Source organism: Mastigocoleus testarum BC008, assembly GCF_001456025.1.
GTDB classification, from domain to species: Bacteria; Cyanobacteriota; Cyanobacteriia; order Cyanobacteriales; family Nostocaceae; genus Mastigocoleus; species Mastigocoleus testarum.
Window position 1 is genome coordinate 1 of record NZ_LMTZ01000127.1, and the last position, 57,671, is coordinate 57,671.

The following is a 57,671-nucleotide window of genomic DNA, read 5'->3' on the forward strand; positions in this document are numbered from 1 at the left end:
AAGCTACCTCCCACACTTCCCACACCTCCCACACTCCCCACACTCCCCATCAGTTCAAGGTTTGAGTCTTAACTTCGTGCCATTCTACTGTGACACTACGAGTACAAATCCTCAAGAATAAATTTAATCAAAGTCTGGGATTACCTTTTAAAGAATTATTACCATACCCGGCAATCGAGCAAGTACTCGAAGAATTAAAAATAAAATACAAGAAGCGATTATTTGACCCATTCATAACATTATGGGCATTTTTATCTCAGGTTTTAGATACTGATAAAAGTTGCCATAATACCGTAAGTAAAATAATTGCTTATTTAACAGCAGAAGGAGTAGAAATTCCTTCCACTGATACAAGTGCTTACTGTCAAGCACGGTCAAGATTACCAGAAAAACTATTAGAAAAACTTTTTAATAAGTCTGGACAAAATTTAGAAGAGAAAGTAACAACAGAACATTTGTGGTGTGGTCGTTCGTGGCGCATGCCGCGCGTCTTCCAATGTAAAAGTGATAGATGGTTCAACTGTGTCGATGCCTGATACAATTGAAAATCAGAAAGTATATCCCCAACCAAAAAGTCAAAAAGTTGGATGTGGATTTCCAATAGCCAAAATTGGTGTGATATTTAGTTTAGCAACGGGAGCTGCTGTTGCTTTAGTTATCGATGTTTTGAACACTCATGACATTCAATTGGCTAGAAAACTATATCAGTTTCTTAAGCCCTTAGATATCCTTTTAGGGGATAGAGCTTTTTGCGCTTATGCTGACTTAGCCACTATTAAAAAACTTGATTGTGACGCAGTATTTCGCAAACACCAAGCTCGAAAAACATCCATGTACAAAGGTAAAATTGTTGGAGATTGCGACAAATTGGTGACTTGGCATAAACCTAAAAGATGCCCCAAAGGATTGAGTAAAGATGAATTTAATGCTTTACCCGCTACTATAACTGTGCGCGAAATATACTATTATATTGTAATTCCTGGTTTTAGAACTCAAAGAGCTAGTTTAATCACTACACTATGCGATAAAAATACTTATTCTACTCTGGAAATCATCAAACTTTATGGCAAACGTTGGCATGCAGAAATAGATTTAAAACATATCAAAACTACTCTAGGAATGGATGTTTTACGTTGTAAAACTCCTTCTATGGTACGCAAAGAAATTTACGTTTATTTGCTGGCTTACAATTTACTTCGTAGCTTGATGTGGTCGGCAGGTACTACTTGCGGTGCTCCTCCGTTGCGCTTGTCATTGCAAGGTACTCGTCATCATTTAAATAACTTTATTCCTCAATTATTAGGCGCTTATTCTAAAAAACGTCTTCAAATTTATTCCACTTTACTTAAAGTTATTGCTCATAAGGCTGTTCCAGAACGTCCAGGCCGTAGTCAACCACGAGTTCGTAAACGTCGTCCTAAAGCTTATCCTTTGATGACAAAACCACGGCATGAATTAAATAAGCAATTACAGACTGTTTAAACCACAAGGGTTCCAGCTTTTCTTAGTGCCATTCGATTAATAAGCTTTGATCTGACCAAGTTTCTTCTTCGCTAGAAATTTTCTTTGCAGGAACTTCAGTCGCGACTGCAATCATACCACCAAAATGGTCTTTGGCATTGAAATTACTAGGGTCGTTTAACTTATCAATTAGTGATTTAATACTTGCGATCAAACCTTCTCCATAAGGGACTGCAGCTTTGAGATTGTCATCTCGATAAATAAAAGCCTCAATTTTATGGAACCCCTTAAAACCCTCATCTTCGTCACCATTATCAAATGCATAGGGACGAGCATCAATATCAGTATCTTCTTGCTCGAAATTACCAGCTAAAACTTCTATTTGTTCGTAAGGTGGACGAGACTCCACATAGGCTTTCTTGGCTGCTTCAAGGTTATTGCTTTTAAGAGCTTCTAAAAGTTGTTCTGCTAATGGTAATTGCTCTTGAGCTTGTTTTTGGAAATACTTGACACCTGCCTGAACTTGCTCGGTATAGTTCATATTATTGGCTGCAACCATATCAACTTTAGGGCTCACATCTTCTTGACTAATATTTGTAGACTGAGCACAGTTAGTTAAGAAGACAAGAACCACAGCCATCAATCCCAGCCCCAAAGAACGTAAGATAGACTTCATTTGTATTAATAGTTACTTGCTTGCACGATAGAGGTATATTAAAGCTTATTAATAATTATTGTCAATTTATTTGTGATGCTCGTTTTAAAAGAGAATCAATTTTTCAGGAAAAAATGTAACTTTTACATCTTGACTTTGGTTATATTTCTAGTTTCTAATATATAGGTTTATTGCAAATTTTATCAGTTTAATGAGAATAAGTTGTTTCTTAAGATAATTTTCTTTGGCTGAGATATTCAGAACGAATATTTTAATATCGTTTTAAAGTCAGCAAAAAAATTAAGAAAAAAATAGACATCATTCTTCTAAAGTAGACAGCAGAAATTATACTGACAAAAAACACTTCACAAAATACTATCAGTGTAATTTCGTGTGATTTACATTGTAATAATTATTGTTTATGATTACTTTAGTTGATACTTTTGTTACATGAGCTTATATAAGATAAATACATATATTGCTTTATTTGAATAAATAGGTATATGAATAACCGTTATTTTACTGGGAACTAAAGAAAAAATTTAACATCTATTCTTCTCGGAAGTCGCGGTAATAAAAAAGGTACGTGCTTCTACTAAAACTGTCTTACTGACATTACTGACTACAGAAATTGCACTATCAAAATTTACCCTTATAAATTAATGAATTACATAAACACTTTAAACTTAGTCAAAAAAGTATCAATTACTGTTTTGAGTATGCTTGCGATCACAACAGTATTCGAGAAACAAGCCGAAGCAGTTGTAGTAACATTTGATGATATAGAAACAACCTATGGATTTGGTGCAGTAGAAAGCGGTTACGGTGGTTTAGACTGGGTTAATTTTGGATACGTAAACCAGATATTTCATCCTGGTTCTGGTTATGAGAATGGTTTAGCTTCAGGGGACTATACTGCATTTAATTGGTATGCAAAACCAGCAGAAGTTACAGGTGATCTATTCGACTTTCAAAGTACTTTCCTGACTGCTGCTTGGAATAATGGATTGAATATCTTGGTGGAAGGATTTTCAGGGGGAATATTGAAATATTCACAAAATGTGGTTGTTAACCCCAGCCAATCCAAGAAATTTATTTTTGACTACATAGGGGTCGATAGAGTGAAATTTACTTCATCAGGAGGAGTAGACGCAAACCCTAACGATAATATTGTAGGTAGAAACTTTGTAATGGATAATTTTACCTACCACAAAAGTAATTCGAGCATTACACCAGCTACTCCACCTCCTGTTTTACAACCTGGAGGAAATGTAGCAGAAGTTCCAGAACCGATTTCAGTTTTAGGTTCCTTGGTTGCTTTGGGTTTTGGTGGTATTTTCTATCGACAACATTCTCGAAAGTCACTTTAATTGCGAGTTAACAATCTCAGAGAATAAAAAGCATCAATTCTTTATTCCTGTTAAAACGAAGGAAGAAGGAAGAAGTTTGGAATTGCATTAGCGCAGCGTGCCTGCAAGGCATTGGGGATTTAAACCCCAACGCATTCACGCTTCCTCGTGCGGGCGTATCTTACACCGTATGACGGTGGGGAGTATGCCCTTCAGGCACGCTACGCGCTTCATCCCATATTGTTAGAAGATTAGCACCTAAATTCTAGCTTCCGACAAGAACACCCTCACGGGGTGACAAGCAGCCCAAAAGCTTTACTGAATAAGGCTTGAGAGTTTTGAAGTAGAAAATACAATTAACAAAAATATTGATAATGATAATTATTGTATCGTAGGCTTGGCGATGCCTGAGACGCGGTAAGCCGAACGGCGCTTCACTGAACCGCATATGCGGTGTTTGCACGCAGCAAGCTGTTCACGTAGTGCGCCCAAACACGGAGTGCGTCCAAACGTGCTTATCGCTTATTGTAAAAAACCACAAAGAGGCATGATATAAAATTTTCTAAGTACATGCTTCCTAACATAATATAATTATAAAAACAGAAAATATAAATAAAATATTAAAATCAATCAAATTTTACAAAAAATATGCAATTTTAGATACAAAGTAATTTTTCCAAGAATGTAGTTTGAACGACAAAATTTAAAATGTCAAAACAATATTTGTGCTCTGAGGCCAATATTTTAAATTATGTTTAAGCGTAACTATCTATAAGCCAACAAAAGAAAACGCTTGGTTCAAACGTGGTTTTGCTCTTAACCCTTCCACTCAGCTTATTGAAATAATAGGTTTTTCTCACTACTGGGAGCTAAAGCTTTCATGAATTTCATGCAGGTATTATCTGAATTTTTGGCAAATAAATTTCCTTTTTGGGGTGTTTGTCATTTGAGTTTTGACCCCAATAACAGAACTCTTTATATTCGCTGTAGAAGTTCGAGGATCAGAACATCGGTTCTCAAAGATGCATCTAAGCTAATAGATTTGGATATCGGTATTTATAAGTTTGTTGTAACTCATCCAGATCATTCTGATATCATTATCCAACCATCATCTTAATTTCAAAGTGATTGTAAAGTTCTGTCACATCAAAATCTTTACTTTTTTTTTGGGTGGAAATCTGATCGCTTTAAGTTTCTTTTTCCTGTTTTATTTTTCTGGTGAATTTCTCCAATTAATTTACCCAGAAGTTATTAAGGCAAAAAGAAAACAAATTAATAGCAAACACAGTAACAAGATTAAAAACTGATTGCGTTTTAACCAAAAAATCAATTGATTACTAAATTTATTTGCTTCTTGTTGCTGTTTTTGTTCTAATTCTTGGACTCGGATATCTTCGTATATGGTACATTCCTTTGCGTAAGGGCGTTTGGGAAAATTACAGGTATCATCACTGTGATAAACACAGGTGTCGCACAAATACTCTTCATTAGTAGAACGATGTAAAGGAATTCCTGGATGTCCGTAAGCTTTTAGCTGGGTACGACAAAATGGACAGGTAATAGCTTGAGGTTCAATGTGCTGCTTGCAGCGAGGACAGGTTGTGGTATCCACGGTAGATACAAGTATTTGGGTGACTATTTGATTTTAGCTTTTGATCGTAATAGCTTACAGGTAATACCAAATTAATCAGGTGAACGCTTCACGGCTGCTCGCAGATGTTTCTCACGCAAATTCTGTTTATTTTGCCTTTCATCTTAAGATTGAAACCAAGCGGTTAATGCGATCGCTAATGCATCAGCAGCATCGTCAGGACGGGGAACATAGTCTAAATCTAATTCCTGTGCTACCGCTTCTTGAACTTGGTATTTTTCCGCGTTACCGCGACCAGTTAGGGCTAACTTAATTTGAGAAGGGGCAAATTCGACGGTATTAACAGATTTTTGGGCTAAAGCTAACATTACAACTCCTCTAGCTTGTGCAACCAAAATAGTGTTTGACATTCGGTAGAAAAAAAATTTTTCTATTGCAACCAAGTCCGGTTTCCATTCTTCTATCAAAGTATGTAAATCATCGTGCAACGTGCATAACCTTTTTCCCAACTCAGTTTTTGCTGGTGTACGAATTACACCAAAGTCAAGTAGTTGTACAGAATTATGATGAATTTGGGTTTGATTTGTCTGACAATTGATTATCCCAAATCCTAAAATTGCTAAACCCGGATCTATTCCTAAAATACGTTTTTCCATTAGTTTTAATAACTTTGCTCTGGTGCTTTCCCTTTGCTGGCTAACAGGGAACGGCGACTAGTATAGCGTAGGGAACGGTCCGTTTTTTTGTAGGAAAATTTCAAGATGAGAATCCGGAATCAAAACACAATTGAGTTATTATTTAGTCCTGTTTATTTTAGGTGAAATTTACTGAGGCAGTTTAAGTTTTTATAAAGGTACTTTATTCTCACAAATATAGGGACATCTAACCATCTAAAATTTATTCAGGGTATCATTCTGGAGATGGATATGTTCATAAACATGCGGACAACTGTAATAAAATGCGTAAAATCTAACAGACAAAGAAAATGTAATAAATCCATACCTAGGGAATAAGCCAACTGTTGTACATTTTCAATAGGTCAAAATTTATATTTATGTTGCATTTGTTGCTATGTCAATAGGTTTTTTTAAACACGCCTTAAATGTTGTGCAACAACAGTCTCGCCGCCGCACTCCTCATCGAGTAAGCCAATGGTTTAAGTGGTTATCACCCGGACTATCTGTTAAGCGTTGGTTGTTAATAAGCGTAAGTGGCGTAATTCTTGCTTGTTTAGGATTAGCAATTTGGGTCAGACTTACCCCAATTTACAGGATAATTCAATTATTTAAGATTTTTTTAGAGTTTATTACCGACATTGTACCTTATTATGTCAGCGGTCCAATTGTTTTATTGTGCGGTTTAGTTTTACTTTTATGGGGGCAAACCCGTACTGTTGGTTCCGTAACTGAGGCATTCAGACCGCAAGGTGAAGAGCAATTAGTTGATGCCTTGATGGCACATCGCCGTTTATATCGAGGACCAAAGATTGTAGTTGTTGGTGGTGGAACTGGACTTTCTACTTTGTTAAGGGGTCTTAAAGCTTACAGCGCAAATATTACGGCAATTGTAACTGTTGCCGATGATGGTGGTTCTTCAGGAAGATTGCGTCGAGAAATTGGTGTTTTACCGCCAGGAGATATTCGTAATTGCTTGTCTGGTTTGGCAGATGAAGAAAAACTATTGACAGAATTATTCCAATACCGTTTTAGTGCTGGGGATGGTTTGAGCGGCCATAGTTTTGGTAATTTATTTTTAACTGCCATGAGTGAAATTACTGGGGACTTAGAAAGGGCTGTTGCAGCAAGTTCCAAAGTCTTAGCGATTAGAGGTCAAGTTCTCCCTGCAACTTTAAGTGACGTTCAACTTTGGGCGGAACTAACCGATGGTCGTCGTATTGAAGGTGAGTCTAATATTACTGAGGCAGGGGGAAAAATTGCCAAAATTGGTTGTACTCCAGCTGCTCCACCAGCTTTGCCTACAGCAATCAAAGCTATAAAAGAAGCAGATTGTATAGTCATGGGACCTGGTAGTCTTTATACTAGTGTAATTCCTAATCTTTTGGTACCAGAAATTTCTGATGCGATCGCAGCTTCAACCTCTCCACGTATTTATGTCTGTAATATTATGACTCAACCCGGAGAAACTGATGGATATAGCGTAGCCGATCACATAGAAGCGATCGATAAGGCTTGTGGTCGGCGTTTATTTAATTCAGTATTAGTCCACAAGAAGTCTCCCTCTTCTCGTGCTTTATTTCGCTATGCAAAGGAAAAATCCCATCCTGTATTTATAGATCGCGAAGCTATAAGTAAATTAGGACGAAGGATCGTACCTGCAAATGTGATCCAAGAAGATGAAGTTGGTTATGTACGCCATAATCCCTATCAGTTAGCAAAAGTATTATTGCGTTGGTATAGTCGAACTCCACATAAAATGAGCAGATTCAAGAAAATTTACTCTAAAAAATAATTCAATATAATTGGTGGGTTTTAAGCGAATTGTGTGAGTCCGTCAAACTAATGTATTTATTCAGTAAGCCTTATTTAGTTAGTAATGCTCTACATTCATCGCCAAAGTTGTTAGAAAATTTTTCTATTATTGTTGGTTCCCTATTTGATATTCTTAATCGTCTTTTTTTGCTGCGTCCTATTCCTCACTTATTACATCACTGACGTTTGATTTTCATTTTGCTGAATTGCAGCTTCAAATTTGTTTTCTGGCGTCCATTTTATTGCACCATCGCTGCGAGTGAAGAATACCTGTGTTTGTGTTTCTTTTTGAATTTTTGACAACAAAGATTTTGTTTGTTGAGTATCTGGGGTAGAAATAATAGCAACTTTAGGCTTAATAACGCTAATCAGTTTTTGCCAAGCATCACCTGAATACCATAATACTTGAGGATGAGGTAAATAATTGTTTTCGACTGTTTTAAATAAATCGCTGCGTTTGAGATTACCTACCAACAGCCAACTTTGATTTTGAATTTGAATTTCTAATATTGGAATTCGCTCGTTAATTAAGTTTACTACTGCTGTCCCTGTATTAATAGGCGTTCCTAATAATAAAGGTTGAGATATAGTTTTTTGTGCTTGTAATTGCTCCTGGATTATCTTCTGGGAAAAATTTTGTTCGGGAACGGCAGAATATTGATAGAAGTTTTTGAATGAAAAATTTTGGAGTAGTGTTAACCACCCACTTTCGTTATCATTCTCAAAATTATTGGCGATCGCAGCAAAAATTTGGTTTACACCTTGTTGTTTTAAAAAAGGAATTATTGCAAATCTAGCTGTTTTTTCGCTACCGCTATTGATTAATGTTACTTCTCCTTGGTTTTGAATAACTATAACTGGTTCTGTTCCTGCAGCCATTACTGTAACTTGAAATAAATTACTAGAATTATGCCAAGTAGGAAGCAGCACTACAATTAATGCAATTAAGCCACCAAACCACCATCTACGCTTAAACCAAGTTAAAAAACAAACTAAAAGAATGATGCCGTAAACAGTTAATAGCTGCCAAATAGCAATTTTTCCCAAAGCAATGGAATTTCCTGGTAGCTGATTAAAAAATTCAACTAATTTAATCAACCAATCTGTAGGTAAGTACAAAAATCCTGCTAAACTACTGCCGATATTTTGAGCGGCTAAACCCACTAAAGCACTGATAATTCCACCAATACAGATTGCAGAAATCAATGGTGTGCTGATGATATTAAGTAAAATACTATAGGCTGGGACAACTCCAAAAACATATAACTGCAAGGGTAAAGTCCAAATCGTTGCAGCAACAGGAACTGATATGAGGGAAGCAATGGTGGGTGGTAACCAATTTAAACCCTTGGTAATGAGAGGAACTGTTGTAATTAAACCTAGGGTGGCTAAAAAACTAAGCTGGAAACCCAAATCCCAAATCCATAAGGGGTTTACTAGTAATAATAATGTTGCGGCTAATAATAAGGATCCCAACTGCTTTACTTTACGTTTTAAACCGATCCCTAACAAAGCTGCAAATCCCATAATCGCTGCTCTGAGAATGGAAGCTTGAAAACCTGTAAGGCTAACAAATACAATCAGAGCAATGCAGCCAGCACTGAATTGTATTCCTCGGCTCAAGCGCTTAGTGATATTTAAAACTAATCCTAAAATTAAGGAAGTATGAAATCCTGAAGCTGCAATTACGTGAGCTAATCCTGCTTTAACAAATAAATCGCGAATGTCATAGGGTAAATCGACAGCTTTGTTTCCCAAAACCATTGCACTTAGCATCGGACCTTGGGGAACACCCAATCCAGCAAGATGCAATCGCACAATTTTTTGACGAATTTTCCACCATCCCCATCCTTGCGTTTCCTCTAGAATATTCACTTGACGTCCGCTCAAACCAGCAAAAGCTCCTTGTCTTTGGAGATACTTTTGGAAGTCAAAACCGCCAGGATTACTTGCTGGTCGTGGTTGATATAAAATTCCTGTAACAGCAATTCGTTCGCCGGGATGCAAACCAGTAGCTTGAAGAATAGGTACGGTAACATATAATTTACCGTTTACACCTTTAAGGGTGTCGTCTGCATTATTTTCTTTTCTTACCTCATCTATTTGTTTGGGTTTTAACCAAAACTGTCCCCGTCCAGAACGAGTTAAGCGAGGTTTACTTGTTACTTCACCTCGGACAATAAATACTTGTTCTTGAAAATTATTATCTGTTTTTGGGATAAACCTGCTAATATCATTTGGAAGCGGTTGTGGCAGTCGAAATTGAAGATAAAAACTTGCCAACACACCAATGAAGCCGCCAATCAACCAGATAATCGATTTTGGTTTCATCGATTGTGTTTTGATTGATTGTGCTCTAACCGATTGTGAAGTATTATTTGCCAGAAATGATTTTTTTTGTTTTGTTGGCGGTCGCGTAATTGCTTCAGTCTGTTTACGCCTTGATATTGGACGTCTTTTAGCTAAAACTGCACCAACGACACCCAGTAGGAGAATCCAAACACCTCCCCCAGGAATTGCTGTGGATAGCAATCCGAAAATGTAACCCAGACAAATAATGATACCAGTAGCCCGAAGCATCAGAATAATTGCAGAATATCTGGCAATGATAGAAACGTGATTATAGCTTTTTTCTGCTCGGGCAACTACAAATCAGTGAAAACAGATCTTGATTTGGTAACATCAACGTAAATAATCACAATAAAAAAGCCAGCGAGAAGGAACTTATTTTTTTGCTTCACAAAATATAAAAAAACTGGAAATATAAAAAAAACTGGCGCTCAAAAATCAAAAGTATGATTTTACGGGTTTTGAGCGCAAGTTTTTTCAGAGATGTATCGCGATCGAATTGTAGGACAAGAGCAAAATTTCAAACAGTTTTAAGTTGTTGGAAAATTAACTCGTACAATTACATCATTAAAGTCATTGTCCCCACCACCAGATAAATCTTCAAAACCAAAGCTATTATCACCAAGTAAACGAATATGGTCAGCCCGATCCGTATTTGCTCCCAAGAAGGAGAAGTAGACTTCTGCATTGTTATTAATTGCTTCATCCACAGTTCCATCTACAACAATGAAGGAGGCTAAAATACTTCCACCCTCCAAAATTCCATCAAAGGTAGCAGTTTGCTGATTATCTGCTTGAAGCAAATCTAAACCTGTGATGCGATTTGTTAAAGCAGCTTCTGTATATCCACTATCACCAGGATTCAAATCTGCCACACCATCACTATTTATATCAATACCACCGTTAGTATCGGTAATTTGATAGAAACCAACAAGATTATCGAAATTCGCTTCCCTGTGTACTTCAACATTGACTGATACTTGACCGGTGATATCGGTCAAATCGATAATTTCATTTTGTGTTTGTCCTTGTAAATTAGTGCTGGAAGTAGGAGCATCTTGAGTAAGTTGTACGCTCAACTCCATATCTGTGAAGTCACTATTACCTATTTCATCTGACCAGTTTAATTTAAAGCCTTCTGTCGCAAAGTCAGATACTTGTAGGTTGGAGGAATCGGAAAAGAATATAGGTAAATTTGTTGTTCCGCTTGCTTGTAATTCAGTTAGTGTTGTATCAGTTGTACCATTAGATACTAGATAGAAGCCCAAACGTGCATCGGAATCAACTTCAAGTACCCTTTCAATATCTTCCAAGTCAAATCCAGTAGGGCGATTTGCAATTGCTGAGAAGATGACTTGTGCTTTTTCTAAAGCTGCTTGGAGATAACCCTCTGAACCAGGAGTTAACCCATCAATATTACCGTTTTCATCATCTACAACAAATACACCCACCTCATTGACATTTTCGGTGTCGTTGTTAGTTAAAGTAAATTTGATGTTGGTAGGGTCTCCTCCATTCAAAGTAAATATTCCGTTATTACTTTCAGTATCAAACTGAGCAGGAGGAACATCATTAAGGTTGACAGTGACGTTTGCTGTATCACTTAAACTACCTGTATCTGTTGCTGTAACCTCTAAATTGAAGCTAGGGGTGGTTTCAAAGTCGAGGTCATCTTTGTCATTAACAATAATTGCTCCCGTAGAGGGATCAATTGCAAAAGCTAGGTTACTATCATTATCTGGGTCAAGGTTTCCGGAAGTTATTGCAAAAGTTAGAGCTTCATCTTCGGGGTCGGTTGCGGTAATAATCCCTACTTGTGTTCCTTCGTCACTATTTTCATCTATGGTGAAGGTAGCATCATCAACAGTAAGTTCTTCCTCCTCATCAGTAACGCTAATAGTCAAGTCTTGAGTTACAGTTTCACTTCCATCAGAAACACCAACAGAAACTTGGTAATTGTTATCAGTATTAGCATCGGATGCAGTTTCAAAATCGGGAGGATTATTAAAGCTTAATTCCCCACTGTTGGAATCGATAGTAAATAATCCTTGGTCAGCACCACCCAATAAGTTAAATGTTAGGTCATTACCTTCTGCATCTTCTGCGGTAATTGTTCCTACTGTTGTGGTGTTTTCTGCAACTGAGAATGTTGGATTACTGGTGATAGTTGGTGGTGTGTTAACATCATCATCAAGTATTGTAAATATCAAATCCTCACTTGGAACTAATGCAGACCCTGAAACACTTGTTAGCTTAATTCCAAATGTCTCATCATCTTCAATTTCTTGATCTGGATTGATAGAAATATCAATTGTTTTTATATCTTCACTAGCAGCAAAAGTTACTTCACGTGAAGAAAAACCATCGACGAAATCAGATGCTTGAGCAGGATTATCACCAGCAGCAATAATTTCAATATTAATTGTGTCAGTTCCATTTAAACCGCCAAAGCGATCAAGTGTGAGTGTGAGAGTCGATGGAGCATCGGAATCTCCTTCTACAACTGTAGGATCGTCAGCAGTAATAGCCATGCTGATTACACTATCATCATCAATGATATTGACCCCAGCAGTTTCTGTTGTTGCTCCATCAGCAAATGTTCCACCAGAAACCACACTCAGATCGAGAAATACAGATTCATCTCCTTCAACATCAGTATCTCCTAATATTTCCAGCGTAATATCACCAGAGCTTTGTCCCGCAGCAATTGTCAATTGACCTGTAGTTTCTATAAAGTCAGTTCCTGCATCTGCATCATCTGAACGAGTAGTAAAATCAATTACTACATCTTCAGTTGTGGTACTAGAAAGATTAACAGTAAAGGTCGCAGTAGTTGAACCAGTATTACCTTCTGCGATCGAGATACCTTGGTTTGCTAAAGATAGTATTGGTGTAACCGCCAGTGTATCAACAGCTAGTCGAACATCACTGAATTCAATAAATTCTACATTTAGTAAAGTATTATCAGTACCGATATTGACTACATTCCCATTTTTGGAAACACCACCAGCCCCCTCTTGAGTCTTATTGATTTCCACAGTATCGATACCTGCACCACCGTCTACCAGGTTGACACCACCTGAGAGAATAAAACGGTCATTTCCACCATTACCAAATATGGTGTTTTCACCGTTACTAACTCGTATAGTATTATCAAGGTCGTTAGCGTTGATTTCTCGAATTACTGGCTGACTTACTATAGTATTTTCAAGACTAATTTGATTATTTTCTTGGCTGATCGACTGGCTCACCGTAGACTCAATGAAGTCAGTTTGATTCACACTGAAGGTAATAATTTGTTTTGTTCCATTATCCGTTTGCTGTGTGACCTGTTCCTGACCCGTGGTAATTTTATAGTCTAGAGAAGTTGTTGGAGTACCATCATTAAACACCACATCGAAGGTGATATCATTTTCTGCTTCCCGTGTGACTTCGAGTCCATCAATAGTACCTTCAAATTTGAGACCAAGTGTATCCTCAACCAATTGATCTGGAGTAATTGTATCGACTACAGTACCACCTAATTTCACATCAATGCGTTCAATGATATTTTTATCTACAGTTGCTGCATTAAATTCTGTGATTAAGTCAGCAGGATCTGAAAGCACAACAGCATCATCTGAATCGACAATGTTTAATTGACTTAAACTCGGATTACCAATACCAAAAGCACGAACTTCTGCTAATTGTTGTAACTGTGTAGCACTTGACGAGAAGTCAGGACCGTTATTAAATCCATCAGAGAGAAAATAAGCAATATTAGTTGCATTATTATTGCGTGACGTAAAGAAATTTTGTGCTTCAACTAAAGCTGAATTAAAGTTTGTACTACCACCAGCAATTAACCCATTGATAGTAGAAATTGTGGTAGGTGCATCTAGTGGAGCGAATAAAGATGCAGAACTATCAAAATCTACGACAGCAAATTCACTATTATTGGCAATACCATCATCAATTAAAGATTGAGTTAATTCTTGGTAGGCAGCTTTAGCTTGTACAATTCTGTTTCCAGACATACTACCGGAACTGTCAATAATATAGGCAAAATTGTATAAGATTCCCTGTTCAGAACCAATAGTAAGAGTATAGTTTACATCACCGTCAAACATCCAAGCTGGAGATTCAACAGTAATTGTCCCAATTTTGTTACCGCCATTATCAAGAATATCTTCTTCGGGAGTAATAAGCGCACCATCTTTTAACTTTGTGTTGTCGTTGGGGTCTACTTGGAGTGGTACAAAGAAAAGATTTCCATCATCGTCGGTACCATTATCATCCGCATCAACAAATTCAAAGACACCGAATTCAATATCCTTGGTGGTATCTGTAGCATCACTCTGGCTTCCACGTGCATGTGTGAATTCAAATGCAGGATTGGAGGGGTCAGTAATTGTAAAATCATAGTTGGTGAATATTTCCGAGAAGAGGGCTTGATCGACACCATCGCCACCTTCTAAGCGGTCATTTGCACCACCACCAAATAATTGGTCATTACCATCGTTTCCTAGGATGCGTTCTCTACGGTAAGAACCGAAAATATCATCGTTAGCAGTACTACCAATGATTGCATTTTCTGAAAGGTCATTAGCATTGGTTGTTCCAGAATCAGTTTCAATCTGGTCGATTATTTCATCATAAATATCCGTCGTAATCAGCACACCACTGTTGTATGTGCTTCCTCCGTAAGCATGAATCCCTAAAACGCGAGGATTACTCTCACCGTCAAGAGTGTGCCAAACACCACTTCCGCTCTGACCACCAGCAGTGTCAACATCTTGAGAGTAGAAAAAACGTCCGCTAAATGTACCTACAATATTACCTGGTGATTCTGCTGCACCTGGAGAACGTACTAAATCACGTCCCCGTCGCCCAGTGTTACCTGGTATATTACCTGAGACATTGTCTCCTGGATATCCTGCTGTATCAATAGTTAAACCTCCAGCAGTTTCAGGATCGACAAACGCAATTAGACCAATTACATCAGTGTCAGGAAGTAAAGTATTACTAGTTGTAAAAACAGCAATATCATCTCCTGGACTCTCTGTTATGTTGTAATTATCTACGAAATTTACATTTGTAACATTTGCTGCTGGGTCACCTGTAGCTCCGATAAAACGAGAGTTCAAAGCATTCTGGTTTGCACTAACAGTGGCCCTTAAAGCAGTAGCATTTGTATTATTACGGGCATTGTAAGCATTGTGACCTGCGGTAAGCACATGATTTGGTGCTATGGCTATTCCAGTACCGATACCACCACCACTACCAAATCGAGCATCCACAGCCGTAACAGTAGAAAAAGGAAATGTACCAAACGAAGTAATAACCTGTCTACTATCAGGACCAATTACGCTCATTTCAATATTCTCCAAAAAATAATAAAATGAAAATTAGCGGACTAGTCTTTTGATGTAATATGCTGCTCTATACAGAGCTTTACGCCAGAAGAGGTCTTTTGAACAGTTGTCAAAAGGCTGTTTTGAAGTAGAGCGCGATCTATATCTCTACGCTCCTTCACTAGACGAGGTGTAGCGATATCGTCAAGGTTAAATAGTTCTAAAAGGGCTTGTTGCTCACCATCACTTGAGGGGGGACGCATTCGTGCTAAAGTATTTTTGTCTAAAGAGAGTTTACCAACTCCATCAATAACTGTTCTTGAACCATCTTTAATTCCTTTAATTAAGGTTTTCGGTGGTGTAGCGTAAGTTAATCCTCCTACTGCACCAACCACAGCAAACTGGTCAGAAATTGCTACAGTACTTCCCATATGAGCATTGGGAACAGCAAGTCTTTGGGGTTTATTTTCTGATGTTTCCAAGTCAAACAACCAAGCAGCTCCTGTATCATCAAAGGTCGAACCAACGAGGAGTAGATTATTTTTAAGATCGATATCAACACCAAAATTCTGTTCTGCACTATTTGTAGGTGAAAAAATCTGCTTTACATTACCTTCTGTTAACAAATTGACTTTACCAATCCATCCACCAGGTTCTTCTTCTTCCTTGATACTGAAAGCAATTCTTCCTCCATCTGCGGAAACCGAGAAACCAGAAATTTCACCACCACTAAGTGCATCAATCCGTTTCACTTCTGCTTTCTTATCAAGCAAAACTTTATATACTCCACCAGAGAAAGATACTCCAAGTTGATTAGTATATTGAAAAATTTCTTGATTATTTGGCTTATGCTTCTCAGTGTATGCACCAACAACTAAAGTCGATTTGTCTAAAGAAATATCATAACCAAACCCAGAGCCGACAACTTCAGCAGCAGAACCTTTTGGAGGCAAAATTTCTCTTGTTCTTAACCACTTTTGATTACGATTATGGCTATATACAAGAACGCGATTTGCTTCTGGATCGCCAACTGCTAAATAGCGATCGCTAATTGCTAAAGCGTAACCAAATGACTTACTATCACCAGGTTCTGATAATAAGCATGTTTGCACGGAGGTTGAGGTACTTTTCACTGCAAATAACACCCCAAATATAATTAGTAAAATGAAGTAATTACTTTTCATACGACTTAATAAATACGAATGTATTAATGATACTCAGTGCATCAGTACAAACCCTAGTCATATAAAAAATCATAGTGGGATGTATCGAACGAGAAAACAGTCATTACTGATTTGATGACGCAGGTTAAAACCTATTTTTTCTAGTTTCTTATTTGTGAAATAAAATATATAAACTTGACAACAAGTATACTATTACGCGTACCTCCGATAAGGTTGTTCTTTTTAATACTTTTGATTTATTTGTATGCAATGATATTTTCAAGGTAGCATAAGACACTTTTCGTTAACCGGTATTAGTGTGTATGCAAATTATGTTTTGCCAAAAATTTATTAATAATTGATTCAGTAAATCACAGTTTGAAGCTATTAGAAATGATGAACTAAATCGTTTCCCAGGAATTTTAAATACAAAAATAAAGGTGATAGCTTAGAAAGCCCTATCACCCTTTAGGTATATCACAATCTTATTAACTAAAAGAAAATAGCCAAAGTTATCAAATTATTTTGGTAAAGAATGGAAAAAAGTGCCGTATTGTAGTCCAGGGAAAAGGTAATTTAACACAATGAAAACCATGAACAGGATAACTACTGCCAAAGTCGCAACAACAGGAGCAGTAGAAAGATATTTCAAAAAATAACGTGACTCCATTATTGATTCTCCTTAGATCGAGCAAGTGAAGCTAATTAAAGAATTAATTGCTAAGTACAAAATTAACTAACGAATAGAAATCGGAATTTCCTCATCCTTAGCGACTAAGTCACCACTAAGGAATTCTTTGACTGTTAATAAAGGCCACATCAGAGCCGCCACCATGCAACTAAAAAACAGTGGCACATCAATAAACAGTTCCTTTTCTTCCCCTGCGCCTTCTTTTCTAATTGCTCGTAGATAAGAACGACCACTCCAACCAATCCAACCTGCAATGTATAGAAACATCACAATCGGAGTCAATACATCAAATGCAAGGCTGAGTCGGTCAAGTACTAAATGGGGTAAACCATCATCCCCACAGAGTAGACGTGAATAAGCTTTAAATGGCTGAGTGGTGTAATAACTATCAGGTGCATTTTGCATTCTTTCTACAAACGCAGCTGATTCATTGCAAGGTACAAGTGTAGTATTCTCAGCCATTGCAACGGGAGCAAAGTTCATCCAAAGAAAAGCTGCTGCAAGTAGCGCCAAAAATAATTTTTTCATCTTGATTGTTCCTAAATCATCTGGAGATGTACCAGAGGCAAAGCCGACGCCGCAGGCTCTGGTATGTCCCTACATGTCTGTGTGTTTCTTCTAATTAAATAGTTTGCTTTTTACGAGTAGTCAAATCGCCCACTTTCTGGAAGACGCCGAACTCTACTTGTTCGTCTAGTTCTGGGTCAATTCCAGCAAAGACATCTCGGTAAATTGTGCGCGAACCATGCCAAATATGTCCGAAGAACCATAACAAGCCCCAAATAGTATGGGCAAAAGCAAACCACCCACGGGTACTGGTACGGAATATACCGTCAGATTTGAGGGTTTTGCTATCAAACTCAAAAATTTCGCCTAGTTGAGCACGCCGAGCCAGTGGTTTTACATCAATTGGATCTGTAAATGTTTGACCGTCCAGTGCACCACCATAGAAACTAACAGTTGTACCAGTTTGCTCAAAGCTTAGCTTTGATAATGCGCGCTGGAAGGGTATATCGGCACGTACAACATCATCTTTGTCAGTCAAAACTACCGGAAAAGTTTCAAAGAAATTAGGCATTCGTCGTACTTTCAATTCCCGACCTTCTCCATCCCGAAAAACTGGATGACCTGACCAAGTTAGAGCAATACCATCCCCTTTATTCATGGCTCCTACTCTGAATAAACCACCCTTAGCTGGACTATTGCCAACATAGTCATAGAAAGCCAATTTATCTGGAATACTAGACCAAGCTTGGGAAAGGTCTTTACCTTGAGCTAATTTAGTTTGCACTCTTCGATTAATTTCTTTTTGGAAATAACCGCTGTCCCATTGATAACGAGTTGGTCCAAATAGTTCAATTGGAGTAGTAGCCGAACCATACCACATGGTGCCAGAAACAACGAAAGCCGCAAAGAAGAATGTTGCTAGAGCGCTTGCAAGAACGGTTTCAATATTACCCATTCTTAAAGCTCTGTAAAGTACTTCTGGTGGTCGGAAAGCTATGTGGAAAATACCACCGATAATACCAACAATCCCCGCAGCAATGTGATGAGCCACAACACCACCAGGATTAAAAGGATTAAAGCCCTCTGGTCCCCATACCGGCGCAACTCCTTCGATGTGACCATTTAATCCATAGGGGTCAGAAACCCACATACCAGGACCAAATATCCCTGTAAGGTGAAAAGCTCCGAAACCAAAACAAAGAAGACCAGCTAATAACAAATGAATACCAAATATTTTTGGCAAGTCAAGAACTGGCTCATTAGTCTCGCGGTCTATAAATAAATCTAAATCCCAATAAACCCAGTGCCAACAAGCGGCGAGGAATAATAAGCCAGCTAAGATAATATGAGTGGCGGCGACACTTTCAAAAGTCCAAAGACTAAAACCTGTAACAGGCTCGCCCGTAATACTCCAACCGCCCCAAGATTCGGTAACACCTAATCGAGCCATAAAAGGCAATACAAACATACCCTGACGCCACATCGGGTTAAGAACAGGGTCACTGGGGTCAAAAAGGGCTAGTTCGTATAAAGCCATTGACCCCGCCCAACCAGCTGTAAGAGCTGTGTGCATCAGGTGGACAGCAATTAGTCGTCCTGGGTCATTTAAAACTACTGTGTGAACGCGGTACCAAGGTAGTCCCATTAATGATACTCCTTATTTATGAAAGAAGAATTAGGAGTCTTATCGCCCGTAGCTTTGTTATTTTGAGGGTTACTGTTTGGGTTAAGTTCATCCTCAAAATTCACAATTCAAAATTTATAGCTCCTAAATCTTCTTCATTACTTAATTTTCAGAAAAAAAGTTGCAGATATGTGCCTGAGATGGAACCGGGAAAAAATTTTTTCAAAAACATCACAGTCACAGAAAAGAATGCGATCGCAATATTACCAATGACAAGAGCAATAATGTGTTCGAGTAAAAAATTCTGCATCGGTACAACCAAAATCAAAACTTTTACTAAAATTGGAAAATATGAAAGACTAAAGCCCAATGATGAGTAAACATTTACGAGTTAACAGTTAGCTTGCAACTGATAACTGATAACTGGTAACTGGTAACTGACAACTGATTAATCCAGTGGTTTCATAGATAAAACTGGTTCATCTTCACGTTCAATACCTCTTTCAAAACCAGCAGCAGCAGCTCTTGCACGACCAGCATGCCACAGGTGACCTACCAAAAACAGTAATGCAAAGATAAAGTGGAAAGAAGCTAGCCAGGTACGAGGTCCAACAAAATTAAAGGAGTTAAGTTCCGTGGCTAAACCACCTACTGAATTCAAAGAGCCGATAGGAGCATGAGTCATGTACTCAGCAGCCCGACGAATTTGCCAAGGTTGAATATCATGCTCTAACTTGTCTATATCTAGACCATTGGGACCACGTAATGGCTCTAACCACGGTGCTCTGACATCCCAAAAGCGCATAGTTTCAGCCCCAAAGATGATTTCTCCTGAAGGCGATCGCTGTAAATATTTTCCTAAACCGGTAGGACCTTGAGCCCCAGCAACACTAGCCCCTAACTTTTGGTCGCGTACAATAAAATTTAACACTTGGGCAGTAGCAGCTTCACCAACGGTAGGACCATAAAACTCACTGGGATAAGCGGTATTGTTAAACCAGATAAACATCGCTGCAATAAAAGCTTGTCCGGCGACATTGCCTAAACTTTGGGAAAGGTAAGCTTCACCAGACCAGATAAAGACTCTATGGGTCCACTTAAATGGCTTAGTTACGATGTGCCAAATACCACCTAGGATCAGAATTCCGCCCATCCAAATATGACCGCCTACTAAATCCTCCAGGTTGTTAACGCTGACAATGTTACCTTGACCACCAGTAATATTTCTGAACACATAACCAAAAATGATTCTTGGATCAAGGGTGGGATTGGTCACAAAGCGCACTTCACCGCCTCCTGGAGCCCAAGTGTCATATAAACCACCCCAAAACATTGCTTTACATACAAGTAATAAAGCGCCTACACCAAGAGCAATCAAGTGATATCCAAGAATACTGGTGACTTTGTCTTTATCACTCCAATCAAAATTGAAAAAACCTGCTAGCTTTTCGGGACCTTTGATTGAGTGATAAATGCCACCAAAACCCAAGACAGCAGACCCAATAAGATGGATTACAGCAATGGCAAAAAATGGGAAAGTGCTTATTACTTCACCTCCATGTCCCACACCAAAACCAAGAGTTGCAATGTGGGGCATTAAAATTAAGCCCTGTTCGTACATGGGCTTATCTGGAATATAGTGAGCAACCTCGAACAACAGCATTGCTCCAGCCCAAAAAGCAATTATTCCGGCGTGAGCAACATGAGCTCCTAAGAAGCGCCCAGATAAGTTGATGAAACGGGCATTACCAGCCCACCAGGCATATCCAGTAGATGCTTGATCGCGACCTTCGCTCTCAGGCGGACTGATAGTCGTGGTATTCGTAGCTGAACTTTCAAAAGGTGTTTCCATTGTTATTAAGCGATTAGGGATTAGTGATTAGGGATTAGGGATTAGGGATTAGGGATTAGGGATTGCACTGCGTGCCGCCGCAAGCGGCATATAGCGATTGGGATGGGTCATGGGGTGGGGAGGCATAGGAGATAAAAATAGTTACCAATACCTACTCCCCAATCCCCATTCATCGTAAGGTGCGGGCGTACCCCAATCGCCATCCCCTAAAGTGCATTTCCGCGAGGTAATACTTCTTCGGGGAATTGGAAGTTTTGGTGGGGTTGGTCTTGTGGAGCCATCCAAGCCCTGACGCCCTCATTCAGGAGAATGTTTTTGGTGTAGAATGTCTCAAACTCTGGATCTTCAGCGGCTCTTAACTCTTGGCTGATAAAATCATATGCTCGTAAATTAAAGGCTAAACCCGCCATTCCAATTGCACTCATCCACAAACCGGTCACTGGTACAAACAGCATGAAAAAGTGCAACCATCGCTTATTGGAAAATGCAATTCCAAAAATCTGCGACCAAAAACGGTTAGCAGTAACAAAGGAATAAGTTTCTTCTGCTTGAGTTGCACTAAAAGCACCGAAAGTATTGAAATTTCTACCATCTTTGAAGAGGGTATTTTCCACTGTTGCACCGTGAATAGCACATAATAAAGCACCACCTAATACACCTGCTACGCCCATCATATGGAACGGGTTGAGCGTATAGTTATGGAAACCTTGGAAGAATAGCAAGAAACGGAAAATTGCGGCTACCCCAAAACTGGGAGCAAAAAACCAGCTAGATTGACCTAATGGATAAACCAAAAATACAGAAACAAAAACGGCAATAGGTGCAGAAAATGCGATCGCATTATACGGTCGAAGACGCACAAGTCTGGCAATCTCAAATTGTCGCAGCATAAAGCCGATTAAACCAAAAGCACCATGGAAGGCGACAAAATTCCATAATCCACCAAGTTGACACCAGCGGGTAAAATCTCCCTGTGCTTCTGGTCCCCATAATAATAGTAAGGAGTGATCTAGACTATCGGGGGGGGTAGAAACAGCTGCGGTAAGGAAATTACAACCCTCTATGTAAGAACTGACAATACCATGGGTGTACCAAGAAGTTACGAAGGTTGTACCGGTAAACCAAGCCCCAATAGACAAGTAAGCACAGGGGAACAATAAAAGACCAGACCAACCGATGAAAACAAAGCGATCGCGTTTGAGCCAGTCATCGAGGATGCCAAACCATCCTAAACCAGTCTGACTGCGTCTAAGAGCTACAGTCATATTATTTTTCCTTTTTTTGTAATAGTGAGTAGTGAGTGGTGAGTAATAAGTAACAAGTAATGAGTAATGAGTGGTGAAAGGTGTTCGCGGATCCGCTCTCAGCTACGCTAAGAGCTTGAAAAGCACCGAAAGTGAACAGCATCGGCGCAGCTTAGGGCGTGGCGTTAGCCATAGGTTGAGTGAATATAAAACCTAATCGCCAATCCCCAGTCGCCATTCGCCGTTAGGCGCGGGCTCACCCCAGTCCCCAATCCCCACATCACCAATCCGGATTACCATCGTTTACAAAGTAAGGGGTACCGGGTAGAGCAAGGGCTTGAATTATGTGGTCAAAATAAGGGATAACGAAAGCTGCATCGTCATCACCTAAAAGTTCTCGTGCTTCTTCTTTAATACAGCACAATGCTTCTACCCAATTAGCCAAGGGTATACCTAAAGATTTGTACATTTCTTTCATGCCGACAATGCCAATTTCTGTTAATGGCTGTTCGTTACCAGCCAAAACACAATAAGCAACTAAACGAATATACCAACCTTGATCGCGCTGACATGAAGATGTCTTTCTCATATTGCCACTATTACTGGGGGTATTAGGACACACCTTCCAGAATCTATTACTACCTCTTTCTACCAAGCGCCTTTGGTTTTTCGCCAAAGTTGTAGCAATTCGAATTCGCTGCGTCCCGGAGTGACAAAATTTTTGAATCATGTGAATTTCGCCGGGACTAGGATAACGCAGTTCTTCGTCAGCATTAAGAATGACTTGTTTAACTATACTCATAATTATCCTCATTTTGAGAGCCAGTATTTTGAGAATCGGTTATTGGCTCTTGGAACTGCGTCATGCTTTGTGCTACTAACTCTGATTTTGAGTTGTTGGATACATGTTCGGAGTTTTGCTGTTGCATGTCAGCAAATTCTGACCAGAAAAGTTGTTTTGGGACATTGCGATGCTTGGGAATAAATGCATCCAGTTCAGATGGTGATGAAACGGAGGATTTAGCCTGTAAATTTACAGTTACAGCCTCAACCGATCGAGAACGGCGCATTGCAAAACCTCTGGGTGTAACATAACGCTCATGAGGAACTGTATTTTCCCCAAAAACTTCTATATATTCGGGGTTGTTGATAATTTCATCTATCAGAACGTAAAATCCTTTGGTAGCACAAATATCATAGTAGCGATTCATTTCTTCTCGTCCATAGGTAGGACGACCTAACAAACGTCGATGAATATATTCAATTGCTTTAGTAATGTAGAGTTTTTCCCAATACATCTGACGAAACCAATTAGACTTAGCTAACTGACGGATAAACTCCCGCATTGTAATTTCGCCACCCTTGAGCTTGGTCTCTGCAGTTGCTAAACGTTGACCTTCTAATAACTCACGCCCAAATACCTGTCGATAAGCTCCTCTAATTACCGCTTCGGGTGAATGTCTGGCTAAACTTACACTAAGTTCTTGTTGCTTTTTATTATTAACTGTATCATCTGATTTTTGGCTATCTTGTAGAGAATGAACAAAAAACTTCTCTACATGTTCTAGCTTCATTACTCTTCCCAAAGAACCTGGTACTTTGCAATAGTTGGTCTGATTTGCATTCTGAACCGGCGAAGCGCAATTAATCAAAATCCGACGAGTATCTTTGTTAAAGAATGCAGGTTCGGGATGAGGGTTCCGGGTTTCTTGAGGAAAGATTGCACCAAATTGAATTTCTAATGGGTCATTACCACAACCATAAGGGTGATGATCGGGTAATGGTTTTTGATATTTAGCAAACAGTGTGACAAACTGGGGAACTTTACGAACGGGTGCACTATACTTGAATAAATCTATTTGCGGACCCCAATTACGACATTCCTGAGCTTCTTGACCCAAACCACGCAAATATGGTACTGTCTCCTCACCAAAATAATCGCTGTATTCTTGGCAATCTACCAAAGTATCTACCAGTTTAGGTAAACCACCTTTGGTTATAACTGCAAAATATTCTTGAAACTCTGTTAAAGAACTTAAGCCACGACCTAAAAAGTGACGTATCGCCAGTTCTATAATACGACTGATTGTATAAGGCTCATAAAAAAGTGTCCGGTAGAGGCGAGATTTACCCAGCCTCCGAACAAACTCTTTCATGGAGATTTGTCCACCCTTAAGTTGAGATTCTAGTTCAGTACCAGGAAAAGCATATGTTGCAGTAATGTCACGCTCAAAAACTTGACGATAAGCGGCTGTTATAACTACTTGCTTTTCCGTTTCCGGTAGAACCGACTTCATAACAAATTTTGGTCGGTGTTGGGATGCGATCGCATAACTTTCAGGTAAGACCAAACCTTGCTGCTCATTGGAAACTCCAATCCTAAGTTTGACTGGAGGTTTTTCCTCAAGATACTCGGAAATCAAAACATCAAAATAATACTTAATAACGTTTGTCGCCTCAGTATTATCCTGTAAATAACTAACCGAGATCCGCCGCATTTCCTTGAGAGCAACAACGGTAGCTTCCGTTATATCTTCTGGCATTACTCCACGTAAGCCTCGGACATTAACTGTGAGAATGCTAGGGTCCCCAGCAACAATGGCGTAGGTAATGTAACGCAAAAACCATGACAAGTCTCGCATAGACCTTTTCATTCTTTTTGGTCCATAGCGAGAAATATTGATAAAGCGAAAACCACCAGGAAGTGGATCTCTGTCAGTAAAAAGTGTTCGTGCTTGTTCCCACCAAGCTCTAACAGGAGCAAAAATATTTGGAGCTTTAATTAGTTTGAGACGTTCTTTAACTGGAACAACACGATTCCTGATTGCCGCAGTGAGATAATCTTCACCAACATAGTAACCCGAACCTGGCATCGCTACCTGTTCTTGAGGCTTTTCTAGATAATCCATTGGCGAACCGCCAACAAAAATACGGTTTGCCCCAGCAGACACTATTTCATCTGAATTATTAGTTAAGATTGCAGCAATTTCCAATCGTAGCTCACCAGAACTAAAAAAAGACTTTAGTTCTTGAAACTCAGTACGTGTTAAGCAACGGTCTCTTTGTTCCGCTTGAGAAATAACTGCAATAGGTAAAGTCTGATATTGTTGTGGATGGATAACTGGGCTACCACCACTTACTTTTACACTCATTTAATTTTTCCTTTGTCACTTATCCCTTACCAATGTTCTCCCAATCCCTAGTCACTAATCCCTAGTCGCCAACTCCTACTCAAGCCATCAATCCTTGGATCAAGTAGTCAAAATAAGGTGCAACTTCGGTGACATCTTTCAGAGATAAAAGTTCTAAAGAAGCTTCTTTGAGAGAACGAATAGCTTCAACTAAATTTGGGAGTGGAATTTCCAGGGATTCGTACATTTCCTTCACCCCAATAGTGCCGATTTTTGCCAAAGGTTCCACGTCTCCCACCACTATAGAATAAGTAATCAGACGAACATACCAACTTTGGTCTCGCAAACATGAAGCCCTATAAGTTTTATTACCACTATTACTGGGTGTATCAGGACACCGTTCCCAAAATCTCAAACTGGCTTTTTCCACAATTTTTTGTTCATTTTCAGCGAGAATTGTGGCTAGACGAATCCGAGAAAGTCCACTTTCGTAAAAATCTAGGATTGCACTTAATTCTCCCGCATTTAGATAACGAGCTTCTCGGTCAGCTTGAGCAATTGATCTTGTAATGATGCTCATGACAATCCTACTTGTAGTGTGCTTACAGTTGATATTTAGGTGTATTAACTATCAACTATTAACTGCTATAACAGTAGTCATCATTGTTAGGACATTTTTTCTTATCCGTTCCCTGTTTTGGTCACGATTCACGCGTTCCCTGTTCCCCATTCCCTTTTTACCAAAAATAATGTCCTAACTTATATGTCCATTGCTATAAAAAGATTTGTGGCTTAACTAAAAATACTTTTCAACTTAGACCAGCAGCAATGTAATCAAAGTAAACACCCATTTCTTTACCAGCTTCAGCACCTAGCATACTACCGACAACTTCTTTCATCGCTTGCACTGCTCGGATAGTTCCACCAACGGGAACTCCCAGAGAATTATAAGTTTCCCTTAAGCCATTAAGGATACGTTCATCTAAAATTGAAACATCACCAGCTAACATGGCATAAGTCGCATAGCGCAGAAAATAGTCTAAGTCACGTACGCAAGCAGCGTAACGACGACAAGTGTACATATTTCCACCAGGAGCTGTAATATCTGTGTAAAGCAAGGACTTAGCAACAGTCTGAGTTACGATATTTTTAGCATTAGCGCTGACAACAGTAGCAGATCGCGCCCGCATGTCACCAGTATGGAAATAGTGTTCTAATTTCTCCAAGGAAGTATTATCTAGATATTTGCCTTGAACGTCAGAAGAATTAATCAAAGCAGTAATTGCATCTTGCATAATCTAAATTTTCCAAACGAAGTTTTTACAGTGTATTGCAAATCAATCAGGTACAGGATCAATTCTTCATTACCATATATAAAAAAGTTTTAAATCCTGACTCCTGACTCCTGACTCCTGACTCCTGAATTCTGCTATGTATTCTGAGTTAAAGATTAGGAATCAAAAATTAAGAAAGAGCCTGAATTATATAGTCAAAATAAGGTCCTACTTCAACTGCATCTTCTTCACTCATCATTGATACAGCTTCTTCTTTGACGCAACGCATAGCCTCAACTAAATTTCTCAATGGTATCTCTAAATTGTTGTACATTTCTTTAATGCCAACAGTACCAATTTCTTCAAGGGGTTTTTCACTACCAGCCAAGATTGAATAAGCTACTAAGCGTACATACCATCCCTGGTCGCGCTGACAAGAAGCTGTTTTACGTTCGTTACCGCTATTACTTGGAGTATTAGGACAGCGTTCCCAAAATCTCATACTGCCGTTTTGGACAATTTGTTGCTCATTGTCTGCCAATATTTTGGCAATCCGAATTCTCTGATCTCCCGTTTTTAAGAAGTCTTGAAATATTCTTAATTCTTTAGGAGCAGGATATCGGGCTTCACTATCAGCATTAAGAATCAATTCGGTGACAACGCTCATTACTTACTCCTTATTATTTATTGATTATTAGTTGTTGGTTATTAGTCATTAGTTGTTTCTACTGACTAATAACTTGATATGAAGGTGAATAGCGGGACATAGACAACAAAAAAGTGAGAAACAGCCTCAAAGCGAGTCATGACAAAGGATTAACTTCAAAGTGCTAAAAATTGCTCTTAATCGCTCAGAACTTAGCGCAGCTAGAGTTTGCGGCGTCGGTGTAAGCGTCCAGTGTGGCTTTAGCAATAACCTAGATATATTCAGAAAACAATCAATTGACGTAAAACCATTGATTTATGAAGCTTTGAGACTGTTTTTTGAATGAAAAATGTCCAGGTCCCGATAGGTAAGGGATAAAAGCAAGGTGAGAGGGAGAAGTAGGGAAAAATTTGCAATTAAATTCTCCCTTCTTCTTCTCTTTTACTTACCTTTAAGAAGCGGCTAATGCTGGAGCTTTGAAGGAAACATTTACAGGAACAGCTTCACCACAAGCAAGATCGAGTGGAAAATTGTGAGCATTCCGTTCGTGCATCACTTCAAAGCCCAGATTTGCTCGATTTAATAGATCGGCCCAACTAGGAAGTACCCGACCCTCTGAATCAAGAATCGAATTATTAAAGTTGAATCCGTTCAGGTTGAATGCCATGGTACTGATACCTATAGCAGTCGCCCAAATGCAAATTACAGGCCAAGCCGCAAGAAAGAAATGTAATGAGCGACTATTGTTGAAGCTAGCATATTGGAATATCAGACGACCAAAATAGCCATGTGCTGCAACAATGTTGTATGTTTCTTGCTCTTGTCCAAATTTGTAACCATAGTTTTGGGATTCTGATTCAGTAGTCTCCCGTACAATACTAGAGGTGACAAGAGAACCGTGCATTGCACAGAATAAGGACCCTCCAAGTACTCCAGCGACTCCTAACATATGAAAAGGATTCATAAGGATGTTATGTTCGGCTTGGAAGACAAACATGAAGTTAAAGGTGCCGCTTATACCCATAGGTAAACCATCAGAGAAGCTACCTTGTCCGATGGGATAAATCAGGAATACTGATGTAGTTGCGGCAAGTGGAGCACTATAAGCAACAGCAATCCACGGACGCATACCCAAACGGTAAGAAAGCTCCCACTCCCGACCCATATAGCAAGCAAGGGCTGGGATGTAATGAAAAGCTATCATCTGATATGGGCCGCCATTATATAGCCATTCATCCATGGAAGCAGCTTCCCAAATTGGGTAGAAGTGTAAGCCAATTGCATTGGAGGTAGGTACGACCGCACCAGTAATAATATTGTTGCCATAAAGTAGCGAACCTGATAGTGGTTCGCGAATGCCGTCAATATCTACGGGTGGAGCTGCAATAAAGGCGATAATAAAAACGCAAGTGGAGACTCCCAGTAGAGGAATCATTAAAACCCCAAACCAACCTATATAAAGTCGATTTTCAGTACTAGTGACCCAATTACAGAACTTTTCCCATAGGGAAAGGGGTCTAGGCTGCTGTTGTGAAAATGTAGTCATAAGTTCCGCAACGGTATTTGAGTATCTATCAGAAAAATGTAAAGAAATGAAATTGCTACTTACCGTTTTAAGTAGCCTTTAATTGGTTTATGAGACAGGAAATTAGATGTTTATTAGTTACAACGACTAGCAGAACAGCCCTCACTCCGCTAGCGTTATGTGGTGCTAAGCGGCTCACAAATATATCCTTAGAAATTCCCCATTGCAACAACTTGATAATGTTAAGATGCGACGGGGAAGTTTTTTCTGCAGTCTGAAGTACCAATTTGGCTTTCCCAAAAATCTAGCTTCAGGTTTATGAAGAAAGGATATTGAATAAAAATGAAGAACTAATGAAGAATGTTGTTTTTGTTACAAAAATTAACTATTTTTCTAATAATATTTTTTTGTAGTAGGAGTCAGGACAGACCGCGTCCTTAGGGACGATTAGGTGTTAGGAGGAAAAGAGGTTTGTAGAGATCACCCACCGGGTCGTCTTCCAAGAATGTTGACTAGTAGATTTAAGTTTTCATTTAATTTAGATTGATAACTCATCCAATATAAATTTAAGTAAACAAGTTTAATTTTTATTGAAGCTAGATAACTTTTGAGTGACAAACCCGTTAATAATGATTTCTAATAAAACAATTTAAAAAATATGCTTTCAATAGTAGATTGTCGTATGTAAACCATAGATAATATCCATGTCTATGCATCATAATATCGCAGACTTGTTTGCTAGTAGTACTTTTTGCGTTCGCCTAACGCTATCGCGATTGATTTTTCAGTGTTTTTTCGTATCTCTGCCGATCTAAATCTAGTCTTAGGTGCACCAGGGTGATTTTAAATGAGAATCCTAGTTGTTGAAGATGACGAGTGCACTGCCAAAGCCTTAGAAGAAGTTCTTGGCAGTCAGCATTACATTGTTGATGTTGCTGATAATGGTTTGCTTGGTTGGGAATTGGTGGAAGCTTCTACCTATGATTTAATTTTGCTGGATGTTGTCTTACCCCGATTGGGTGGTATTGAGCTTTGTCAGAAATTACGTTCTCATAACTATCAAACACCTATTCTCTTATTAACAGCTCAAAACTCCAGTTCCGATAAAGTTTTGGGATTGGATGCAGGAGCAGATGATTATGTTGTTAAACCTTTTGAAGTCAAAGAATTATTAGCTCGAGTTCGTGTTTTACTACGTCGGAATAACAAACCAATACAAGCTGTTTTGGAATGGGAAAACCTACGTTTGATTCCTGGAAGCTGCGAAGTTACTTATGACGGTAATCTACTCAGTCTTACTCCCAAGGAGTATCTTTTATTAGAGCTTTTTCTTCGTAATCGTAATATTGTCTTTAGCAGAAGTGATATTTTAGACCGCCTTTGGTCTATAGAAGAAGCACCTAAAGAAGATACAGTTACAGCACATATCAAAGGTTTGCGACAAAAACTGACAAAAGCAGGAGCACCAAGCGATTTCATTGAGACGGTATATGGATTAGGTTATCGCCTCAAAGGATCTGTAAATTCTCCTTTGAAAGCATCTCTACTCAAATCTGAAACAAAGAAAAGTAAGAAAAAGGAACAAACTAAAGAAGTATTGACTCAAGCATGGGGAAAACTCAAACCACAAAATACTGATCGCATAGAAGTCCTAGAAAAAATCATTACTGCATTGGAAGATAACTCCCTAGAAAAAGAATTAAGGGTAAAAGGTTACTCTGAAGCACATAAGTTAGCCGGAGGATTAGGTATTTTTGGTTTTAACGAAGGTTCGCGTCTTGCTAGGGAGATAGAACAAATATTGAAATCGGAAGTAATCTTAAATCGTAATGACTTACTTCATTTAGGAGATTTAGTAAAGCTTTTACGTCAAGAACTAGACAAACCTGCATTCGAACGGGGTGATTTCTCAACACAATATAATGACTATCCGGCGATTGTGGCGATCGATGATGATTTACAATTTGCAAAAACAATACTCAAATTAGCTTCTGCATCAGGAATACGTATAAAACTAGTAAGAAACTTAATCGCAGCAAAAAAAGCATTAACCAAGTTTCAACTTGATGTAATTTTGCTCAACCTCCCTTTTAATAAAGCAAATGAAGACTGTTGGAATTGTCTAGCAAAATTAGTAAATACTACACCACCAATACCAGTTATATTGTGTACGGCTGACGATAATTTATCCAACCGGGTAAAACTGTCTCGATTGGTTACTCATGTATTTTTACAAAAACCATTACTTCCCGAGCATTTATTAGAAGTAGTGTCCAACTTTTCGACACAAAACCGTTCAGAAACGGGTAAAGTTATGGTGGTTGATGACGACCCACAAGTTTTGGAATTTTTAGGTGAATTACTAGAACCTTGCGGACTAAAAATTTTTACACTAGATGAACCATTATGGTTCTGGGATATTTTAGCGAAGAATTCCCCAGATTTGTTGATTCTTGACGTGGAAATGCCTCATGTTAGTGGTATTGAATTATGCCAAATAGTAAGGAATGAACCTCGTTGGAGCGAATTACCTATCATCTTCTTCACAGTTCACACTGATACTAGCACCATGGAAAAAGCATTTAATGCAGGTGCGAACGAATGTTTAAGTAAATCCATGATTGGATCGGAACTAGTGACTCACATATTCAACCGTTTAGAGCGAGTAAGATTACTTAGAACGATTAATACTATAGCTAATTAGTTATGACTTCTAATCCTTATATTTGTCAGTAGATAATGCAGCCTAACAACCCATCACCTCAAATATCAGGTAAATCTAGTCCTACAGGTGAAAAGACAATCGCCTCTGTGGAAATGCTGCTACATAGAATGATGAATCGAATTCGTCAATCTCTGGAATTACCAGCAATCTTAACAGGAACTGTTGCAGAAGTACGTACATTCTTGGAAACTGATCGGGTTAAAGTATATCGTTTTGACCCAGATGGTAGTGGTGAAGTAGTTGCTGAATCAGTTGCTGAGGAATCTTTACCATCTCTGTTAGGACAACATTTTCCCGCTGATGATATCCCCCCTGAAGTAAGGGAGTTATTTCTTAAAGCACGTCAGCGTTCAATTGTGGATGTAGCAAATCAGGAAATTGCTCTGAGTCCATTAGATTGTCCAGAAACTGGAGAGTCAATAACTCAAGATGATATTCGCTTTCGTTCCGTAGACCCTTGTCATATAGAATATCTCACATCAATGGGGGTACAATCATCTTTATTAGTGCCGATTTTGCACCGCGAACAATTATGGGGATTGTTGGTATCTCATCATAGTTCGCCACGACAGGTAACAGAGCGAGAATTACAAATAGTACAGTTAGTTGCAGATCAACTTTCCATTGCGATCGCCCAAAGTACCTTGCTCGAACAAACCCGGGCTCAAGCAGCACAGGAAGCCACTATTAATCGAGTAGGAAAACTGTTACATTCTATGACCGAGATGCGGTTGCAACAGGCATTAGAATTAACTGTATCTGCTCTTCAATCTGCGGGTGGCAGAGTTTATATCGCTCCCCCAAACCATAAAGAAGAGGCACAACTATTTGTCTGTGGCGACTGGGGAGTTGATAAGAATGGGGTCCAGGAAAAAGAAAGTGGAGAAAAGGTTCTGGAACAATCACCAATTCCTTTTGAAGAGCATCATACTTGGCAAAAGTGGTTAGATACACAAGAAACTGTCTCTCCGGGAAAACAAACTTGGGCGATCGCAGATTTACATCAATTAGCATTACCAGAATATTTAGCTGATACATTTGATGGTGCAGGAGTTCGTAGCTTGCTAGTTATAGAGTTGCAATCTCGCCAAAAGCATTTGGGTTATTTGAGTGTTTTTCGCCGTGAAATTGAGATCGAAACTTTGTGGGCGCGACGACCAGATCGCGATGACCCACGACAACAGCGCCCCATAATATCTTTTGAAACATGGCGGGAATTTAAGCAAGGTCAAGCCCAAGGATGGACTAATGCAGAAATTGAACTTGCTCGTGCTCTAGGAGGTCATTTTGCCACGGCAATTCATCAATATCAACTGTACCAGCAAGTACACAGTCTAAATGCGAGTTTGCAGCAAGACATTGAAGAACGCAAGCTAGCAGAAATCAAAATCTGTGCTTTGAATGCCGAACTAGAACAGCGAGTGCAGGAACGAACAACAGAATTGCAACGTGCTAATACAGAATTGGTACGAGAAATTAGCGATCGCAAACAAGCAAAAGCTTCCTTAGAACGTCTGAGTCGGCAAAGTGAATTAATTTTAAACTCTGCTGGCGAGGGAATTTATGGTTTGGATTCCCAAGGTAAACTCACGTTTATCAATCCGGCGGCAGCTAGAATGCTAGGATATCAGGTGGAAGAACTGATTGTTTCTATTGCCAATAAGGATTTAAACACTTATCCCACTTACATCCTCCCCAAATTTCTGCATGAATCTGGAGATGGATTTATGCACACCATATTGAAACACTTAAAACCTGACGGAACTCTTTATTCTTGGGAAGAAAATCCGATTTGTCACACTCTGAGAACAGGAGCAGTACAATATATTACTGGAGATATATTTCATCATCATGATGGAACAAAATTCCCTGTTGAGTATGTAAGTACGCCAATTAGAGAACAAGGTAAGATTGTCGGTGCAGTTGTAATTTTTAAAGATATCACTGAGCGACAAATAGTAGAACGAATGAAGAATGAGTTTGTTTCAGTAGTAAGCCACGAACTGCGGACACCCCTAACTTCTATTCGTAGCGCTTTGGGTTTACTTACCCACGGTTCTCTGAAAAATCAACCAGCGAAAAGTCAGCGAATGCTGGAAATTGCCTTCGACAATACTAACCGTTTGGTACGCCTCATTAACGATATCCTTGATATTGAGCGCATCAATTCCGGGAAAGTGACAATGGAAAAACAAAATTGCAATGCTGCTGAATTGATGACTCAAGCAGTAGATGAAATGCAAGCAATGGCTGAAAAAGCAGAAATTAATCTGATTTTGGCACCAGTTGAAACCCACTTATGGGCAGATCCAGATAGAATCATTCAAACACTTACTAACTTACTTAGCAATGCGATTAAATTTTCGCAGCCACGCAGTACAGTGTACCTCAGTGCCAAACTCCAAGATTCTCAAATAATATTTCAAGTAATAGATCAAGGTCGCGGGATTCCTGAAGATAAACTAGAAACAATTTTTGGTCGTTTTCAACAAGTTGATGCTTCTAACTCTCGCAATCAAGGAGGTACTGGCTTGGGGTTAGCAATCTGTCGTAGTATTGTACAGCAACACGGAGGCAGAATTTGGGTTGAAAGTAATTTAGGGGATGGTAGTACCTTTTACTTCACCTTACCTGTTAGTAATCAGTAGTATGGTTAAAATCTAATTGCTAGTAATAAGTAATGAGTAATAAGTAATAAGTAATGAGTAATAAGTAATAAGTACAGGAATTATCAACGGACAACAGGTTTATGTCATTGCGACGTAAGGTTAGCGAGCTAGCGCCTAGCGCAGCGTAACGGATCCGCAGGTAGCGCAGCTATAGGTATTGCGTTTCCATAAGGAAATAGCAATCCCAGACCAATGATAAATGACAAATGAAAAATGAACAAACGTATATTAATCATTGATGATGAACAAGATATCCGCGAAGCAACTCAACTTTGTCTGGAAATTTTAGGTGAATGGGAAGTCCTGAGTGCTAGTTCGGGTAAAGAAGGTTTAGTTACGGCTGCAGCCGAACAGCCCGATGCTATTCTTTTAGATGTAATGATGCCCGAGATGGATGGACTGACAACCTTCGAGAGATTGCAAGATAATCCTCTTACTCAAAATATCCCAGTGATTTTATTGACAGCTAAGACTCAACCTGCCGAACGGCGACGCTTTACCCAACTTCATGTGGCGGGAGTAATCACTAAGCCCTACGATCCGTTTACTTTGGCTGACGAAATTACACAAGCACTTACAAGTTGAAATTTATACGACTTCTGACTTTTAACTCCTGACTTCTGACTCCTGACTCCTAAATTCTGCTATAAATGTAACTTTTTTTAAATATAACCTCCTCCTTCATAAGTTCTTCAGATTTTTTTCTTATTCTTCAAAAAGAAACTAGTTGAGTTACACAATTGGAAATTTTGGATTGCCGTATTAGGACGCAGATTTAGCAATTTTGGACTATTGCTATCCCCTCAACGAAGGAATAAGGAGTCAAATCTATTTTTTTGCAGAATACTCCTTTTGACTCCTGAATCCTTCTTTTATTAGCAGCCATGCTATGTGCCGCTAATTTCCTGAGGTTGAGTTAACATACACGCGGATAAATGATTCGAAGTGCACAATAATTTTTCAATCATAAAATCTCAGTATCGTTCTTACTAGGTTCAACCTGGTAACAAAAAGATAGAGCCTCTGGCTCAAGAATGAACATGGTGTAAATTCTTAGATTCACCTTTATTTAAACTCCCGGATTTATCCGTGAGGTAATAATTACGGGTGATTTTCACCCTTACCTAAGAGAAGGAGCCATTAACCTTCATGGTACAGTCCGAACGCACAGTTGCGACCTCGACCAATGGTAATTTTGGTTTAGGTTGCCAAAATCAAAGCAATGTTTTAGAAAAACGCATAAGTATCTCGCTATGGGAAAGATTTTGTCGGTGGGTAACCAGTACTGATAATCGTCTATATATTGGCTGGTTTGGACTGGTGATGATACCTACTCTTTCTACCGCAGCGATCACTTTTATTATTGCATTTATTGCCGCTCCCCCCGTAGATATTAATGGTTGGGGAGAACCAATAAGTGGCTCTTTGTTGGGCGGTAATAATATTATCACTGCCGCTGTTGTCCCCACATCGGCAGCAATTGGTTTACACTTTTATCCTATGTGGGCTGCAGCTTCCTTTGATCAATGGCTGTACAACGGAGGTCCGTATCAGCTGATTGTACTGCACTTTTTGATTGGCATTTATTGCTATCAGGATCGGGAATGGGAGTTAAGCTATCGTTTGGGAATGCGTCCTTGGATTAGTTTAGCCTTTTCGGCTCCAGTAAGTGCTGCAGCTGCAGTTTTATTAGTCTATCCAGTAGGACAAGGAGGCTTCTGTGAGGGAATGCCTTTGGGTATTTCCGGAACTTTTTACTTTATGTTCAGGCTACAAGCCGAACACAACTTTCTTATGAACCCATTCCACATGATTGGAGTGGTTGGGGTTTTGGGAGGAGCATTTTTAAGTGCAATGCACGGTTCCTTAGTGACCTCAACTCTGGTTCAAAAAGTCAGCGAAGATGAGTCAATCAACTGTCGTTATAAGTTTGGGCAAAAAGAAGCAACTTACGATTTGATGGCAGCCCACGACTATTTAGGAAGACTTGCATGGCATCGCTTGAGCTTCACAAATAAGCGTAACTTGCACTTATTATTGGCAGCTGTACCAGTTATAGGTATTTGGTCAGCGGCTTTGGGTGTAGTCACTATGGCATTTGACATCAATGGCTTGAATTTCAATCGCCACATACACGATAAGCAAGGGCGGATAATAAATAGCTGGGCAGACTCTATCGGCTGGGCTGACTTGGGAATAAAAGTAATGGATGAAGGAAAAGTATACTCTTTTCCCTTAGATATATCATCCAACCTGGTAATACCTGTGAAGTGATTGGGGATTAGGGATAGCACTGCATGCCGCCGCAAGCGGCATATAGGGATTGGCGATTGGGTCTTAATCAGCACACTACCCATAAAAATCAACCTTCCATTGCCCATTATTCATATGGCTGACGCCAATCCCCAATCCCCTATAAAAAAGGAGACAATTATAATGACAATAACTCCAGAGCGGGAGCAAAAAGTGAGGATCGCGGTCGATAAAGACCCGGTGCCTACTTCTTTTGAGAGGTGGGCGAAACCAGGACATTTTGATCGCTCCCTTGCCAGAGGTCCTAAAAGCACTACTTGGATTTGGAACTTGCACGCCCTGGCTCATGATTTTGATACTCATACTAGCGATTTAGAAGATGTATCTCGCAAAATCTTTTCTGCTCATTTTGGACATTTGGCAGTAGTTTTTATCTGGTTGAGCGGGATGTATTATCATGGGGCAAAGTTCTCCAATTTTGAATCTTGGATGACCAACCCCGCAGGCATTAAGCCTAGTGCTCAAGTGGTTTGGCCTATATTTGGTCAGGAAATTTTGAATGCTAATATGGGTGATGGTTTCTACGGTATTCAAATTACCTCTGGACTTTTCCAGATGTGGCGGGCTGCTGGATTTACCAACACCTTCCAGTTATACTGCACTGCCATCGGAGCATTAGTAATGGCAGCACTAATGCTATTTGCTGGTTGGTTCCATTATCACAAAAGGGCTCCAAAGCTGGAGTGGTTTCAGAATGTGGAATCGATGTTAAATCACCACTTGGCTGGACTTTTAGGTTTAGGTTCTCTGGGTTGGTGCGGACACCTGATTCATGTTTCTTTGCCTACTAACAAGCTATTAGATGCTGGGGTAGCTCTCAAGGATATTCCTTTACCTCACGAGTTCATCTTGAACTCTAGCTTGATGGGAAGATTATATCCCAGTGTTGATTGGGGTTTCTTGAGTGGTGTTCTACCATTCTTTACTTTGCACTGGGGAAAATATGCAGAGTTCTTAACATTTAAGGGTGGTCTAAACCCCGTAACTGGTGGCTTGTGGTTAACAGATGTGGCACATCATCACTTAGCTATAGCTGTGATGTTCATTTTTGCTGGTCATATGTACCGTACGAATTGGAGCATTGGTCACAATATTAAAGTGATGCTCGATGACCTGAGAAATCCTAATATGTTGCCATTTTTGAGCTTTATTGGTCCTACAGGTCATAAAGGTCTTTACCGAGTTCTCACAACTTCTTGGCACGCTCAGCTAGCAATCAATTTGGCAATGTTGGGGTCTTTGAGCATCATTGTTGCCCATCATATGTATGCAATGCCGCCCTATCCTTATCTGGCTACAGACTATGCCACGGTTGTATCTCTGTTCACTCACCATGTCTGGATTGGAGGCTTTTTAATCGTTGGTGCAGCAGCTCATGCAGCAATTTATATGGTGCGGGACTATGACCCAGAGGTGAATCATAACAATGTACTCGACCGGGTACTTCGACATCGGGATGCAATTATCTCTCACCTCGCTTGGGTGTGTCAGTTCCTCGGTTTCCACAGCTTTGCAATGTATTGTCACAACGACACAATGCGGGCTTTTGGTCGTCCCCAAGATATGTTCTCGGATACGGGGATTCAATTACAGCCAATTTTTGCCCAGTGGGTACAACATATTCACACAATGGCAATTGGAAATCTAGGCTTGCAACCCGCTGCACCTCTAGGTAACGTGTTTGGGGGTTTGCAAAATTTGCAGACCTCAGGATTGGGGGTTACTGCTCCAGGTTTACATGAGCCTGTAAGTCATGCTTTTGGTGGTGGTATTGTAGCTGTTGCTGGTAAGGTGGCAATGATGCCGATTCCTCTAGGAACAGCAGATTTCTTAATTCACCACATCCACGCCTTTACAATTCACGTCACGGTGCTAGTTCTACTCAAGGGCGTGCTATTTGCACGTAGTTCGCGCTTAGTTCCAGATAAAGCAAATCTCGGTTTCCGCTTCCCTTGCGATGGTCCCGGTCGTGGTGGTACTTGTCAAGTCTCAGCTTGGGACCATGTATTCTTGGGGCTGTTCTGGATGTATAACTCACTTTCGATAGTGATTTTTCACTTCTTTTGGAAGATGCAGTCGGATGTATGGGGGACGGTCGATAGTAATGGGGTAGTCACTCATATCACCGGCGGAAACTTTGCGATGTCGTCAATTACGAACAACGGTTGGTTGCGTGATTTCCTTTGGGCACAAGCGTCGCAAGTTATTACATCCTATGATACAGCCCTGTCTGGTTACGGCTTAATGTTCCTGGGTGGACATTTCGTTTTTGGCTTTAGTCTGATGTTCCTATTTAGCGGTCGCGGCTACTGGCAAGAGCTAATTGAATCAATTGTTTGGGCACACAACAAGTTAAAAATTGCTACGGCAATTCAGCCCCGTGCTTTAAGTATTGTTCATGGTCGGGCTGTGGGAGTTGCTCATTATCTGTTAGGAGGAATTGTCACTACTTGGGCATTTTTCCTAGCGCGAATGACAGCACTTGGATGAAGAAAAATCCAAGATTAACTCTCTTTACTAAGCTAGTAAGCTTGCTTATCCGCACTACGCGAACAGTTAAGGAATCGATCTGTTGAGACTGTTAGGGGAAGGAGAGGTGTAGAGGGTCTGAGGTGTTTACTAGAACTTTCTATACTTCTGCTACTCCCTCTGTTCCTCCCCTCCTCTGATTCCTATGCTCTGACTCAAAACCAAAAATCTATAATTTTCCCTCACGCAAAACTTCTCAACTGAAAGTCTATGGCGACTAAATTTCCTAAATTTAGCCAAGACCTGGCACAAGACCCGACGACTCGTCGCATTTGGTATGCGATCGCAACTGCCCATGATTTTGAAAGTCATGATGGAATAACGGAGGAAAATCTTTACCAAAGGATTTTTGCTTCTCACTTCGGTCATTTGGCGATCATTTTCCTATGGGCATCGGGTATTTTATTCCATGTTGCTTGGCAAGGTAACTTTGAAGTATGGATTAAAGATCCACTCCATGTACGTCCTATCGCCCACGCGATTTGGGATGCTCAATTTGGACCAGGGGCAATTGAAGCTTATACTCAAGCTGGAGCACATAATCCTGTTGATATTTGCTACTCTGGTGTTTACCACTGGTGGTACACCATAGGCATAAGAACAAATACTGAACTTTATAGTGGTTCTTTGTTTCTTTTGCTTCTGGCATCAATATTCTTGTTCGCAGGTTGGCTACATCTCAAACCAAGGTTTCGTCCAGAACTAGCTTGGTTCAAAAACAATGAATCTCGTCTAAACCATCACCTCGCAGGTTTATTTGGTGTTAGTTCTTTGGCTTGGGCTGGACACTTAGTTCATGTAGCAATTCCAGAATCTCGTGGTATTCATGTGGGCTGGAACAATTTCCTGGCTGTAGCACCCCATCCAAAAGGATTATTACCATTTTTCACAGGTAACTGGGCTGCTTACGCCCAAAACCCAGATACAGCAAATCATGTGTTTGGGACTTCCGAAGGTTCGGGTACGGCAATTTTAACCTTTCTTGGTGGCTTTCACCCGCAAACAGAGTCACTGTGGCTAACAGATATGGCGCATCACCATTTGGCGATCGCAGTGGTCTTTATTGTTGCGGGTCATATGTACCGGACTAACTGGAACATTGGTCACAATATCAAGGAAATGCTCAATGCCAAAACCTTCTTTGGGCGTAAGGTGGAAGGACCATTCAATTTACCTCACCAAGGACTGTATGAAACAGTTAATAATTCCTTGCACTTCCAGTTATCTTTAGCTCTAGCATGTTTGGGTGTAGCGAGTTCTTTGACGGCTCAGCACATGTATTCGATGCCGCCCTACGCTTTCATTGCCAGGGATTTCACTACGATGTCAGCGTTATATACTCACCACCAGTATATAGCTGGGTTTTTGATGGTGGGGGCATTTTCCCATGCTGCTATTTTTTGGATCAAAGATTATGATCCAGAAATGAACAAGGGGAATGTATTAGACCGGGTTTTGAAGCACAAAGAAGCTATTATTGCTCACTTGAGTTGGGTATCTTTGTTCTTGGGCTTCCATACTCTGGGTCTCTACGTTCATAATGATGTAGAAGTTGCCTTTGGTAGACCAGAAAAACAAATTTTGGTTGAGCCAGTATTTGCGCAATTTATCCAAGCCACCCATGGTAAAGCACTATACGGGTTCAACACTCTGTTATCTAACCCAGATAGTATTGCTTCTACAGCGTGGCCTAATCATGCTAATGTCTGGTTATCGGGCTGGCTAGATGCCATCAATAATGGCGCAAACTCTTTGTTTTTGACAATTGGACCGGGTGACTTTTTAGTTCACCATGCGATCGCTCTCGGTCTACATGTCACCACTTTGATTTTAGTTAAGGGTGCCCTAGATGCCCGTGGCTCGAAATTAATGCCGGATAAAAAAGACTTTGGCTACTCCTTCCCTTGTGATGGTCCGGGTCGTGGTGGTACTTGTGATATTTCTGCTTGGGATGCTTCCTATCTAGCGATTTTTTGGATGCTCAACACCCTTGGTTGGATAACATTTTACTGGCACTGGAAGCATTTAACTCTCTGGCAAGGAAATGTTGCCCAATTTAATGAAAATTCTACCTATCTCATGGGTTGGTTCCGAGATTATTTGTGGGCTAACTCTGCTCAATTGATTAATGGATATAACCCCTATGGGACAAATAATTTAGCTGTTTGGGCTTGGATGTTTCTTTTCGGACATTTAGCTTGGGCTGTCAGTTTCATGTTCCTGATCACTTGGCGTGGTTATTGGCAAGAATTAATTGAAACTCTCGCTTGGGCACATGAAAAAACACCATTATCCTTTGGGTATTGGAGAGATAAGCCCGTCGCTTTGTCTATTGTTCAGGCTCGTTTAGTTGGTTTGACCCACTTTACGGTTGGTTATATTGCTACCTATGGAGCATTTCTGATTGCTTCAACAGCAAGTAAGTTTGGCTAGCAAAGAGAATTTTGATATGAATCTTTTCTCCATAATAGCAAAAATTATCTAAAAATATGGAGACGTTACTTGTAACGTCTCTATTAATAAAAAAATAAAAATAAAAAAACACAAATATTTTAGACATTTTAGAAGAAATAAAATAATTTTTGTATCCTTATAATCTTTAAGAAGATAATTGTTTATTTTACTATTTAAAAATATTGTCATTCGACTCCTCTGACTTTTAGCCTAAGCCTACTGGTTAGAGGATTTTCCTATATGTATTTTATGAATAAAAAATTTAATTTTTATAACAATAAAATATAATAAACATGCCTTTAATTTAAAATTAAATAAATAAGACTATTTGCTCAAATTGAGAATAAAATCATAAGTAAATATGGCTAATAATGACACAGAATTTATAAAACCATATGGGGGCGATCCCTGCGTTGCAAATCTTTCCACTCCGATTAATGATTCTCCTTTAGCAAGAGCTTTCATTAACAATTTGCCTGCTTATCGTAAAGGCTTAACTCCTTTTATGCGAGGGCTAGAAATCGGTATGGCTCACGGTTACTTTCTTGTTGGACCAGAGGTTGTAGTTGGACCTCTACGCGAAACTGCACATGGAGCTAATTTAAGTGGATTGATTACCGCTGTTTTTATCGCAGCATCAGCCTGTTTAGGGATTTCTATTTTTGCTTTGACTACTTTTCAAGGAAATCCACGGGGGGCTTACAATTCTTATGCTAAAGACCCTCTAAGACCGTTACGAACCCGTGAAGAATGGAATCAACTTAATGCTGGAGTATTTCTTGGTGCAATGGGCGGTGCAATATTTGCTTATTTGCTACTAGAAAACTTTGATGATTTAGATGCTATTTTGCGTGGTGCAGTAAATGTTGCTTTATTACCATTTGGTAATTTTTAGCTCTTGTTTTTGAACTCTTATCTTTTAGTCATTTGTTAATAAACATTCCTATTGACTTGTCATTAAATAAGTATTAGTAAATCAGGAGTATTCATCATGGTAGATATGACTCAACTTACGGGTGAATATGCTGCTTCATGGTTGCCTTGGATTATGATTCCTTTAGTTTTTTATATATTACCTTTCCCAGTATTTGCACTTGTTTTTCTATGGATTCAAAAAGAAGATGGTGATGATGAAAGAAGTTCTTCCGCAGACAGACCAATGGGTAATGTGACAAATATAAATTTTTGATTTGCACCAGGAAGTACCTGATATATCAGTGACATGAGTAGTTATTCTTTGTCTCTGGTAAGGAAGATCTTACTGGAGATAGAGCCTAGGTGTTGACTCTGTAGGTTTTCGGAAGATGAAATTTCATTCAACATCTGTGACATTACTTGTTCCTTGTCTCTGGCAAGGAATACAGTGTAGGAGGCTCTACCTCCAGTCTGGATAAGAGGCAGAGTTTCCTACTATGAGTTCCCAGACGGAGCTTTGGAACAAGGTCAGACACAAAAATTGCATCACATAAAAGTATAAAAATTACAACAAATTCAATAGCTTAGGCAGAACCTCTTAACATCGATTCCGAGGAAGAGCCTTGGAACCAGATAATACACAAAAATTGCAAATTCCGTAAAATTTATCTTTGCACCAAAATATATCCAGCAACGACAATAATAAAGTAACCAAAACTTTTTTGTAATAGCTTGGGTTTTATAAACCTAGTTAAATACGCACCGGATAAAGTACCCAAGCTTGCAGCGATCGTAAAAATTATCATTATATTTATATTTATAGGTACATGACCAAAATAACCTGCAAATCCAGCAATGGATTTAAAGGTGATTATCAATAATGATGTTCCCACAGCCTCTTTCATTGGTGTCTTACCCAGTAAAACTAATGCAGGGATAATCATAAATCCACCCCCAACACCAACAAAACCAGTCACTATTCCTACCACAAATCCTTCAATCGGAATGGCGAATAGGCGATATTTATCCTCATGCTTCTCTTCTAAATAATTCTGTTTGCGAGCTTCAGAAGGACGGCTACTTTTACTAATCATCAGAAAAGCAGCTACTACCATTGTTACTGCAAAAGAAATTAACTGAATTGTAGGATCGATTATGGGAAGTGAGGCAATTCTAGCACCCAGATATGCTCCCAACATTGCAGATGGAGAAAAAAGCAGGGCAGTCTTAAAATTTACATTACCTTGTTGCCAATGAGGGACAACACCTATGAGACTAACTGTACCAATGATCGCTAGTGTCATGGCTACAGCAGACTTAGTCTCTATTCCCATAACGTATTTTAGAATTGGTAGAGCTAAAATAGAGCCGCCTCCACCAATTAATCCTAAAGTGATACCAATGCAAACTGCCAAAAATGTTCCAAGTATCAAGTTCATAATACTCTAATGCATCTTATGGATAATATGTGTAAGTTGCTATATTCTTGAAAAGTAATTAAATATGCAGGATGGAAAATTAGTTAGTGTGAGAATGCAGCGGATTTCAGCTAACTAAAACATAATTTATTGTTATCTTTTTAATCGTCTTTTATTCTCTTCAAATTAATTTTGATTCCACGGTATCTTTGCAAGTAACAGACCTAGAGCGCATGTATTACTAATACCTGCAAATACTAATCCCGATCCAATAAAACCACTCAGAATTAAAAACCAAGGAGAGACAAATGCACCAAGTAAAGTACCCGTAACAACCAAAGAACCTGCAACTATTTGTACCTGACGCATTATGCTCATGGGTGCATTCTTATTCGTCTCAATCGGATATCCTGCTTCTTTCCAAGCATTTAGACCGCCTTCAAGACCAGTTACCTCATTAAAACTAGCTGCAAATAACTTTTGAGCTGCTTGTGCAGAACGTTTACCAGTTTGACAATACAAAACTAACTTTTTCCCTTCATCTAATGGTATTTTTCGCGGATCAAAATTAGATAATGATACCCTTGTTGCACCCTGAATCCTTTCTCCAGCATATTCAGCAGCTTCTCTTACATCAACTAAAATAATATTTCCCATCTCCAACCATTTTTTTAGGATTACAGGATGGATATTTTGTAGGCGATTGCCATTTTTTTCCTTATTAGTTATTGTCATTTTTCTATTCCTTTGATTATTTACTAGATTTCACGTCCAAAACTGATGTTTGGAGTTAATACTGGAAAAATAGGCGAATCACCCAGTGTTTAAAGTTCGGATATGTTCAAATAATTTTATATATCTGCGGTTATGCAGCAGTATTTAAGCTACCGCACTGCTGATTTGCGGGGAGGGCTTCCATAATCTTTTGTGGCATGGGAAGCTTTAAGTTGTGCATAAGTTCAATAAATTCATCCCGACTCTTATTAGTAAATCGCGGATTAAGTCTTATTTCTTCTCCAATAGTAGATACTGTATGTCCTCGATAGTCATGAGCTGGATAAACTAAAGTTTCCGAAGGTAAACTAAAGAGTCTCTGGGTTACCGAATCGTATAGTGTGCTAGGATTTCCGCTTTGAAAATCTGTACGTCCACAACCACGAATCAATAGAGAATCTCCAGTTAATAAGTGAGTTCCATCGATCAAATATGCCATATGACTATCTGTATGACCGGGAGTTGCGATCGCTTTTATCGATACCTCTCCTATCTGTAAAATTTCTTCATCTTTAATGTACCGATCAGCACATGGTGCGTTAGCATTTTTCGGGACAATACCTAAACAATCAGTTTTTTCCCGAAGCTTGCTTGTAGCGGTAATATGGTCGGCATGTATGTGAGTCTCTAAACAATAACGTAGATTTAGTTCCAACTCTTCAAGTAGTACTAAGTCACGATTTATTTGTTCTAATACCGGATCTACTAAAACTGCTTCTCGGGTATTGCGATCAGTAATTAGATAAGTATAGGTACTTGATTGTTTGTCAAATAATTGGCGAAATAGCATGATGAAAATGCCTCTGTACTAGAATTTCAGGAGTGGCTTTCTAAGCTTTGTTCGATCTGGGAGTGTATCCCAAAGAAGATCTATTACTGCTATCCCAGTAGAAGATTATCCAATTGAGTGAGAAGGAAAGACGGAGGAGGACAAAGAAGAGGAGGGAAACATGTTTATAGATAATCTTAAGGTGGGAAGCAAGTAATAGAATGATGGATTCGTTAAAGAAATTTTAGATTTTCTTTTTAGTTGAACATATTACTATCAAGTAATATGCTTATAGCAAGTATAGTACTCGACATTTTTAAAAGATGCAAATCGAAAAGATGCAAACTACCTTAGGGACTACTCAACAAAAAGAACCAGCATCAGGAAATTTTTCGGGAATTCAGCCCGATCTTTACCATCAGATTGTAGTTGTCGGGGGAGGTGCAGCAGGTATAACTGTTGCGGCTCAATTATTAAATAAAAATAAAAATCTTGATATTGCTATTATCGAGCCATCGGACAAGCATTACTATCAACCTGCTTGGACTCTTGTTGGGGGAGGGAAATATAAGATTGGAGATACGGTCAAAAATCAAAAAGACTATATTCCTGCAAATGCTAGTTGGATTCAGGCTTATGTGGCTGAGTTTGAGCCACATAATAATATTGTCATAACTAAGGAAGGACAGCTAATTCATTATGATTATTTAATTGTTTGTCCCGGAATACAAATCGACTGGGATTTAATTAAAGGACTACCTGAAACCCTTGGGAATGATGGGGTTACCAGTAATTATTCCCAACATTATGCTCCTTATACCTGGGAAAATATCAAAAATTTTCAGGGAGGAACTGCTTTATTTACTTTTCCTGAAACTCCAATCAAATGCGGTGGAGCACCTCAAAAAATTATGTATATGGCTGACGATATTTTTCGTCAAAAAGGCGTGAGGGGAAAAACAAAAATTATTTTCTGTACGGCTAAAGACAAAATGTTTGCAGTTCCAGAATATCGCCGTTCTTTGGAAATTGTAATAAAACGTAAAGATATAGAAGTAAAATTTCAACATAATCTTAAAGAAATTAGATCGCAAACCAAAGAAGCGATTTTTGAAGTTAGTAGCAAGGAAGGATTAGAGGAAACTAGCATCAAATACGATCTAATTCATGTAGCTCCTCCAATGAGCGCTCCCAATTTCATTAAGCACAGTCCACTTGCAATAGAATCCGGTTCTAGTCAAGGTTGGGTAAATGTAGATCGAAAAACTCTCCAACATAATATTTACCCTAATGTTTTTAGCTTGGGTGATGCTTCTTCCCTTCCTACTTCTAAGACAGCAGCAGCAATTCGCAAGCAAGCACCTGTTGTGGTTCAAAATCTTTTAGCATTGATAGAATCCACTGAAATAAATGCTGAATATAATGGCTACACTTGTTGTCCCCTAATTACTGGTTTTGGTAAAACCATAATGGCTGAGTTTGATTATGACAAAAAACCAACCTCGACCTTTCCTTTCGACCCCAGTAAAGAACGCTATAGTATGTGGCTGATGAAACGTCATGTTTTACCTTGGGTATATTGGAGAAGGATGTTAAAAGGAAAACCTTTCGAGGGAGATGTGTTAAAGTTTTTAAAGAAGAATAATTAAGCACAATAATTAGACTAATTACAAGGTCGAAAAATTTTGTATATCCCAAACCAAGGGAAACGAATATTAGCGTTACTTTTATTTAAATTGTACTTCGCAAGCGTTCAATACTTTTATGGACAGTTAAGCTAGTTAAAATCCCATTACCTGTACCTAACGTCATCCTATTTCCTATACGTAATTTTTGTGAAGTTGAGTTCCAAAAGTAACATTTAAATGTTAACCGCTTTTCCTCGGTGATATTGGGAAACAATCGAACAAAAACTAAAAAACAATAAGATGATGGATTTTTTATCTGACACCGTAATGTTGTCGCGGATGCAGTTTGCTCTGACTAGCATATTTCATATGCTGTGGCCCGTACTTACTACTGGTATGGGTATATACTTAGTTGTCGTAGAAGGGTTATGGTTAAAAACCCGCGACTCTGATTATTATTATCATGCCCGTTTCTGGTCGAAATTATACGTACTTAATTTTGGAATAGGCGTAGCATCTGGCTTACCGATGGAATTTCAGTTTGGCACCAATTGGGCACCATTCTCAATTGCAGTTGGTGATTTTTTTGGCAGCATTCTGGGATTTGAAGCGTCAATGGCGTTTATGTTAGAGGCTGGTTTTTTAGGTATTATGCTGTTTGGCTGGAATCGTGTTCCACCGGTTATGCATTATATCGCTACTATAATGGTTGCTTTTGGCGCAAACCTATCTACATTCTGGATACTTAGCGCTAATTCTTGGATGCAAACTCCCGTAGGTGGAGAATTCGTTGATGGTAAATTTATAGTGAGGGATTATTTTCAAGCAATTTTTAATCCTTCAATGGCAGCAAGCGTGAGTCACATGTTCTTTGCAACTTTAGAAACCTCGCTGTTTGTAATTGGTGGTATTAGCGCTTGGTATATTCTCAATAAGAGACATCAAGAATTTTTCTCCAAATCCTTAAAGATTGTGTTAGCTGCAACTATTGCGATCGCGCCGTTGCAAATTGCGATCGGACATATTAGTGCAGAGCAGGTTTATCACAATCAACCTTCAAAACTTGCGGCGATCGAGGCTCGTTGGGAAAACGTTAATGCTGGGGAATCTGCACCTTGGAGTCTCCTAGCTTTACCCAGCAAAGAAGCAGAAAAAAATATATTTGAGTTAAATATTCCCCACGGTTTGGGCTATATCCTGGAGTTTAAAGACAAACTCAGCGAACCTTTATTAGGTTTAAAAGAGTGGAAACCAGAAGACAGACCTCCGGCGATCGGATTGATTTTCTATTCTTTTCGGATCATGTCCGGTATTGGCTTTTTCTTTGTGGGATTGATGCTATTGAGTGTAATCCAATGGTTGCGGGGTAAACTTTCTCCCGAAAATATTACTCAACAATCACTACTAATGTTGGGATGGATTTTTGCTGCTCCTTTAGGTTACATTGCGGTGGAAGCTGGTTGGATTGTACGGGAAGTTGGAAGACAACCTTGGACTGTGTACGGATTAATTCGTACTACCGATGCTGCTTCTAGTTTACCTGCCAGTGATGTTCTTGGTTCTTTAAGTGTTTTTGCTGTTGTATATACAATTCTATTTATTTGTGCGCTGTATTTCGGTAGTAGGATTATTACCAAAGGACCAAACTTTAATTTAACCGTACCAGGAGTTGAAAAAGAGGAAGATTTAGATACAACTCCAGCAGAATTTATCCCCGATAAACGTCCTGTAGAAGCTCAACAATAGGAGGTTTTAAAGCATTTATGGATACATTAGAATATTTTTTACCACAAGTTTGGTTTGTTATTTTAGCTTTATTTCTCTTCCTTTATGTAATGTTAGATGGTTTTGATTTGGGGGTAGGAATTCTATCTTTAACAGCGACAACGGAAGAACGGAGAGGAATTTTGATGACCAGCTTGGGTAATGTTTGGGATGCAAACGAAACCTGGCTGGTTCTTATGGGAGGAGCTCTTTTTGGTGCTTTTCCTTTGGCTTATGCAACCATACTCAGCGCCTTGTATATTCCCATCTTGACAATGATTTTTGGGTTGATATTCCGGGCTGTAGCATTTGAATTTCGGGAACATTCTGATCGTAAATTCTTTTGGAATTTAGCCTTTGGAGTAGGTAGTTTCCTGGCTGCGCTCGGTCAAGGTTTTGCTCTTGGTGCAGTACTTGCGGGAATTAAAGTTGATGAAGCTGGTATATTTATTGGGTCTACATGGGATTGGTTAAATGTTCCTTCCCTAGCGATCGCTTTAACCCTAATTCAGGGATATGTGTTAATTGGTTCCACCTATCTGATTTGGAAAACATCAGGAGAGTTGCAGCAAACCCATTATCAAACAGCTAAAATAGCAGCTTGGACAACTCTAATCGGAGCAATTGTAATTACTGCGATCGCGCCTATTTTTTACGAACACACCCGAGCACGTTTGTTTACACAGCCACTAATTTATATTTTTGCAGCAATCCCCATACTAGGAGTGATATTAATTTGGCAGCTTTTGAGTAGTCTAGAAAAACATCAGGAAAGAACACCTTTTATTTGGACTATTCTCCTATTTTTACTGACATTTATTGGTTTAGGATTGGTAGTTTTCCCTTACATCATCCCTACTCAGATTACTATTTATAAAGCTGCGGCAGCTGATAGTTCTTTAGTATTTATGCTTGTCTTTATTGGATTTTTGATCCCAATCATGATGGCATACAATATTTACCAATATATTGTTTTCAAAGGTAAAGTTACAGGCAGCCACGATTAAATTTAATCTGCATACTATTCCAATAAAATTGACTTAATATAGCAATCGTATTTGATTTGTGAACAGATAAATTCTGTAAAGATATGCTGTGGTGCGTCTCTATAATATTAATTTTTACCACATAAATGATTTAGGATTGCTATGGTAAGTCCGTTCAAATAGTAATTATTGCGATATCCCTACAGGGGATGCGCGAAGCGATCACCAGGTCTGTCTGCACAACGCTGTAAGCGCATCTTGCGCTGCGCATAACATCTCAGTTCGTATTCTGACTCCTGACTTCTGACTCCTGACTCCTGACTTTTCAATTGCGCATAACGCTATGGTATGTATCTTTTGGCTTAATAGATGCCATACTACCCTATGGTAATATAGTAAATAGCTGAAAAGTTAAGAATTAATATGGCAAAAAACACTTTAAAGAAAAATTATCAACCACAAGAGCAACTTATGCAGCCTGCGGATTGTGGAATGAAAAGGTTGTCTCCTACAGCGATCGCTTTAATGGCGGATTTTTTTAAAGTTCTATCAGAACCCAGCAGACTGCAAATTATTTGTACTTTAAAGTCTGGCTCTAAAAATGTGTCTCAAATTATTAGTGATACTTCCTTAGGACAGGCTAATGTATCTAAGCATCTTAAAGTTTTGACACAAGCAAGTATAGTTAATCGCACCCAACAGGGGATTAATGTTTTTTATCAAATTAGTAATCCTTTTATTTTTGAGTTATGCGAGTTAGTATGCGATTCTATTTCTTTGCAAATCGAGCAACAAAGTGAAAATTTAGAACATCTGAAAAATATTAAAAGTTCTTTTTAAGGATTAATTTTTGGGTTTCAGTTGCATATTAAATTAACTTAAAAATTGCATTTAGGGCTTTACAGATTTTTATAGAATACACACGTACATAGTTTCGTATCCCCTCAAAATTTAGGGGTAGGGAGTTATTCAGGCTGCCACGACCAACCAAATGGATTTGAAGAAGATTTCTCTCGGATAATACTTTTCAAAGAAGGAATACCACCAATTTTTGAAATTCGGTCACGCATATATTCAATGAGATATAATCCATAAAATGGACAATAATTTGGCAAATGACAGTACAGTTAATGTACAATTCTGTCATTTAAAGTTTGTTATTGCTGGATTTTAAAGCTAGATTTAGCCGCTACAGTGGTTAAAACCCTAATAATTACGTTATTTGTATAACGTAATTATATAGTTTTTCAAGTTTTATTTTGCCGAAATAGTAAATTTAAAGTTTGAGATTGCCGGTGGTAGACAAAGTTTAGGAACTATGGAATTCAGATTATATTAATTTCCCGTGATTATCTGACACGAGAAGAAGCTTTAACACGAGCTGGTTCTGCTTCAACATAAGAAGCTTACTCCCTTCATGCAAAGAAAATCGCCCCCTAAATCCTCCATTACTGGGAGACTTTGAAAGTTTTGTTCCTTCAAAGTTGCGAGATTAGGGGTGCGAAATTAGTTTAACTTATTGCAAGTATTTGATAGGAGAAGAAGTTTTAAGACAAGTTACAATTTAGTCTTATCTAACTACATTTTTTATGGATTTCAGAAATCTACTCAAGAAGCTGGTGAAAAGTTAGGAATCTTCCAGAACTGTCCAGAAAAATTACCACATTTAGCCATAATGGGTTTATTATCCCTAGAATCGTTAATAATATCTAGACATTTCTTTTCACCTGTAAACATGGTCTTGAGGCGATAATGTCCGGAAGATCGGGTTTTTTCTATTTTCCACAACTGTCCAGAAAAGTTACCACATTTAGCCATAATAGGCTTATTATCTCTAGCATCATTAATGATATCGAGACACTTCCTGTCTCCGGTAAACAGGGTTTTGAGGCGATAATATCCAGGGGAGTTTTTCGCTTTTTCTATCTTCCAAAATTGTCCCGAGAAATTACCACATTTAGCCATGATAGGCTTATTATCTTTAGCATCATTAATAATATCTAGACACTTGTTATTCCCTGTAAACATAGTTTTAAGGCGATAATTTGTCCCACCTTGAGCAAAACTAGGTGAACTAGCAAAGCTAGCGATCGCCAGTGCAGAGGAAGCAACAGTTACACCAAAAGCAGTTATTTTCTTGTTCATATTCTTAGTTTTCAGATTCTTAGTAAGAATTAAAATATTGAGTATTTGATTCTAGTTAATTTACACTAGGAACTATATAACTCAAGTTACTCAAAATATTCTGAGTGCAATTACTAATTTTTTTTTGATTTCGCACACCACAAAGGTGATATGAAAGATTTCAGCTTTATTTGCTTGACTTGATTTTCAATCTAAGAATCAATAGAGAAAAACTAGGGAAGTTATCTGAAATACTTATAGCTCCTTATGTAGCGTAATTGTGCCCTTAATGATGATACTTGCGTAAACCCTATTTACTCATAAAATTTATTTACAATCTTTATTGATAATGAGTTTCAAAAATTCTGTCAATAATAACCAATAGATACGACTGATATAGCGCTACGCGCAAGTCATTAGCACCTAGCGGTTAGCGGCGAAAGACGCACCTACGGTGTTTGTTGACGCGGCTTAGCCGAACACGTAGTGCGTCCAAACGCATAAGCGCGCCCTGCGTGACGTTAGTCAGAGGCTTTGCCGACGCCGCAGGCTAAGGGCGTACCATAGGTATTGCGTGTCCGCAGGACATAAGTTTAATATTCATAGGTTTGAGCGTTCACCGATGTCCTAACCTAGTTACGTAGTGCTATAATTAAGAAATTGGTTTTTTCTTATCTATGTTTTTCAAGCATAGCTTTGCCGTTGCGGCAAAAACAAACTTTAAATTACAAATTCTAGATTATATATTACTTTCTGAAAAATGGACGTAACTGGATTCGAACCAGTGACCTCTACGATGTCAACGTAGCGCTCTAACCAACTGAGCTATACGTCCGCGACTTGCAAATAATAGCACGACTTATCCTTTGAAGCAAATACCCATAGAAATTTTATTTTCAAAACTTTATTTTCAAAACTTTATTTTTGAAATCTTATTTTCGAAGTTTTACCTCCAAAATTTCTAATACCAATTTATTTTAAGATTGCCACACTTGGAACGCAGCAAGCCGAACGCTTACAAAAGAAAGGGAACAGCGCGATACCCCGCAGGTTGGGAAAGAGTCGCAAGACAGGGAACGAGGAACAGTAAACTAATGTGTGGCGTTGTTTTTTGAAATTGGTATGATTTCTGCTGATGGAAGAATTGGAATCATGTTCCTACAGGTATTGCAACTGATGATACTTGTAAAATTTAAAAACAAACCGAGTGATGCTTTAGTTCCACTTTATGAAGCAAAAATATTTCATCAATTTGACCATCGTTGGGCTACTTATAAAAATAGTAGTGATACTCGCGATTTGAGTGATGAGGAAAAAAGTGATTCAAGTTTTAAAGTGCGATCACGTTATTGGTTAAATCGTAATGAGTTTGAGAATAAATTAGGTAATACTAAAGTAGTACTATTATTAGCCAAGAATGGTGTTCGTGCTGCTGTTAGATTTTTGGTTCTTGCTGTGTTGTGCAGTGTATACTTCCCCCACCTGAAGCAATACCATCTATCGCAATTTGTTCAATAATCCTGTTGGGGAATGCTTTGGCTATTATGCCTTTTGCATTATCATCAGCATATTGATCGCCAAATTTTTGCATAATAACTGCATCGTTACAAATATAGTATCCAACATATCCAGCGGCAAAATGATTCACACCGTACGCTTGATTAATTGAATTGGGTGTATCAATAATGGTGACATTCAATTTGTTCCCATCTGCATCTGTAGCATTTTTCAACTCTTGAATATTATTTCTGGTAACCTCATAGTCATAGGATTGTTGATCATTATCGCGACTAACGATCACTTCTCCTAGTTTTGAAAAACGTGCATAAAAATCGGTATGACCATCAGTAATATCTCTGCCTCTGATACCTTCAAGCCAAATTATTTTTTTAAGACCCAATAATACCTTTAGCTTTTCTTCTACCTGAATCTGGTTGATATTAGAGTTGCGGTTATGATTTAATACACAGCTTTTTGTTAAAATCGCTGTGCCATGACCATCTACTTCAAAACACCCACCTTCAAGTGTTAAGTCAGTTGTTTTGATTGTAGCGTTTACCGTGTTTGTGATAAAGTTTGCGACTTTTGAATCTTGAGTGTGTTCTTGTTTGTTGCCCCAGGCGTTAAAATTGAAGTTTATACCATACTTTTTTCCATAATTTCCTCTAACAAAAGTAGGTCCACTATCTCTTAACCATAGGTCGTCCGTTGTAAATTCTATTAGCTCTATTGGATAATTATGTGAATTTAATCCTTGAAGAAGAGAAGTTGCTTCCTCATAGTCATTAGGACTTACAAGCATAGATACAGGTTCATATTTTGCAATTGTTTTTGCGATCAAAACCAAATTTCTTTTTACTTCTGGTATTTGACGATTTGACCATATGTAATCATTTGCAACAAAAGACATCCATGTCCTTTCATGGGGTTGGTTTTCTTCTGGCATTATGAATAAATTATTTTCTGAAATATTTACTCTGCCAGATTTACACCCTAATAAGAATCCTCCAGTTATAAAAGATGCTGATTTTATCAACTTTCGTCTTGATAACATTTAATACCTCATTTGAAATATAACTACTCATTATACGCAAGTTTTTTGTTCACCATGAATTATTGGTTGATTTGAACGTAAGTTGCTAGTTACACTAATATAAATATGACAAGAGAAGTGGCAAAAGAAGGATAATAATTTAGGTTTTTCATTGATCTAGTATCCGAAGCTATTCAATTTAAACTTCTTTAGTAAGGGACTGAAAAACTACTGCTAAAGCTTTCAGACCCAAAAAATAAATATTTCCTTATTTTCTCTCTTGCATAGCGATCCTATTTGATTTTTATAAATGATCTAGGATTGCTATATCTATCTCCAAATATTTCAAAAAGTGGATTGAGGTTTAGAAATTTTAATCTAGACTAAAAAATTAAAGATTAAAAACTTTAAGAATATTTTTGTAAGTATCTCGGCGACTTTTTAGAGGAAACCGACGAATTTGTTCGTCAGTAATAGCTGCAACAGTTTTCATCTTGTTACTATTAAAATCGTAGAAAAATACTCCTGCAAGATTATCTCTCTCGTCAAAGATGAAAAGTTCTTCAGTGTGAAGTATTTTAACTGCTCTAACTTTACCCTTTTCAAACCAGTAAGCTAAACCATCACCAAGTTCCACATTAGATTCGCTAGCTTTTACAGGTTTACCGTTAATTGTACAAACAGTGTATTTAGTGTATTTCTGAATTTTTTCGGTTTCCTGGCAATTTTTAGTTAACCTATCCAAGAAAGCGACTACACTTTGATGGGAACTCAAATCAATTTGCGCTTGGATTGGGGGTTTCTCATCTCCAATGACACACTCATCAGGAATTCCATCGCCATCATAATCTACGCGGGAGTCATCTGCTTGTCCGTCATTGTCGCAATCAAATGCAGGTCCGATAATTGTACCGGTTTTGGACTTACCAGGTTTGGAAGTAATAGGTTTGGACTGTTTTGCTTGTGTTGTGTTTGCATCGTTAGATAAAGAATTCTGTTTTTGAGATACAGTTGATGCTTTTACTGCATTATTTGTCTGAGTATCATTTCTCCCAGTTTCAATAGCATCTTTATTACAACCAAATGTAGTAAAAACTAGCAGACCCAAGGAAAATAAAATTTCACATAAATTTGTACGCATATCTTATCAACTCTAAAAAATATAAGTCTATCTATCGACGTTAACTAAATTAAGATCAAGTTATCAGGGTTACAATACTGAAAAATGTAGGCAATTTAAGTCTGAATTACGTTTTGTCTGCCATCCAAGCAAAAACCAAAACTTTATACTAGAAATAGGAAAACATATTTTAAATTGTGAGGGAAGGGCAATGGCTCTCAATCCCACCATTATGCAAGCAGTCGAAAAGCTCGACTATCGTGTTACTGTTGGTGATATCGCAACTCAAGCTGGGTTAAACATCGCCGAAGCTTCTCAAGGTTTGCTGGCTTTAGCCACGGAAGCTGGTGGACATTTGCAGGTAGCAGATGATGGCGACATTGTTTACCTATTTCCAAAAAACTTCCGGCAAGTTTTACGTAACAAAAATCTGCGATTGCAACTACAAGAATGGTGGCAAAAGATTTGGGGAGTTTTATTTTACTTAATTCGCATTTCTTTCGGAATTTTCTTAATAGTTTCTATAGCCCTAATTTATATCACTATTATTGTTGTTATTTCTGCTGCTAACTCTGACCGGGATAATGATGATGGAGGTAGTTTTTCTTTTGGTACTGGCTTCTTTTATTTTCCCGATTTGTTTTGGTTTTTTGGCACTGACTATAATCAAAACCAATACCAACGTAGGAATAAATCATCACGGGATAAAAGCGATTTGAATTTTTTTGAATCTGTTTTTTCTTTCTTATTTGGTGATGGGAACCCAAATGCTAATTTAGAAGAACGTCGCTGGCGAGAAATTGGAACTATAATTCGCAGTCACAAGGGTGCAGTAGTTGCAGAACAAATTAGCCCTTACCTTGATGATATCGGTGAAACCTATCAACAAGATTATGAGGACTATATGTTACCGGTACTTAGCCGTTTTAACGGACAACCACAAGTAAGTCCTCAAGGCGAAATAGTCTATTATTTCCCTGAATTGCAAGTAACAGCTACCAAAAAATCGAATTCCCGTTCAAAGTCAAATTATCTCCAAGAATTTCTATGGCGTTTTAGTAAAGCTAGTTCCGGACAGATAATGTTGAGTGTTGGGCTAGGTGCAGCTAATTTAATCGGCGCTTTAATTCTAGGAAACTTGCTGGGGGATGGAACTTTAGCCCAAGAAATTGGTGGATTAGTAGGTTTTGTCCAAGGAATTTACTGGTTATTGTTAGCCTACGGTATTGGTTTTTTGGGTGTACCTTTAATACGTTACTTTTGGATTCAATGGCGCAACGGTAAAATTGAGCAACGTAATTCCCAAAGACAAGCTAGAGCAAATTTATTAAATAGTGGAAATGAAGCCTTGCAAGAAAAAATCACTTTTTCTCGTCAATTTGCTCAAGAAAAAGCGATCGCACAAGAAGATTTAGTTTATACAACAGAAACCGATTTATTTGACCAGGAGATAGAAAATTCGGCAAAACTTGATGCTGAATGGCAAAAACGGTTGAATCAGTCGTAATTTGGTAATGGGTAATGGGTCATAGGTCATGGGTCATTGGGACAATTATCAAAATTCTGATTTTTTACCCTTTACTTCTGACTTCTGACTCCTGACTTCTGACTCCTGCTCGCTCGTTAGAGCGCGGTCTGTCCTGACTTCTGACTCCCGACTCCTGACTCCTGACTCCTGACTCCTGACTCCTGCTCGCTCGTTAGAGCGCGGTCTGTCCTGACTCCTGACTTCTGACTCCTGACTTCTTATTTATTTCTACTTCTTCAACTTAATTTTGGTTAAGAAGACCTTTTGACCGTAATAATGACCCAAAATTCTCAGATGGTCTACTTTTTGCGAAGCCAAATTAAAAGCTCCGACCTGACTCATACCCAAACCGTGACCCCAACCACGTCCATCTAAAACGAAATTACCGTCTGATGTTTGATTAAGATCAAATCTAGTACTGTTTAACCTCAAAGCAGTGCGAACCTCTTCACCTTTAAGTGTTTTTGTACCCTTATCTCCAACAATTTTTAAGGCTGTAACACTTTGATGAGGTGACCTTTGTTCGATCTTCATTTCC

General features: G+C 38.8%; 44 protein-coding genes and 1 tRNA gene (1 of these 45 running past the window's edge). 20 read left to right on the top strand and 25 right to left on the bottom strand.

Going from position 1 to position 57,671, the window contains the following annotated elements; translation table 11 throughout:
* Nucleotides 1–89: 89 nt before the first annotated feature.
* Both BC008_RS51755 and BC008_RS32905 read left to right on the top strand, forming a co-directional pair.
* A complete protein-coding gene (locus tag BC008_RS51755) occupies nt 90–536 on the top strand; it encodes a transposase domain-containing protein (protein WP_235595975.1) in 447 nt (148 codons plus the stop codon).
* The gene (locus BC008_RS32905; RefSeq protein ID WP_235595976.1) at nt 529–1,482 is read left to right on the top strand and encodes an IS4 family transposase; all 954 of its coding nucleotides are present in this window, start codon (nt 529–531) and stop codon (nt 1,480–1,482) included. The genes BC008_RS51755 and BC008_RS32905 overlap by 8 nt, the downstream gene beginning before the upstream one ends.
* 22 nt (nt 1,483–1,504) lie before the next feature.
* On the opposite strand, the gene BC008_RS32910 is transcribed toward BC008_RS32905, so the two are convergent.
* Nucleotides 1,505–2,137, bottom strand: coding sequence for an EfeM/EfeO family lipoprotein (locus tag BC008_RS32910; protein ID WP_235595977.1), 633 nt, complete (start codon nt 2,135–2,137; stop codon nt 1,505–1,507).
* 641 nt (nt 2,138–2,778) lie between these two features.
* On the opposite strand from BC008_RS32910, the gene BC008_RS32915 reads away from it, so the two are divergent.
* Both BC008_RS32915 and BC008_RS32920 read left to right on the top strand, forming a co-directional pair.
* A complete protein-coding gene (locus tag BC008_RS32915) occupies nt 2,779–3,486 on the top strand; it encodes a PEP-CTERM sorting domain-containing protein (protein ID WP_058184253.1) in 708 nt (235 codons plus the stop codon).
* A gap of 859 nt (nt 3,487–4,345) precedes the next feature.
* Complete coding sequence (locus tag BC008_RS32920; RefSeq protein ID WP_058184255.1) at nt 4,346–4,582, top strand: hypothetical protein; 237 nt, start codon at nt 4,346–4,348, stop codon at nt 4,580–4,582.
* A 120-nt stretch (nt 4,583–4,702) separates the two neighbouring features.
* On the opposite strand, the gene BC008_RS32925 is transcribed toward BC008_RS32920, so the two are convergent.
* Together BC008_RS32925 and ruvC are read right to left on the bottom strand one after the other, a co-directional pair.
* Nucleotides 4,703–5,077 carry a zinc ribbon domain-containing protein gene (locus BC008_RS32925; RefSeq protein ID WP_058184257.1) on the bottom strand — a complete coding sequence of 125 codons (375 nt, stop codon included), beginning with the start codon at nt 5,075–5,077 and terminating at the stop codon, nt 4,703–4,705.
* 143 nt (nt 5,078–5,220) lie between these two features.
* Nucleotides 5,221–5,712, bottom strand: coding sequence for a crossover junction endodeoxyribonuclease RuvC (gene ruvC / locus BC008_RS32930; protein ID WP_027843167.1), 492 nt, complete (start codon nt 5,710–5,712; stop codon nt 5,221–5,223).
* Between the two features lie 415 nt (nt 5,713–6,127).
* Between ruvC and BC008_RS32935 the strand changes: the two genes are divergently transcribed.
* Nucleotides 6,128–7,525, top strand: a complete 1,398-nt coding sequence (locus BC008_RS32935; RefSeq protein WP_036265310.1) for a gluconeogenesis factor YvcK family protein — start codon at nt 6,128–6,130, stop codon at nt 7,523–7,525.
* 191 nt (nt 7,526–7,716) lie between these two features.
* On the opposite strand, the gene BC008_RS32940 is transcribed toward BC008_RS32935, so the two are convergent.
* The 6 genes from BC008_RS32940 to psbB all read right to left on the bottom strand — a co-directional run bounded on the left by BC008_RS32940 (nt 7,717) and on the right by psbB (nt 19,233).
* Complete coding sequence (locus tag BC008_RS32940; protein ID WP_027843166.1) at nt 7,717–10,125, bottom strand: ComEC/Rec2 family competence protein; 2,409 nt, start codon at nt 10,123–10,125, stop codon at nt 7,717–7,719.
* Nucleotides 10,126–10,424: 299 nt separating this feature from the next.
* Nucleotides 10,425–15,248 carry a cadherin domain-containing protein gene (locus BC008_RS32945; RefSeq protein ID WP_058184259.1) on the bottom strand — a complete coding sequence of 1,608 codons (4,824 nt, stop codon included), beginning with the start codon at nt 15,246–15,248 and terminating at the stop codon, nt 10,425–10,427.
* A gap of 41 nt (nt 15,249–15,289) precedes the next feature.
* The gene (locus BC008_RS32950; RefSeq protein WP_153009706.1) at nt 15,290–16,360 is read right to left on the bottom strand and encodes a hypothetical protein; all 1,071 of its coding nucleotides are present in this window, start codon (nt 16,358–16,360) and stop codon (nt 15,290–15,292) included.
* Nucleotides 16,361–16,910: 550 nt separating this feature from the next.
* Entirely contained in the window at nt 16,911–17,060 is a 150-nt protein-coding gene (locus BC008_RS46975; protein WP_072207797.1) for a photosystem I reaction center subunit IX, read from the bottom strand.
* Nucleotides 17,061–17,126: 66 nt separating this feature from the next.
* On the bottom strand, nt 17,127–17,609 hold the full coding sequence (locus BC008_RS32955) for a photosystem I reaction center subunit III (protein WP_027843164.1): 483 nt from the start codon (nt 17,607–17,609) through the stop codon (nt 17,127–17,129).
* 94 nt (nt 17,610–17,703) lie between these two features.
* Nucleotides 17,704–19,233 carry a photosystem II chlorophyll-binding protein CP47 gene (gene psbB / locus BC008_RS32960; protein ID WP_027843163.1) on the bottom strand — a complete coding sequence of 510 codons (1,530 nt, stop codon included), beginning with the start codon at nt 19,231–19,233 and terminating at the stop codon, nt 17,704–17,706.
* Between the two features lie 2 nt (nt 19,234–19,235).
* On the opposite strand from psbB, the gene BC008_RS32965 reads away from it, so the two are divergent.
* Nucleotides 19,236–19,592: a hypothetical protein gene (locus tag BC008_RS32965; RefSeq protein WP_027843162.1), complete on the top strand. Its 357-nt coding sequence runs from the start codon at nt 19,236–19,238 to the stop codon at nt 19,590–19,592.
* 68 nt (nt 19,593–19,660) lie between these two features.
* On the opposite strand, the gene psbC is transcribed toward BC008_RS32965, so the two are convergent.
* The 8 genes from psbC to psbA all read right to left on the bottom strand — a co-directional run bounded on the left by psbC (nt 19,661) and on the right by psbA (nt 28,905).
* Complete coding sequence (gene psbC, locus BC008_RS32970; protein ID WP_027843161.1) at nt 19,661–21,064, bottom strand: photosystem II reaction center protein CP43; 1,404 nt, start codon at nt 21,062–21,064, stop codon at nt 19,661–19,663.
* A 206-nt stretch (nt 21,065–21,270) separates the two neighbouring features.
* Nucleotides 21,271–22,329, bottom strand: a complete 1,059-nt coding sequence (gene psbD / locus BC008_RS32975; protein ID WP_027843160.1) for a photosystem II D2 protein (photosystem q(a) protein) — start codon at nt 22,327–22,329, stop codon at nt 21,271–21,273.
* A gap of 259 nt (nt 22,330–22,588) precedes the next feature.
* Nucleotides 22,589–23,110, bottom strand: a complete 522-nt coding sequence (apcD, locus tag BC008_RS32980) for an allophycocyanin subunit alpha-B (RefSeq protein ID WP_027843159.1) — start codon at nt 23,108–23,110, stop codon at nt 22,589–22,591.
* Nucleotides 23,097–25,460: a phycobilisome rod-core linker polypeptide gene (locus BC008_RS32985; protein ID WP_036265308.1), complete on the bottom strand. Its 2,364-nt coding sequence runs from the start codon at nt 25,458–25,460 to the stop codon at nt 23,097–23,099. The genes apcD (BC008_RS32980) and BC008_RS32985 overlap by 14 nt, the downstream gene beginning before the upstream one ends.
* Before the next feature lie 79 nt (nt 25,461–25,539).
* Complete coding sequence (apcD, locus tag BC008_RS32990) at nt 25,540–26,019, bottom strand: allophycocyanin subunit alpha-B (RefSeq protein ID WP_027843158.1); 480 nt, start codon at nt 26,017–26,019, stop codon at nt 25,540–25,542.
* Between the two features lie 229 nt (nt 26,020–26,248).
* A complete protein-coding gene (locus tag BC008_RS32995; RefSeq protein WP_027843157.1) occupies nt 26,249–26,734 on the bottom strand; it encodes a globin family protein in 486 nt (161 codons plus the stop codon).
* A gap of 169 nt (nt 26,735–26,903) precedes the next feature.
* Nucleotides 26,904–27,380 (bottom strand): allophycocyanin subunit alpha-B, encoded by a 477-nt coding sequence (gene apcD, locus BC008_RS33000; protein ID WP_027845865.1) that lies wholly within the window; start codon nt 27,378–27,380, stop codon nt 26,904–26,906.
* 430 nt (nt 27,381–27,810) lie between these two features.
* Complete coding sequence (psbA, locus tag BC008_RS33005) at nt 27,811–28,905, bottom strand: photosystem II q(b) protein (protein WP_027845866.1); 1,095 nt, start codon at nt 28,903–28,905, stop codon at nt 27,811–27,813.
* Between the two features lie 826 nt (nt 28,906–29,731).
* On the opposite strand from psbA, the gene BC008_RS33010 reads away from it, so the two are divergent.
* From BC008_RS33010 to BC008_RS33045, 8 genes are all read left to right on the top strand, one after another.
* On the top strand, nt 29,732–31,588 hold the full coding sequence (locus BC008_RS33010; protein WP_027845867.1) for a response regulator: 1,857 nt from the start codon (nt 29,732–29,734) through the stop codon (nt 31,586–31,588).
* Between the two features lie 35 nt (nt 31,589–31,623).
* Nucleotides 31,624–34,257: an ATP-binding protein gene (locus BC008_RS33015; RefSeq protein ID WP_036267670.1), complete on the top strand. Its 2,634-nt coding sequence runs from the start codon at nt 31,624–31,626 to the stop codon at nt 34,255–34,257.
* Nucleotides 34,258–34,491: 234 nt separating this feature from the next.
* Nucleotides 34,492–34,863, top strand: coding sequence for a response regulator (locus tag BC008_RS33020; protein WP_027844094.1), 372 nt, complete (start codon nt 34,492–34,494; stop codon nt 34,861–34,863).
* Between the two features lie 564 nt (nt 34,864–35,427).
* Nucleotides 35,428–36,552 carry a photosynthetic reaction center family protein gene (locus tag BC008_RS33025; protein ID WP_082650693.1) on the top strand — a complete coding sequence of 375 codons (1,125 nt, stop codon included), beginning with the start codon at nt 35,428–35,430 and terminating at the stop codon, nt 36,550–36,552.
* 162 nt (nt 36,553–36,714) lie between these two features.
* Nucleotides 36,715–39,081: a photosystem I core protein PsaA gene (gene psaA / locus BC008_RS33030; RefSeq protein ID WP_027844096.1), complete on the top strand. Its 2,367-nt coding sequence runs from the start codon at nt 36,715–36,717 to the stop codon at nt 39,079–39,081.
* Between the two features lie 249 nt (nt 39,082–39,330).
* Nucleotides 39,331–41,553, top strand: a complete 2,223-nt coding sequence (gene psaB / locus BC008_RS33035; RefSeq protein WP_027844097.1) for a photosystem I core protein PsaB — start codon at nt 39,331–39,333, stop codon at nt 41,551–41,553.
* Between the two features lie 382 nt (nt 41,554–41,935).
* Complete coding sequence (locus tag BC008_RS33040) at nt 41,936–42,469, top strand: photosystem I reaction center subunit XI (protein WP_027844098.1); 534 nt, start codon at nt 41,936–41,938, stop codon at nt 42,467–42,469.
* Between the two features lie 96 nt (nt 42,470–42,565).
* The gene (locus tag BC008_RS33045) at nt 42,566–42,763 is read left to right on the top strand and encodes a photosystem I reaction center subunit VIII (RefSeq protein WP_036265992.1); all 198 of its coding nucleotides are present in this window, start codon (nt 42,566–42,568) and stop codon (nt 42,761–42,763) included.
* 391 nt (nt 42,764–43,154) lie between these two features.
* Here BC008_RS33045 and BC008_RS33050 read toward each other — a convergent pair whose 3' ends face one another.
* From BC008_RS33050 to BC008_RS33060, 3 genes are all read right to left on the bottom strand, one after another.
* Nucleotides 43,155–43,928, bottom strand: a complete 774-nt coding sequence (locus BC008_RS33050) for a sulfite exporter TauE/SafE family protein (RefSeq protein ID WP_027844099.1) — start codon at nt 43,926–43,928, stop codon at nt 43,155–43,157.
* 165 nt (nt 43,929–44,093) lie between these two features.
* The gene (locus tag BC008_RS33055) at nt 44,094–44,642 is read right to left on the bottom strand and encodes a rhodanese-like domain-containing protein (RefSeq protein WP_027844100.1); all 549 of its coding nucleotides are present in this window, start codon (nt 44,640–44,642) and stop codon (nt 44,094–44,096) included.
* A 130-nt stretch (nt 44,643–44,772) separates the two neighbouring features.
* Nucleotides 44,773–45,471, bottom strand: coding sequence for an MBL fold metallo-hydrolase (locus BC008_RS33060; RefSeq protein ID WP_027844101.1), 699 nt, complete (start codon nt 45,469–45,471; stop codon nt 44,773–44,775).
* Nucleotides 45,472–45,773: 302 nt separating this feature from the next.
* Between BC008_RS33060 and BC008_RS33065 the strand changes: the two genes are divergently transcribed.
* The 4 genes from BC008_RS33065 (at nt 45,774) to BC008_RS33080 (ending at nt 50,668) form a co-directional block, all read left to right on the top strand.
* Complete coding sequence (locus BC008_RS33065; RefSeq protein WP_235595978.1) at nt 45,774–47,099, top strand: NAD(P)/FAD-dependent oxidoreductase; 1,326 nt, start codon at nt 45,774–45,776, stop codon at nt 47,097–47,099.
* A gap of 282 nt (nt 47,100–47,381) precedes the next feature.
* Nucleotides 47,382–48,824, top strand: coding sequence for a cytochrome ubiquinol oxidase subunit I (locus tag BC008_RS33070; RefSeq protein ID WP_027844103.1), 1,443 nt, complete (start codon nt 47,382–47,384; stop codon nt 48,822–48,824).
* A 17-nt stretch (nt 48,825–48,841) separates the two neighbouring features.
* Nucleotides 48,842–49,849 (top strand): cytochrome d ubiquinol oxidase subunit II, encoded by a 1,008-nt coding sequence (gene cydB / locus BC008_RS33075; RefSeq protein ID WP_027844104.1) that lies wholly within the window; start codon nt 48,842–48,844, stop codon nt 49,847–49,849.
* 471 nt (nt 49,850–50,320) lie between these two features.
* Nucleotides 50,321–50,668: an ArsR/SmtB family transcription factor gene (locus BC008_RS33080; RefSeq protein ID WP_201026204.1), complete on the top strand. Its 348-nt coding sequence runs from the start codon at nt 50,321–50,323 to the stop codon at nt 50,666–50,668.
* 768 nt (nt 50,669–51,436) lie between these two features.
* Here the strand turns inward: BC008_RS33080 and BC008_RS33085 are convergent.
* Entirely contained in the window at nt 51,437–51,973 is a 537-nt protein-coding gene (locus BC008_RS33085) for an RICIN domain-containing protein (protein WP_082650694.1), read from the bottom strand.
* A gap of 740 nt (nt 51,974–52,713) precedes the next feature.
* Nucleotides 52,714–52,787: transfer RNA gene (locus BC008_RS33090), tRNA-Val, on the bottom strand.
* A 263-nt stretch (nt 52,788–53,050) separates the two neighbouring features.
* Between BC008_RS33090 and BC008_RS33095 the strand changes: the two genes are divergently transcribed.
* The gene (locus BC008_RS33095) at nt 53,051–53,470 is read left to right on the top strand and encodes a hypothetical protein (protein WP_058184261.1); all 420 of its coding nucleotides are present in this window, start codon (nt 53,051–53,053) and stop codon (nt 53,468–53,470) included.
* Here the strand turns inward: BC008_RS33095 and BC008_RS33100 are convergent.
* Nucleotides 53,388–54,506, bottom strand: coding sequence for an agmatine deiminase family protein (locus tag BC008_RS33100; RefSeq protein ID WP_027846609.1), 1,119 nt, complete (start codon nt 54,504–54,506; stop codon nt 53,388–53,390). The two genes, BC008_RS33095 and BC008_RS33100, sit on opposite strands and share 83 nt — an antisense overlap.
* A gap of 370 nt (nt 54,507–54,876) precedes the next feature.
* Nucleotides 54,877–55,626 carry a hypothetical protein gene (locus BC008_RS33105; protein WP_036268663.1) on the bottom strand — a complete coding sequence of 250 codons (750 nt, stop codon included), beginning with the start codon at nt 55,624–55,626 and terminating at the stop codon, nt 54,877–54,879.
* Between the two features lie 190 nt (nt 55,627–55,816).
* Between BC008_RS33105 and BC008_RS33110 the strand changes: the two genes are divergently transcribed.
* Nucleotides 55,817–57,112, top strand: coding sequence for a DUF4199 domain-containing protein (locus BC008_RS33110; RefSeq protein ID WP_027846611.1), 1,296 nt, complete (start codon nt 55,817–55,819; stop codon nt 57,110–57,112).
* Nucleotides 57,113–57,361: 249 nt separating this feature from the next.
* Here BC008_RS33110 and BC008_RS33115 read toward each other — a convergent pair whose 3' ends face one another.
* Nucleotides 57,362–57,671, bottom strand: the end of a protein-coding gene (locus BC008_RS33115) for a SpoIID/LytB domain-containing protein (protein WP_027844991.1). The gene runs 869 nt beyond the window's last position; 310 of the gene's 1,179 nt are visible here — the last part of the coding sequence; its start codon lies off the right edge, out of view; the stop codon is at nt 57,362–57,364.

What these genes read in the sequence shown, in the direction of transcription:
- BC008_RS33105 (WP_036268663.1), bottom strand. Translation starts at nt 55,626, where the DNA reads ATGCGTACAAATTTATGTGAAATTTTATTTTCCTTGGGTCTGCTAGTT.
- apcD (WP_027843159.1), bottom strand. Translation starts at nt 23,110, where the DNA reads ATGAGTATAGTTAAACAAGTCATTCTTAATGCTGACGAAGAACTGCGT.
- BC008_RS32920 (WP_058184255.1), top strand. Translation starts at nt 4,346, where the DNA reads ATGAATTTCATGCAGGTATTATCTGAATTTTTGGCAAATAAATTTCCT.
- BC008_RS32915 (WP_058184253.1), top strand. Translation starts at nt 2,779, where the DNA reads ATGAATTACATAAACACTTTAAACTTAGTCAAAAAAGTATCAATTACT.
- BC008_RS33055 (WP_027844100.1), bottom strand. Translation starts at nt 44,642, where the DNA reads ATGACAATAACTAATAAGGAAAAAAATGGCAATCGCCTACAAAATATC.
- ruvC (WP_027843167.1), bottom strand. Translation starts at nt 5,712, where the DNA reads ATGGAAAAACGTATTTTAGGAATAGATCCGGGTTTAGCAATTTTAGGA.
- BC008_RS32945 (WP_058184259.1), bottom strand. Translation starts at nt 15,248, where the DNA reads ATGAGCGTAATTGGTCCTGATAGTAGACAGGTTATTACTTCGTTTGGT.
- BC008_RS32905 (WP_235595976.1), top strand. Translation starts at nt 529, where the DNA reads ATGCCTGATACAATTGAAAATCAGAAAGTATATCCCCAACCAAAAAGT.
- psaB (WP_027844097.1), top strand. Translation starts at nt 39,331, where the DNA reads ATGGCGACTAAATTTCCTAAATTTAGCCAAGACCTGGCACAAGACCCG.
- cydB (WP_027844104.1), top strand. Translation starts at nt 48,842, where the DNA reads ATGGATACATTAGAATATTTTTTACCACAAGTTTGGTTTGTTATTTTA.
- BC008_RS33065 (WP_235595978.1), top strand. Translation starts at nt 45,774, where the DNA reads ATGCAAATCGAAAAGATGCAAACTACCTTAGGGACTACTCAACAAAAA.
- BC008_RS32935 (WP_036265310.1), top strand. Translation starts at nt 6,128, where the DNA reads ATGTCAATAGGTTTTTTTAAACACGCCTTAAATGTTGTGCAACAACAG.
- BC008_RS33100 (WP_027846609.1), bottom strand. Translation starts at nt 54,506, where the DNA reads ATGTTATCAAGACGAAAGTTGATAAAATCAGCATCTTTTATAACTGGA.
- BC008_RS33025 (WP_082650693.1), top strand. Translation starts at nt 35,428, where the DNA reads ATGGTACAGTCCGAACGCACAGTTGCGACCTCGACCAATGGTAATTTT.
- BC008_RS33040 (WP_027844098.1), top strand. Translation starts at nt 41,936, where the DNA reads ATGGCTAATAATGACACAGAATTTATAAAACCATATGGGGGCGATCCC.
- apcD (WP_027845865.1), bottom strand. Translation starts at nt 27,380, where the DNA reads ATGAGCGTTGTCACCGAATTGATTCTTAATGCTGATAGTGAAGCCCGA.
- psbD (WP_027843160.1), bottom strand. Translation starts at nt 22,329, where the DNA reads ATGACTGTAGCTCTTAGACGCAGTCAGACTGGTTTAGGATGGTTTGGC.
- BC008_RS33015 (WP_036267670.1), top strand. Translation starts at nt 31,624, where the DNA reads ATGCAGCCTAACAACCCATCACCTCAAATATCAGGTAAATCTAGTCCT.
- BC008_RS32995 (WP_027843157.1), bottom strand. Translation starts at nt 26,734, where the DNA reads ATGCAAGATGCAATTACTGCTTTGATTAATTCTTCTGACGTTCAAGGC.
- psaA (WP_027844096.1), top strand. Translation starts at nt 36,715, where the DNA reads ATGACAATAACTCCAGAGCGGGAGCAAAAAGTGAGGATCGCGGTCGAT.
- psbC (WP_027843161.1), bottom strand. Translation starts at nt 21,064, where the DNA reads ATGGAAACACCTTTTGAAAGTTCAGCTACGAATACCACGACTATCAGT.
- psbB (WP_027843163.1), bottom strand. Translation starts at nt 19,233, where the DNA reads ATGGGACTACCTTGGTACCGCGTTCACACAGTAGTTTTAAATGACCCA.
- BC008_RS33080 (WP_201026204.1), top strand. Translation starts at nt 50,321, where the DNA reads ATGAAAAGGTTGTCTCCTACAGCGATCGCTTTAATGGCGGATTTTTTT.
- BC008_RS33020 (WP_027844094.1), top strand. Translation starts at nt 34,492, where the DNA reads ATGAACAAACGTATATTAATCATTGATGATGAACAAGATATCCGCGAA.
- BC008_RS33050 (WP_027844099.1), bottom strand. Translation starts at nt 43,928, where the DNA reads ATGAACTTGATACTTGGAACATTTTTGGCAGTTTGCATTGGTATCACT.
- BC008_RS33070 (WP_027844103.1), top strand. Translation starts at nt 47,382, where the DNA reads ATGGATTTTTTATCTGACACCGTAATGTTGTCGCGGATGCAGTTTGCT.
- BC008_RS33045 (WP_036265992.1), top strand. Translation starts at nt 42,566, where the DNA reads ATGGTAGATATGACTCAACTTACGGGTGAATATGCTGCTTCATGGTTG.
- psbA (WP_027845866.1), bottom strand. Translation starts at nt 28,905, where the DNA reads ATGACTACATTTTCACAACAGCAGCCTAGACCCCTTTCCCTATGGGAA.
- BC008_RS33110 (WP_027846611.1), top strand. Translation starts at nt 55,817, where the DNA reads ATGGCTCTCAATCCCACCATTATGCAAGCAGTCGAAAAGCTCGACTAT.
- BC008_RS32965 (WP_027843162.1), top strand. Translation starts at nt 19,236, where the DNA reads ATGATACTCCTTATTTATGAAAGAAGAATTAGGAGTCTTATCGCCCGT.
- BC008_RS46975 (WP_072207797.1), bottom strand. Translation starts at nt 17,060, where the DNA reads ATGGAGTCACGTTATTTTTTGAAATATCTTTCTACTGCTCCTGTTGTT.
- BC008_RS32955 (WP_027843164.1), bottom strand. Translation starts at nt 17,609, where the DNA reads ATGAAAAAATTATTTTTGGCGCTACTTGCAGCAGCTTTTCTTTGGATG.
- apcD (WP_027843158.1), bottom strand. Translation starts at nt 26,019, where the DNA reads ATGAGCATCATTACAAGATCAATTGCTCAAGCTGACCGAGAAGCTCGT.
- BC008_RS33060 (WP_027844101.1), bottom strand. Translation starts at nt 45,471, where the DNA reads ATGCTATTTCGCCAATTATTTGACAAACAATCAAGTACCTATACTTAT.
- BC008_RS33010 (WP_027845867.1), top strand. Translation starts at nt 29,732, where the DNA reads ATGAGAATCCTAGTTGTTGAAGATGACGAGTGCACTGCCAAAGCCTTA.
- BC008_RS33085 (WP_082650694.1), bottom strand. Translation starts at nt 51,973, where the DNA reads ATGAACAAGAAAATAACTGCTTTTGGTGTAACTGTTGCTTCCTCTGCA.
- BC008_RS32940 (WP_027843166.1), bottom strand. Translation starts at nt 10,125, where the DNA reads ATGCTTCGGGCTACTGGTATCATTATTTGTCTGGGTTACATTTTCGGA.
- BC008_RS32985 (WP_036265308.1), bottom strand. Translation starts at nt 25,460, where the DNA reads ATGAGTGTAAAAGTAAGTGGTGGTAGCCCAGTTATCCATCCACAACAA.
- BC008_RS32910 (WP_235595977.1), bottom strand. Translation starts at nt 2,137, where the DNA reads ATGAAGTCTATCTTACGTTCTTTGGGGCTGGGATTGATGGCTGTGGTT.